The sequence below is a fragment of the Bacillus sp. N1(2025) genome (assembly GCF_053470005.1).
This window is the reverse complement of the sequence record NZ_JBLTJB010000007.1, coordinates 57,672-115,342: the sequence shown is the minus strand read 5'-3', so window position 1 is coordinate 115,342 and position 57,671 is coordinate 57,672. Positions and strand designations below refer to the sequence as shown.

Below are 57,671 nucleotides of genomic sequence, written 5' to 3'. Positions count from 1 at the left end.
CCATACGATGATCCATTTTATCTTTCACCCTTTCCGAATGTCTCTTTGTATTATGAACAAAGATGATGATTTCCATCCGGGACATGAACAAAAACAAAGCCGGAGCATCATGCGCTCCGGCTTTGTATACATTATACTTCCATAATGATCGGAATGATCATCGGCTTGCGTTTTGTTTTTTCATAAAGGAATTGATTCAGCGCATCACGCATTGCTTGTTTCAGCGTGGACCATTCTACGGCAGATGTTTCCGTCGCTTCAGTCACGATAGAGCGGACGAGCTCAGTAGCTTGTACAATTAAACCTTCTGATTCTCTGACATACACGAAACCGCGCGTAATGATCTCAGGACCTGATACGAGGTTCTTTTTCTGCTTATCGAGTGAGATCACGACGATGAGAATGCCGTCTTGTGATAATAAGCGGCGGTCTCTCAGCACGATGTTGCCGATATCGCCGACTCCGAGGCCGTCAATCAGAACGTTTCCGTACGTGACTTTATCCCCGATTTTCACATTCTGGCCGCGGAATTCAACGACGTCACCTTTTTCAATCAAGAAAATGTCGCTGCGTTTCATGCCGATCTCTTCTGCGATTTTGGAATGCGCTTTTTGCATTCTGAATTCACCGTTAACCGGAATTAAATATTTCGGTTTCAGCAAATTAAGCATGAGTTTCAATTCTTCCTGCGAACCGTGACCGGACACATGCACGCGTTTTTGGGCGAAAATGACTTGAGCGCCGGCGCGGGCAAGCAGGTTGACGGTTTTGGAATATATCAATTCATGCCCCGGAATCGGTGTTGATGCAATGACAACGGTGTCTCCTTCTTCAATGTTAAGCTGCTTGTGCGCCTGCTTGGCCATCCGCGTAAGAGCGGCCAGCGGCTCACCATGGCTTCCGGCTGTAACAATTGCAACTTCCCGCTTCGGATATTTTTTCACATCCTGCACAGGAATAAACATTTCATCTTCGGCTTCAATATAGCCGAGCTTGCGCCCAAGCTGAAGCACGTTTTGCAGATTTTTTCCGGCGATTGCAAGTTTGCGGCCGTTCTGGACGGCAGCCTGTATCACTTGCTGGATCCGGTTGATATTAGACGCGAATACAGCAATGATGACACGGTTTTCTGAACTGTTCATCGCATCGGAAATTTCACCGCTTACATATGCTTCTGACGGAGTATACCCCGGGCGCTCCGCATTGGCGCTGTCAGAAAGCAGGGCGAGCACGCCGCTGTTTCCGATTTTGGCAATTTCGCCAATATCACATGATTGGTGATAAGCAGGCGTCTGGTCAAATTTAAAGTCTCCCGTGCATACAATAGAGCCAAGTGATGTTTTGAAGCTGACTCCCACTGAATCCGGAATACTGTGAATCGTTTTAAAGAACGATACTTTCGTTGATTCAAATGTAATGACTGATTTAGAGTGAACTTCACGCAAATCAGCTTTTCGATTATGCCCGTACTGCTTGAGTTTTTCTCTCAGTAATGCAAGAGTAAGCTTCGTTCCGTATACCGGCACCGACAGCTTGTTCAATAAATAAAAGACGCCTCCGATGTTTTCATCGTGCCCGTGTGTCAGAAAGATGGCCTTCACGCGGTCAGCCCGTTCTACTAAGTAGGAAATATCCGGAATGACGACATCAATACCGAGCATTTCATTTTCAGGGTGCATCAGCCCTGCATCCACTACAAATATGTCTGAGTCAATTTCAATGACATATAGGTTCTTCCCAATTTCTCCGACGCCGCCAAGGGCGATAATTCTGACGTTTTCTGTATTTTTCTTTTTCAAAATCTGTATCCTCCTAGTCTCATACCCGTCCATCATCACTTGTTCCTATTATAACTGATATCAATTTTAGAAAACAAGAAGAAGCGGAAGGTTTAGGGAAAACCAATATGTATACAAAACGGTCAAACTCACGATAAAAATGAGAATGACCGCGTATTTTAACTGTATAAATTTTTTCTTACAGTTCGCTGATGACGCTGCTCAGGCTCAGACGTTCATCTTCATTCAGCGGGATAAGAGGAAGACGCACAGATCCGACATCAAGGCCTTTCAGCTGTAGCGCCGTTTTGACCGGAGCCGGATTAGGCGCTTTAAAGAGCTCCTTCATGATCGGCAGTAGCTTCTGATGAATCAGCGCCGCGGTTGCCGTCTGCCCGTTCGTATAGTTTTTAATCATCTGCTGCATGTCAGAACCTACGATATGGCTGGCCACTGACACGACTCCTCTTCCGCCGACTGCGAGAATAGGAAGCGTTAACCCGTCATCACCTGAATAGACGTAAAAATCTTCCGGTGTTTCGGCAATGATTTTCGTAATGGCATCAAGATCGCCGCTCGCTTCTTTAATCGCAGAGATATTCGGAATCTCCGCAAGTCTGATGGCCGTTTCCGGCGCAAGTGAAGCGACCGTTCTGCCCGGCACGTTGTAAAGCATCACAGGAAGAGACGTTTCTTCCGCAATGGCTTTAAAATGACGGTACATGCCCTCTTGGGAAGGCTTATTATAATACGGCGTGACAAGCATAACGCAATCGACGCCGGCTTCTTCAGCTTTTTTTGTCAGTTTAATGGAGTCTTTCGTATTGTTGCTTCCCGTACCCGCAATAACAGGCACGCGTCCGTTCACTTCTTTGACTGTAAATTCAAAGAGTGCAATTTTTTCTTCCGTTGAAAGTGTCGGAGATTCGCCGGTCGTGCCTGCGACGACTAAAGAATCCGTGCCGTTTTTCAACAAATAGTCGATTAATGTAGACAGTTTTTGAAAGTCTACATTCCCTTTACTGTCAAAGGGGGTAATCATCGCTGTAGATATATTTCCGACATTCATTTTTTTCACCTCATCATGATTCAATCACATTTACTTTGAAAGTTCAAACACTTCATGCAGCGCATTTACGGCCGTTACCATATCTTTTTCATGAACGAGCACCCAGATCGTCGTATGGCTGTCGGCAGATTGCAGAATCGGAATGCCTTTATCAGAAAGTGCGGAGACGATTTTTGACGTGACACCCGGAACACCCATTATCCCGGCGCCGACCGCTGACACTTTCGCACAGCTCTCCGTCACTGTCGGCTCATATCCTAATTCAGCCAAAATGCTGCGCGCGGCTTCCGTTTTACTGCCGGCTACGGTATATACGATTTCACTCGGCGTAATGTTAAAGAAATCTACGCTGATTCCGGCATTTGCCATTGCTTTAAAGACTTCAGTCTGAACGTTGTATTGCCCCATTTTGGCGGGAACCTTAAATTGCGTCACATCTTTCACATGGGCGATCCCCGTAATCAGCCGTTCGAATACATCGCTGCCGATGTTAGACGAATGATGGGACGTCACCAAAGTGCCTTTGTCTTTTGAATAAGTGGAGCGCACGCGGATCGGCACCTTTGCCTGCATGGCGATTTCCACCGCGCGCGGATGAATGACTTTCGCGCCTTGATAGGCAAGGTTGCAGATTTCCGTATATGTGACGTTCGGAAGCGGCTTAGCATTTTCCACGATTCTCGGATCGGCTGTCATAACGCCTTCCACGTCCGTAAAAATGTCGATAAACTCAGCATCAACCGCCGCGCCGAGCGCCGCTGCTGAAGTATCGCTTCCTCCTCTGCCGATCGTCGTCGTGTCGCCTTTTTCAGTCGCTCCCTGAAATCCTGCGACAACGACAGCGTCATGGCTGGCGAGTGCAGCGAAAAGCCGCTCTGTTTTCATTTCTATAATTTTGGCGTCAGTATGCTGGGCATTGGTTAAAAAGCCGGCTTGGGCTCCTGTTAAAGCTGCGGCTTTTATGCCGTTTTCCTTCAGCATGCTGGAAAAAACAACGGACGAAATCGTTTCTCCGCAAGACAGAAGCATATCCTGCTCTCTCGGAGAAATGTCGGACTGGCTGCCGTAAAGGAGCCCGATTAAAGAATCTGTCGCGTACGGGTCTCCTTTTCTTCCCATCGCCGATACGACAACGACAACTTTATAACCTTCACTGATGGCATCTTTAATGTGTGCTAGCGCAAGCTTGCGGCCTTTGTCATCTTTTACGGATGTTCCGCCGAATTTTTGAACAATGATCTTCACTATTTTCACTCCAAATTAGTCTGACGTAACAGAAGAGAGCAGGCAGAGCCTTACTCTCTTCTATTCGCCTATAGAAAATACGTTTGTTTTATACGAGGTTCAGTTTTTGCAGGCTTTCCGCGATTTGGACTGAGTTCCAAGCGGCGCCTTTTAACAGGTTATCAGAAACAACCCACAAATGAAAACCGTTTGCTCTGTCCAAATCTTTCCGGATTCTTCCTACAAATACATCGCGTTTGCCGACGCAATCAGCAGGCATCGGGTAAAGCTGCTCCGCCGGATCATCCTGAAGCGTAACACCCGGAGCTTCTTTTAAAAGCTGTTTAATATCTTCAACGGTTGCGTCATCACGGTCAAGCTCAATGTAAACAGATTCTGAGTGCCCTGTTTCAATCGGCAGTCTGACACATGTCGCAGCCACTTCCAGCTTCGGCATATGCATGATTTTTTTCGTTTCATTAATCATTTTCATTTCCTCAAACGTATAGCCGTTGTCTTGGAATTTATCAATTTGCGGAATGGCGTTAAATGCGATTTGATAATGCTTTTTGTCGCCTTTAACCGGCATAATGGACGGTTCTGCGGGTTCATTGTTTAAAATCGCCTTTGTCTGGCTGTACAATTCTTTCGCCGCTTCATTGCCGGCCCCGGACACAGCTTGGTAAGTAGATACAATGACTTTTTTCAAACCGTACGCTTTGCGGATCGGTTCAAGCGCAGCCACCATCTGAATCGTTGAACAGTTAGGGTTGGCGATAATGCCGTTATGTTTGTGCAGATCACCTTCGTTCACCTCTGGCACCACGAGCGGTGTATTTTCGTCCATACGGAATGCGCTGGTATTGTCAATCACGATGGCTCCCCGTTTTACAGCCTCAGGCGCCAAGCTTTGTGATACGCTTCCGCCGGCGCTGAATAACGCGATATGAACGCCTTCGAAGCTTTCAGGAACAGCTTCCTGCACTGTATATTCTTCGCCTTTAAACATTACTTTCGTACCAGCAGAACGCTTTGAGGATAGTAGTGTGAGTGTTTCGATTTCAAAGTTTCTGTCTTCCAGTGTTTTCAGCATTTGCTGTCCTACGGCTCCCGTCGCTCCGACAACTGCTACGTGTAATCCTCTTCCCATCTGTAAAACTCCTTCCGCCAATTAAGCATCATTTATTGAATTGACTTTGCATTTTACGTTTTATTTTACCATAGAATAGTCACGGATTGACCGAATTTTTTTATTCCGGAATGATTTTCTGTCATCATGATTTTTTATTCATGATGGTGTACGAGCACCGGCTGAACCTGCTGATGCAAAAGAGCTTTTTCTACCGTAACCGGAAGGAGATCCATTCTGGCGACGAGCGATGTCGGTTTTTTTACGTGGTCATCCTGGCCGAACGGGATGAAATATATGTTTTTTGCGGACATCAGCCTCATTAAATTCGTTCCGTTTAAACCGAGTCCGTCGTTTGTCGAAATTCCGAGCACGACCGGGCGGCCGTTGCGGATCGTGGCTTTCGCAGCCATAAGGACGGGGCTGTCAGTCATCGCATTTGCGAGTTTGCTCATTGAATTTCCGGTTAAGGGGGCGATGACCATGCAGTCGAGCGGAAGTTTCGGCCCGAGCGGCTCTGCTTTTACGATGGAATCAATCGCCTCAAAGCCTGTTGCTTCTTCAATTTTTCTGACCCAATCTCCCCCCTCCCCAAAGCGGGTATCGGTCGATTGAACGGTTGACGTCACGACCGGCCGGACTTCAGCTCCTTGACTGATAAGCGCCTCTATTTGCGGAAAAACTTCCTCATATGTGCAGTGCGAGCCGGTTAATCCGAATCCGATTCTTTTCCCTTTCAGAGACATGGTTATTCCCCCTCTTTCTTTAAGTCTGCCAAAAGCTTGCTCAATACGTTCGCAATAATCTGTCCGGCTGTTTTCGGGGCCACAATTCCCGGAAGACCCGGAGCAAGCAGCGCTTTAATGCCTTGTTTTTCAGCATATTTGAAATCCGTTCCGCCCGGACGGGATGCTAAATCCAAAATCAAGGTCTTCGGCGTCATGCGCGATAAAACGCTTTGATTCAGAATCAAGCTCGGTACGGTGTTAATGCAGATATCAATATCATTTACATGTTCAGTAAGCTCTTCAAGTTGAAAAGGAGAAAGCCCCATTTCCGTTATACGGGCCAAATGAGCCGAACTCCGCGCGCCCACTTTTACCTTCGCCCCTAACGCCGCAAACGTCCGGGCGATCGTCATACCGGTGCGCCCCATGCCGAGAACGGCGACATTTGATCCGTGAATGGTATAATCCGTATGCTGAATCGCCATCATGATTGTTCCTTCAACAGTGGGAATCGAGTTGAATATCGCGATATCGTCCCGTTCAAATAATTTCACAAGTTTGCGGCCCGCTTCGCTGGCGATCCCCTCAAGATACGCGTTGGAGATGCCTGAATAAATGACGCAATGCTCCGGTGTCCGCTCAAGATAGCTCTGCTTTAATATCACTTCTTCATTTGAAAAAACCGTGGAAACAACGCCTTCTCCGGTCGTTGCCGATACGGGCAGGATGATACTGTCTATTTTTTGAAAGGGAATCTCATCGATTTTGCATTTGACGGTTCCTGTAAAACCGTCATCCAATTGGTCAAACCCTGCAAGATAAATATCGGCATGCTGTTCTGTCAGCTTTCTTATAATCTCAAGCTGTCTTGCGTCACCGCCAATGATCGCAATTGTCAATCCGGTTAACATCTGAAACGTTCACCTTCTTTACAGTTACTGGATCTTTTAAGTGTCATCCTCCTCTTCATCGTATGTGCAAAGAGAAAGGGCGGTGAATGTACAGCGTCTTTTTCATAAAAAAAGCACCGGCTGTATGAGCCGGTGCTTGCAATAATTGAATAAGATCTACTCTTCGGGAGGCGTGATCTCCCCCGGAACGTCTAAAATGATCATGTCTGACCCGATTTTTTGGATATGGTTCCAGGGGACGCGGATGTCGTGGCCTTGTTTTCGCAATCCGAACCATTTTACCGTCGGTATCAACAGCGCGGTAATTTGTCCGTCCTGTTCATTAATTTCCAAATCGGTCTGGCCGAGCACGCCGAGCCGCTCTGCACGTTTAATGTCCACAATTTCTTTACCTGACAGTTCACTGAGCCTCATGATAGCCACCCCCTTGTACTATATGACCCGGAGCAAAAAAAAATGCCTGCCCCGTATAGAGGCAGACTGCTTTTCCGCTTAAGATGAAGCCGGCATATTGCCGGTCGGGCTGATGAGCGATAGTGCGTAATCATCCGTAAATAAGCGGCGGCTGAGGCCGTTGACGCTTTCCAGGCTGACCGCATTTAATTCAGTGATAATTTCATCCATGGTCTTATGCTTTCCGAGCAGGAGTTCGTTTTTCCCGTTCCGGCTCATTTTGCTGTTTGTGCTCTCTAAGCTGAGCATTAAGCTCCCCTTCATTTGCTCTTTGCTGTTTTCCAGCTCTTTCGAGGTGATACCATCACGTTTTAGAACCGATAACGTTTCCTGAATGGTTTCAGACAGAAGTCCGAGCTGATTCGCGCCGGTGCCTCCGTAAATCGTCAGCATACCGCTGTCTTCATAGGAACTGTGATAGCTGTATACAGAATAGGCCAGTCCTTTATCTTCGCGCACATCCTGGAAAAGACGGCTGCTCATGCTTCCGCCCAGCACGTTGTTTAAGACGATCAAATCGTAAATGTCCGGGTCTCCGACTTTCAGGCCTTTGAAACCGAGACAGAGATGCGCCTGTTCGGTGTCTTTTTTTCTGGTCAGCTTTTCATAATGAAACTCAGGCTCGCTGATGCCGCTTGCTTTGCCCTTCGCTTCGTATGTACCGAACCATTTCTCCACGTCTTTAATGAATTGTTCTGTTACATTTCCGGCGACAGAAATGACGACGCGGTCCGGCGTATAAAAGTCATCCATATGCTGTCTGAGAGAATCGCCGTTAAATGACGAAAGCGTTTCCTCCGTCCCGAGAATCGGGTAGCCGAGCGAATGATTACCGTATGTCGCTTTGCTCAGCAGGTCGTGGACAATGTCATCCGGCGCGTCTTCATACATTTTGATTTCTTCATATACGACGTTCTTTTCTTTTTTGAGCTCATCTTCGTCAAAAGCAGAATGAAAGAACATATCAGCCAGCACATCAAGTGCGTAGTTTGCATGCTCATCCAGAACTTTGGCGTAATAGCACGTATATTCTTTTGAAGTGAAGGCATTCACTTGGCCGCCTATCCGATCGAAGGATTCTGCGATTTCCCGTGCGGACCTGGTATTTGTTCCTTTAAAAAACATATGCTCAAGAAAGTGCGAAATACCGTTTGTCTCCGGCGTTTCATGACGTGACCCCGTCCCGATCCAGACGCCGATTGCCACAGACCGCACCGTTGGATTATTTTCAAGCACAACTCTTACACCGTTTTGGCATGTATAGCGTTTTATCAAGTCTGTTCCTCCTATTCAAAGACAGGCAAACTGCCGCCTGCTACTTCATCAGCCTGTTTTCATCCATTAAGTCAGACACTGAGCCGAGCGCGTAGCCTTTTTCTTTGATTTTTGCAATCAGTGTATCCAGGCTTTTCGCAGTCGGATCAGTCGGATGCATTAAAATCATGGCTCCGTTATGTATTTTGCTCAACACCCTTGTTTGTAAAACAGCCGGAGACGGTTTTTGCCAGTCAATGGTGTCAACGGTCCACATGATGGTGCCCATTCCTTTTTCCGCCGCAAGGTCGACCACAGCTTTTCTGAAGCTGCCGCTTGGCGGCGCAAACCATTTTGGCTTTATGCCGAGCGTCTCGCTGATTTGTGCATTGGTTTTGTCAAGCTGTTCGGAAATGCTTCCTGAAGTCAGTTTGCTCATATCAGGGTGATTGTATGAATGATTTCCGATTTCATGTCCGTCTGCCGCTATTTTTTTCCCCAGCTCCTGATTGTTTTTCAGCCATTTCCCTTCAAGAAAGAAAGTTGCTTTGACTTGGTGCTGCTTCAGAATAGGCAGCATTTGCTCCACGTATTCATTTCCCCAGGCGACATTTATCAGGAAAGCGACCATCGGTTTGTCGGGATTTCCTTTATAAATGGGTTCGGGCGCGAGAGAATCAAGATGGACTTTCGGTTTTACCTGCTCATAGACAAGGTCGTCTTCTTGAAATTCTCCGTCCTTTTTCATTTGCTTATAGGATTTTTCCACATTGACTTTTAAACCGTTATATCCCGGTATACTCTTCCATATTTTATCAATCCGCGCGTCTTGCGGCTTTACTTCATACTCTGACGCTTTTTGCAGTAATTCTTCATAGAGCGGATCTTTTGATGCTGACACTGTTACAGCGTCTTTTTTCATTGCGTCTATGTAATCAACTGTATACGGATTTTTTAACATTTCAAACGAAACAAAAAAAAGAAATAAAAAAACGGCAAACGGCACGAATTTTTTCAACATGTCCTTCCCCCCTCATCACACATTATGTATGAGGAGGACAAGGTAGAACCCGTCTGTTGTCTTTCTCAAAATAAAGAAGCCGGGTCTCCCAGGCTCCTTGTTAGGTTTTCATTTAAGATTGTTGTTGTTCCTGTTCTTTTTCTTTCTCTTCGCGCAGCACTGCTTTACGCGACAGATTCACTCGTCCCTGTTTGTCAATTTCAGTTACCTTCACAAGGATTTCGTCACCGATTTTCACAACATCCTCAACCTTGCCGACCCGTTCGAGCGCTAGTTCAGAGATGTGAACGAGACCGTCTTTTCCGCTGAAGATTTCAACGAAAGCGCCGAATTTCTCAATCCGTTTGACTTTACCGAGGTAAAGCTGGCCGACTTCGACTTCTCTGACAAGATCTTCGATGATTTTTTTCGCTTTTTGGTTGCTGCTTTCATCAGTAGAAGAAATAAAGATGGTGCCGTCTTGTTCAATGTCAATTTTAACACCGGTATCTTCAATGATTTTGTTGATTTGTTTACCGCTCGGTCCGATAACGTCACGGATTTTATCCGGATTAATGTTCATCGTTAAAATTTTCGGCGCATATTGAGAAAGTTCTTTTCTTGATTCACCAAGCGTGCTGAGCATGCTGTTCAAGATTTCCATTCTTCCTTTTTTCGCCTGCTGAAGCGCTTCTTCAAGAATTTCTCTTGAAAGGCCTTCAATTTTAATGTCCATTTGCAGCGCTGTCACGCCTTTTTCCGTGCCGGCTACTTTAAAGTCCATGTCACCGAGGGCGTCTTCCATCCCTTGAATATCCGTTAATACCGTATAGTACTCGCCTGATTTCACAAGTCCCATCGCGATACCCGCAACAGGGGCTTTAATCGGAACACCTGCGTCCATCATGGCAAGCGTGCTCGCGCAAATGCTGGCCTGTGAAGTGGAACCGTTTGATTCAAGCACTTCGGATACGAGGCGGACCGTATACGGGAAGTCTTTTTCATTCGGAATGACCGGCTCAAGCGCACGCTCTCCAAGAGCACCGTGACCGATCTCACGGCGTCCTGGTCCGCGCATCGGGCCTGTCTCCCCAACGCTGAACTGCGGGAAGTTATAATGATGCATAAAGCGTTTTGATTCTTCCACGCCTAAACCGTCAAGAATCTGAACGTCCCCAAGGGCGCCTAATGTACAAACGCTGAGCGCCTGCGTCTGTCCTCTCGTAAACAGGCCGGAGCCATGCGTTCTCGGCAGAAGGCCGACTTCTGAAGAAAGCGGGCGGATCTGATCAACGCCGCGGCCGTCCGGACGGACTTTTTCTTCTGTGATCAAACGGCGCACTTCGTTTTTCACGAGTTTAGACAGTGTCTGTTTCACTTTTTTAATCGTATCTTCATCATGCTCTTCTTCTTCGAATTTCGCGACAACTGCATTTTTCACTTCATTGATCGCGTCTTCGCGAGCATGTTTTTCGTGAACCTGAATGGCGCTGAGAAGATCCGGCTCCGCAAGGCTTTTTACTTTTTCGCTGAGCTCTTCGTCAATTTCATACAGTTCGATTTCTGTTTTTTCTTTGCCGACTGCTGCGACGATTTCTTCTTGGAATGCGATCAGGCGCTTAATTTCTTCGTGACCGAACATAATCGCCTCAAGCATGATTTCTTCAGGAACTTCATCTGCTCCGGCTTCCACCATGTTGATGGCGTCTTTTGTGCCTGCAACGATGAGGTTGATATCACTTTTTTCAAGCTGGTCAACCGTCGGATTGATGACGAATTTCCCGTCAATGCGGCCTACCGTCACACCCGCGATCGGGCCTTCAAACGGGATATCGGAAACGCAAAGAGCGAGTGATGAACCGAACATTGCAGCCATTTCAGATGAGCAGTCCTGATCAACACTCATGACAATGCTGATGACTTGTACTTCGTTACGGAATCCGTCTGCGAAAAGCGGGCGGATCGGACGGTCGATCAGACGGCTGGCTAAAACGGCCTTTTCACTTGGACGGCCTTCTCTTTTAATAAAACCGCCCGGAATTTTACCTACTGCGTATAATCTTTCTTCATAGTTAACGGTAAGCGGGAAAAAATCTAGCGGTTTCGGTTCTTTTGATGCGGTTGCTGTGCTGAGCACTGCGGTATCGCCGTAGCGGACCATGACAGCGCCGTTTGCCTGTTTGGCAAGCTGGCCGGCTTCTACTGTAAGCTGTCTGCCGGCCCAATCTATGGTAAAGACATGTTTCTCTTGTCCCATTCGATTACGAGCTCCTCTCTTAATGTGTGAAATAATCAATTACTCCTATTATGAACGAAATGAATTGAACATATCAATGTCAAAGTAGTATGTAAAAGGATTTCATTGTTTTTTTATCATTATTTTTTTCGCTTTAATACGATAAAAAAGCGGGAATCCTCCCGCTTTTTACGATTATCGACGTAAGCCTAGTTTGTTAATTAACTCACGGTAACGAGTTACGTCTTTATTACGCAGATACGTAAGAAGATTACGACGTTTACCTACCATTTTAAGAAGACCGCGACGTGAGTGGTGATCTTTCTTGTGAGTACGCAAATGCTCGTTCAAGTTGTTAATTGAGTCTGTTAGGATAGCGATCTGAACTTCTGGAGATCCAGTATCAGATTCGTGTGTTTTGAACTCGCTGATGAGTTGATTTTTACGCTCTTGAGTAATTGCCATCCTGTTTCACCTCCATATCATAATTAGCCCCAGTTACCTAGCAACCGTCGGTGACTTCGGATTGCCAAGCAATGGTTTTAAGACTACGAAACATATGATACTAAAAATCGCGCCTATATGCAAATCTTTTAGAAGAAAATTTGTGTACTTTTGATGTTTTTTCCGTTATTTGCTGAAAAAACGGATCGCTTCTTGTTTGTCTTTCCCGATCTGAGCCGTCAGTTCATCGATGCCGTTAAACTTCCGTTCGCTTCGGATTCGTTTGTACCACTCGATTTTAACGTCTTCTCCGTATACATCCTGTTGAAAATTAAACAAATGTACTTCAATTGACGGCTGATCGGGACGCTTTTCATAAAAGGTCGGTTTGTAGCCGATGTTGCAGACGCCTTCATACACCTCGCCTTTTATTTCGGCTTTCACTGCATACACGCCTGTCGGCGGCACGATATAACTGTTGTGCAGGCCGACATTCGCGGTCGGAAAACCGATGGTGCGGCCTCTTTTGTCTCCGTGAATCACAGTGCCCCGGATAAAATACGGCTGGCCGAGAAGAGTGTGCGCCAGTTCAACGTCACCATCCTGCAGCGCTGACCGGATATAAGTAGAGCTGATCTTTCTGTCCTGCTCGGTCTGTTTCTCGACAGTCGTGCATCCGGCCTTGCCGTTTAAATCGTCCGGCAGCGTCTCCATCGTGCCTTTTCCGTATTTTCCGTACGTAAAATCGAAGCCTCCCACAGCGTGCCGCGCGTTTAACCCTAAAATATACTCCTCGGCAAACTGTTTTGGAGACAGAGACGCAAACGCTTCATCAAACTTTACGACATACAGCACATCAGCGCCTAAACGTCCGATCTGGCTGATTTTATCTTCAAGCGGCGTAATCAGATCCTTTGGCTCTTTGTCCCTGCCCAATACATGGGAAGGGTGGGGATGAAACGTCATAACGGCCAGCGACAGGCCTTTTTCTTCGGCAATTTGTCTGGCTGTTCCGATTACTTTCCGGTGTCCCAAATGAACGCCGTCAAAGTAGCCGAGCGCCATGACAGACGCCGGCTGCTCTTCTTTTTGTAAATGATGCGGATGAGAAATATGTATCGTCTTCACAGAACGGTCACCTTTTTTCTTATTGTTCGCTTTTTTGCATGAGCACTTTAGCCGGTTTCAGCAGTCCTTTTTTTGAAGGATGCGGCATATAAATGGCCACACATTCTCCGTCTTCAGTACAGACCGCTATACGGGCGTCAGCTGTCATTGCAGAAAATTCCGCCGGGATGTCAAACACTGACCCGTTTTCAGCTTTCTTAGCTAATGTATCACTTATGACCCATTTCGGCAAATGATTGAGCGCTCTTTCAATCGGCACGGTATGCTCTGCAACCGTTCCGTCTGAAACCTGCTGTTCAAGTTCCTCAAACGTGAAACACTCATCAAGGCTGAAATCGCCCGAAGCGGTGCGGATGAGATGAGACATATGCGCGGGATAGCCGAGTTTTTCACCGATTGTCACTGCCAATGTTCTGACGTAAGTGCCCTTTGAGCACGTGACTGTAAAGCGGAATGATGCTGTGTCTTCGTTATAAGTGACAGGGGAAGTGAGCGCGATATCTTCAATCGTGATATTCCGCTTCGGCCGCTCCACTTCAATACCCGCCCTGGCGTATTCATAGAGCTTTTTTCCGTTGACCTTTACAGCGGAATACATCGGCGGCACTTGCTCCTGCGGTCCCTTCAGTTCGTCTAAAACGGCTTTGATATCCGCTTCTTTCAGCGGCTCCTTGACAGGTTTTACGCTGACCGTTTCTCCAGTCTGGTCTTCGGTCGATGTGGAGAAGCCGAGAGTGATCTCAGCATCGTACGTTTTTGACTTGTCGGTGACGTACTCAACGATCTTTGTGGCCCGTCCGACACAGATCGGCAGTACGCCTGACACTTCCGGATCAAGCGTTCCCGTATGTCCGACTTTCTTTGTTTTTAACAGTTTTCTTATTTTCATTACACAGTCGTGAGAAGTCATGCCGACCGGTTTATGTAAAAGGAGAACTCCGTTAACCATCTGTCTTTCGCTCCTTTGTTATCAATTGTATCCCGTAAAACGCAGAAAAGAGGACAGACGACACTCGCCCATCCTCTTTCCTTGTTATTCAGACGGTTTATCTGAATGCAGTTCGTGAATCAATGTTTCGATACGGTTGCCGTACTCAATTGATTCATCAAATTCAAATTCAAGCTCAGGCGTTTTGCGGAGTCTGATTCGGCTGCCGATTTCGGAACGGATAAATCCTTTCGCTTTCTCAAGCCCTTTCAGCGCCTCCTCTTTCTTTTTCTCTCCGCCGAGAACGGAGATATACACCTTCGCTATTTGTAAATCACCTGAAACACGTACGTCTGTTACAGTGAGAAATCCGATTCTCGGGTCTTTCAGCTTTCGGCTGATAATATCCCCGAGCTCTTTTTTCATCTGCTCGCCGACACGGTTTGCTCTCATACTCAATTCAATCACCTCTAAGTTAAAACCACTCTGTTCTAGTGATCGTCCGTTCTATTTCGGGAAAGGAGTCAATAAACGCGAGTACGCGCTGGATCTCCTTTTCCGCCTGAACGTGAGAGGAGGAGACGACGGCGATTCCGAAGCTGGTCCGCTGCCAAGTGTCCTGATAGCCGATTTCTGCGGCCGACACGTTGAACTTATTCTGAACCCTCGTTATAATCCGCTTCAGAACGGCTCGTTTCTCCTTTAATGATCCCGCATCATAAATGATGCATTCACATTCCGCAAATCCGATCACTTTCTTTCGATTTCCTGCATGACATACGCTTCAAGGATGTCGCCTTCGCGAATGTCATTGTATTTCTTAATTGTAATACCACATTCATATCCTTGTGAAACTTCTTTCACATCATCTTTGAAGCGTTTCAGAACGTCTACTTCCCCTTCGAAGATGACCACGCCGTCACGGATCAGGCGGAGTCCGCTGTCACGTGTAATGTGGCCGTCTGTTACATATCCGCCGGCAATCGTGCCGATTTTCGACACTTTGAATGTTTGGCGCACTTCAACCTGGCCGATGACTTTTTCTTCGTATTCAGGATCAAGCATTCCTTTCATCGCCGCTTCAATTTCTTCGATGACTTTGTAAATGATACGGTGAAGACGGATATCTACATTTTCAGCTTCAGCCGTGCTCTTAGCATTTCCGTCTGGGCGCACATTAAACCCGATAACGATTGCATTTGAAGCAGATGCGAGAATGATGTCTGATTCCGTAATCGCACCGACGCCTGTGTGAATGATTTTCACTTTTACGCCTTCTACTTCAATTTTTTGAAGAGCGGCTGTTAACGCTTCGGCTGAACCTTGAACGTCAGCTTTTACGATTAAATTGATGTCTTTGACATCGCCTTGTTTAATTTGTTCAAACAGATCATCGAGGCTCAGCTTCGCTTTGTCGCTGCGCTGTTCTTCCAGTTGCTTGGAAGCGCGTGCTTCACCGACAGAACGGGCTGTTTTTTCGTCTTTAAAGACGAGGAATTGATCGCCAGCCTGCGGTACGTCGTTTAAGCCCGTGATTTCTACAGGTGTGGACGGTCCGGCTGTTTTCACGCGGCGGCCGAGATCATTAACCATGGCCCGCACGCGGCCGAATGTATTTCCGACAACGATCGGATCTCCGATATTCAATGTTCCCGTTTGAACGAGAAGTGTCGCGACAGATCCTCTTCCTTTATCGAGCTCAGCTTCAATAACCGTTCCTTTTGCCTGACGGTTCGGATTGGCTTTCAGCTCTTCCACTTCACTGACAAGCAGAATCATTTCGACAAGCTCGTCAATTCCCTTGCCTGTAAGAGCGGACAGAGGAACGAAAATCGTTTCTCCTCCCCATGCTTCAGGAACGAGTCCGTATTCAGTCAGCTCCTGCATGACACGGTCAGGGTTCGCGCTTTCTTTATCCACTTTATTCACGGCAACGATAATCGGAACCTCAGCCGCTTTCGCATGGTTGATGGCTTCGACTGTCTGCGGCATAACGCCGTCATCGGCCGCTACGACTAAAATGGTAATATCAGTTACTTCCGCACCGCGCGCCCGCATTGTTGTAAACGCCGCGTGTCCCGGAGTATCTAAGAACGTGATTTTTTTGCCGTTTTCTTCGATCTGGTAAGCCCCGATATGCTGGGTGATTCCGCCGGCTTCTCCTTCAACAACTTTTGTTTTTCTGATGCTGTCAAGGAGGGTCGTTTTCCCGTGGTCAACGTGGCCCATGATCGTCACGACAGGCGGACGGATTTGAAGATCTTCTTCTTTGTCAGCCTCTTCATATTTTTCAAGCTCAGTTTCTTCAAGCACAATCACTTCTTCTGTTTCTACACCGTATTCAGATGCGATCAGTTCGATTGTGTCTTTGTCAAGCTCCTGGTTAATGGTAGCCATTACGCCCAGAAGCATCAGTTTTTTAATGAGTTCAGACGGCTCTTTGCCCAGTTCCTCGGCTAAAGCTCCGACTGTTAAAGAGCCGGAAAACGTAATTTTCTCAGGAAGCTCTTTTTTCGGCTTCAGCGGTTTTTGCTGATACTGATTTTTGTTGTTATGATTGCGTTTGTTTTTGTTTTTGTTGTTGTTGTTATTCTTCTTGTTTTTGTTAAATTGATTATTCTGCACGTCATTCTTCTTTCCGTCTCGAATTTTGTTTGGTTGATTCCCAGCAGGCTGCTGATTAATCCCTTGCGGCTTGTTTTTGTTCGTTTCCGCAGGCTTCTGAGATGTAACGCCGGCGCCGCCTTTTTTAAATTTCGCATCAAGCTGCTTAATGGTCTTTTCTTCAAGCATTGCCATATGGTTATTTACTACTATATCCATGTTTTTCAGCGCAGTCAAAATTTCCTTGCTTGAAACATTGATGGCTTTTGCATATTCGTAAACTCTCATTTTAGCCATTCGTTCACCCCCAAAAATATTAATCGAGCAAGCTGATCAGCTTATTCGCAAAACCTTGGTCAGTGACGGCGACAACGACACGTGATTCCTTGCCGATAGAGCGGCCGAGATCCGCGCGGCTTTCGACTTTTTTATAAGGCACTTTATAATAATTGCATTTATCGGATACTTTTTTTGCAGTATTCGCAGATGCATCTTCTGTCAGCAGAACAAGTTTTGCACGCGCATTTCTAATTTCTTTTATAACCAAGTCCTCGCCCGACACGACCTTACGAGCTCGATTGGCCAGACCCAGCAAGGGAAACCATTCCATTCCAGACATGTTATTTTTTCACCTTTTCCGCCAGTTCCAGCAATTCTTCGAAAATCTGGTCATCGATTTGTGATTGAAATTGATTTTGCAATGTGTTTTTCTTTTTCGCAGCTAAGATGCATTCTTTCTCAAGGGTGATATAGGCACCCCGCCCGTTCTTCTTTCCGGTCGGATCGACTGAAATCTCTCCTTCTTTAGAACGGACAATTCGGATCAGTTCCTTTTTAGGCTTCATTTCCCCCGTTACCACGCATTTGCGCAGAGGAATTTTTTTTCGCTTATTCACCTAAAGTCACCTCTTATTCATCCGATTCGGCTGTTTCAGGCTCCATAAAGAGCGGCTCTAAATCGTCATCTTCTTCATGCTCTCTCGGATAGATGCCAAGGTCTCTTGCATCCGTTTCACTTTTGATATCGATTTTCCAGCCTGTCAGTTTCGCGGCTAAGCGGGCGTTTTGCCCTCTTTTTCCGATTGCCAGAGAAAGCTGGTAATCAGGAACGATGACAGTCGTGGCTTTTTCTTCTTCGTTGACGATGACATCCAGCACTTTAGACGGACTGAGCGCATTGGCAACAAATTCAACCGGATCATCAGACCAGTTGACGATATCAATTTTTTCGCCTTTCAGTTCATTGACGATCGCCTGCACGCGCTGGCCTTTGGGACCGACGCATGAACCGACCGGATCAACGTCAGGATCATCAGTGCGGACGGAAATTTTAGAGCGGTCGCCCGCTTCTCTGGCAACGGATTTCAGTTCGACCGTTCCGTCATAAATTTCCGGTACTTCGATTTCAAAAAGACGCTTCAACAGACCGGGATGCGTTCTTGATACATAGATCTGCGGCCCTTTTGTCGTTTTTTCGACTTTTGTGATAAATACTTTAATCCGATCGTGCGGTTTATAGCTCTCATTCGGCATTTGTTCATTGACGGGCAGCAGCGCTTCAATCTTGCCGAGAGACACGTAAATAAACTTGCTGTCTAAGCGCTGTACAATTCCCGTCATAATGTCTTCTTCACGATCGATAAATTCTGAGTAAATCACGCCGCGCTCAGCTTCACGGACACGCTGCGTCACCACTTGTTTCGCCGTCTGCGCAGCAATGCGGCCGAAGTCTTTCGGCGTTACTTCTATTTCAACGACATCTCCGACAAGGTAGTTCGGATGGATGTGCTGGGCGTCGTCAAGCGAGATTTCAAGTCTTGAATCGTATACCTCGTCTACGACATCCTTTCTTGCGAACACGCGGATCGTGCCCGTCTCACGGTTCAGATCGACCCGTACGTTTTGCGCCTGGTTAAAATTTCGCTTATACGCGGAAATTAAGGCAGCTTCAATTGCTTCGATGATAATGTCTTTACTGATGCCTTTTTCTTTTTCAAGAATAGTGAGAGCATCTAATAGTTCACTGCTCATGTTAGCGGTCTCCCCCCTTAAACACTAATACTTCATTCATTAAAATGTTACAGCTAATCTTGCGTTAGCTATTTTTTCATACGGAATATTGACCCGTTTCTTTCTTGTTTTGACCGTCATCTCTATTGTAACAGTTTGTCCATCAAATTCAGCCAATTTGCCTTCAAACACTTTTAAACCGTCAATCGGTTCGTACGTTTTCATGTACACATTTTTGCCCAGTGATTTTTCGAAGTCGGCTTTTTTCTTTAATGGACGCTCGGCTCCAGGAGAAGATACTTCAAGAAAGTAGTTCTGGGTGATCGGATCGGCCTCATCCAGCTTTTCGCTTAACGCTTCGCTGACTTTGGCGCACTCCTCAATATCAACACCGTTCTCGGAATCAATAAACACGCGAAGGAACCAGTTTTGACCCTCTTTGACAAATTCAATGTCTACGAGTTCAAGGTGAAGGTCATCCAGTATGGGCTGAGCCATTTCTTGAACGGTATCAGTCACTTTTTTGCTCATGTTTTTCCTCCTTGTGCTGTCGATATCATATCAGCCGTTCCTCTGCATAAAAACCCTGCTTCAAAAGAGCAGGGGCATTGAGAAAACGATGGACATGTCGAGGCAAAATTGCCTGTTCAATACAAAAGAGCGGGTTTCCCCACTCTTTGCCTCGGTAATCGTTAGCATTTCCAATAAAACTATACCATAACCATATATTTAATGCAAATCAAACTCCGCTCGGAGGCTGTGCACAAAGCTTAAAACAGAGACAGCTGGTTTTGGTCCGGAAGCGACTCAAGACAGCCGTGACGGTCTAAATACTCTAAAATGGTTTTTGACACTTTTCCGCGTTTTTGAAGATCCTCTTTTGAAAGGAACTCCCCTTCTTCCCGCGCTTTCACAATATTGAGAGCGGCGTTGGTTCCGAGTCCCGGAATTGAGTTGAACGGCGGGATGAGACTGTTGCCGTCAATGATAAATTCCGAAGCGCTCGAACGGTATAGATCGACCTTCTGGAAGGAATAGCCGCGCTCACACATTTCAAGCGCAAGCTCTAACACGGTAAGGAGGTTTTTCTCCTTCGGCGAAGCATCAAGCCCTTTAGAGCTGATATCATCCATCACCGCTCTGATAGCGGTCGAGCCTTTAATCATTGTATCAATGTCAAAGTCATCTGCGCGGACGGTAAAATACGCAGCATAATACAAAAGCGCGTGATGCACTTTAAAGTATGCAATCCGCACCGCCATCAGCACGTATGCGGCGGCGTGGGCTTTCGGGAACATGTATTTGATTTTTTTGCATGAATCAATATACCAGTTCGGCACATTGTTCTTTTTCATTTCTTCTTCCCATTCCGGCGTCAGGCCTTTGCCTTTACGGACGAATTCCATGATTTTAAAGGCCAGTGAAGGCTCAAGGCCCTGATAGATCAAGTAAACCATAATGTCATCACGGCAGCCGATCACTTCGCTCAGTTCACACGTATTGTTGTGTATCAGTTCCTGCGCATTGCCGAGCCATACGTCCGTTCCGTGGGAAAGCCCGGAAATCTGGACAAGCTCGGAGAACGTCGTCGGCTTCGTATCCTCAAGCATCTGCCGCACAAATCGCGTCCCGAATTCAGGAATGCCGAGCGTCCCCGTTTTACAACCGATCTGCTCTTCAGTGACGCCGAGCGATTCTGTACCTTGGAAAATCTTCATAACTTCCGGATCATCTGTCGGAATCGTCTTCGGATCAATTCCGCTTAAATCCTGAAGCATCCGGATGACTGTCGGATCATCGTGCCCCAATATATCAAGCTTCAGCAGGTTGTCATGAATGGAGTGGAAGTCAAAATGAGTCGTTTTCCATTCAGACCCCGTCGCATCTGCCGGGAATTGTATCGGTGAAAAATCGTAAATATCCATGTAATCCGGGACAACGATAATCCCCCCCGGGTGCTGGCCGGTCGTTCTCTTAACGCCGGTGCAGCCTTGCACCAGACGGTCGATCTCCGCGCCGCGCATGTGTAGGTTGTGATCGCCCGCATAGCCTTTCACATATCCGTAAGCCGTCTTTTCCGCGACGGTGCCGATCGTTCCCGCGCGATACACGTTATCTTCACCGAACAATACTTTCGTGTAGTTATGGGCATGCGGCTGATACTCACCTGAGAAGTTCAAGTCGATATCGGGTACTTTGTCACCTTTAAAGCCTAAGAACGTTTCAAACGGGATATCATGCCCGTCCTTTTTCAAAGGCGTACCGCAAGACGGGCAGGTTTTATCCGGAAGGTCAAAACCGGAACCGACTGATCCGTCATTAAAGAATTCGGAATATCGGCAGCTCGGGCACACATAGTGCGGAGCGAGCGGGTTCACTTCAGTGATTTCCGTTAAGGTCGCCACAAGCGATGAGCCGACGGACCCCCGGGAGCCGACGAGATAACCGTCATCCAGAGACCGTTTTACAAGCTTATGAGAGATGAGATAAATAACGGCGAATCCATGACCGATGATACTTTTTAATTCTTTTTCTATTCTCGCTTCCACAATTTCGGGAAGCTCTTCACCGTAAATGCTTCTGGCGCGCTGATAGCTCATTTCACGGATTTCTTCATCAGCCCCGTCAATTTTCGGCGTGTACAGATCGTCTTTGATCGGTTTGATCTCATCGATCATCGAAGCGACTTTCTGCGTATTGTCAACCACGATTTCTTTCGCTTTTTCTGCACCGAGGAAGGAGAAAGCCTCCAGCATTTCATCTGTCGTTCTGAAGTGCACTTTGGGCAGTTCGTGTCTGTTTAACGGGTTGGCGCCGCCTTGGGAAGATATTAAGATCTTCCGGTAAATTTTATCCTCATCGTTTAAATAGTGGACATTTCCCGTAGCCACGACCGGCTTATTCAATTTTTCTCCGAGCTTCGTAATGTTGGCGATGATTTCTTTCAGCGCTTTTTCATCCCGGACGAGCTCAAGCTGCAGAAGGTGTCTGTATACTTCCGGCGGCTGCACTTCAAGATAATCATAGAAGGATGCGATATCTTCAACCTCTTCAGGAGATTTTTGCATCATGCCTTCAAAGACCTCTCCCCTGTCACAGGCAGAGCCGATTAACAGACCTTCTCTGTATTTATTAAGCTGCGACCTCGGAATGCGCGGCACTCTGTAGAAATATTGAATATGAGAAATGGACACGAGCTTAAACAGATTTTTAAGGCCGGTCTCATTTACGGCAAGCAATGTAGCGTGATAAGGTCTTGATCTTTGATAAGCATTGGATTGTCCCATATTCTCATTCAGCTGATCATGATAAAAAATGTCTTTTTCAGCGGCATCTTTGAGCATTTTCAACAGCAGGTAGCCCGTTGCTTCAGCGTCAAAGACCGCTCGGTGATGCTGGGTTAATTCGATATCAAACTTCTTACATAACGTATTTAAGCGGTGATTTTTAAACTCAGGATACAGGAAACGCGCGAGTTCCAGCGTATCAATGACCGGATTTTTCGCTTTTTCCGTTTTCAAAAGACGCTTGTACGCCACATTTAAAAATCCCATATCAAAGCTGGCGTTATGAGCCACAAGCACGTCATCGCCGATCCATTCTTTAAAATCCCGGACGACGTCAACGACATCGGGAGCGTCGCGGACCATGTCGTCCGTAATCCCGGTAAGCTCTATCGTCGTTGCTGACAGCGGATGGTGCGGATTGGCGAACGCTTCGAATTTATCGATGATTTCTCCGCCTCTTATTTTGACTGCGGCAAGCTCAATGATCGTGTCATACACTGCGGACAGACCTGTCGTTTCAACGTCAAAGACGACGTATGTGTCTTCTTCCAGGAGACGGTGAGCTGGATTGTATGCGATCGGAACGCCATCATCTACGATATTGGCTTCCATTCCGTAAATCATTTTAATGCCGTGTTTTTTCGCGGCGGAATAGGCATCCGGGAAAGACTGCACAACGGCATGATCAGTTAACGCAATCGCTTCATGTCCCCATTTTTTCGCCTGTTCGACAAGCTTTCCGATGCCCGTTACAGCATCCATTTGGCTCATCGGAGAATGCAGATGAAGCTCAACCCGTTTTTCGCCTTCAGGAGCGGTGTCTTCACGGGTTTTGGCTTTTATTTCATTCACGTCATTTGCAATCATGACGAGGTCTCTGACGAATGTATCGTTTTGAATGCTTCCCCGCGCCTTCACCCACATGCCTTTTTTCAGCGTTTTCATCAAAGCGGCGTCTTCTTTTTCTCGGGCGAACATTTTTACTAAAATGCTGTTTGTATAGTCCGTGATTTTGAAAATGCAGAGCGTGCGTCCGCTTTTCAGCTCGCGTGTTTCAGCATCAAACACAAACCCCTGCACCGTAATTCTTCTTTCTTCATCCATGATGCTGTCAAGCGTCCGGATTTCTTCGTTCTCTTTAATTTGATAGCCGATGACAAGCGGTCCGGACGGTGCCTGATCCTCTTCGCCCTCTTTTTCCTTCTTCTCCATCTCGATAAGCGCCTGCATCGCCCGCTCCTGATCTTCAGCAAGCTTTTGCTCGCGGAATTTCTGGACTTCTTGGTCAGATACGAAAATTTCGGTATCCAGCTGCAGTTCCGGAAAGCCGAATTGGCGATAGCTGTGCTGAATCAGTGCGCTGTATTTATTTTTGAGGGCAGATGCTTCTGTATCTGTTTTTGTTTTCACGATCAGCTTGTTTCCCTTGAGCTTCGGCTTCTGCTGATTCAAAAGAGCCACCATCGGCGGCGAGGTTCCTTCAAGCTCTTCAATACAGCGTGTCCAATAATCCTGTACAAGCTCCTCTGTCACTGTAGGGTCAATGACCTGAACAGACGATGTGACACGTGCGATGTGAGCAAACGATTGTGTTAACCTCATCATGAATGAATCATATATTTGATACGGCAAAAGAGCCTTAAAGCGAAATTGGAAATGCCAGGCTTTTTCTGCTTTATGGATTGTCAGTTTATCAATCTCTCCGTCTTCAAAGTATGTCATGAAGGTATCATCTGTCATATTAAGCTGCTGCAGAAGAATCTGAAACTGTCTTCTGTTTACTGATAACTGTTCCATTCAGACAGTATCCCTCCCTTAAAACATCATAAGTGAAGGTACCTCCGCAGGTGATGAGGTACCTTCTTTTTTCTCTATTTTAACATGATTTTGTATGATTCGTTATGGTGATTACTTCGTCTTGATAAATTCAGAAAGCTCATCCACTGAAACTTCGGCAGATTCACCGGTTTTGCGGATTTTCACTTCTACGATGCCCTCATCGGCACGTTTTCCGACAGTGATGCGGATCGGAAGGCCGATCAGATCAGAATCAGCAAACTTCACGCCTGCGCGTTCAGCGCGGTCATCGTATAATACCTCATAACCTTCCGCCTGGAATTTGCCGTAAAGCTGTTCAGCAAGCTCTTTTTGCGCTTCGTTTTTCATATTCAGCGCCAAAATATGAAGATCATACGGAGCAACGCTTTTCGGCCAGATCAAGCCTTTTTCGTCGTGATGCTGTTCAGCGATGGCTGAAAGCGTTCTGGACACGCCGATTCCGTAACATCCCATCAGCATCGGCTGCGCACGCCCGTTTTCATCAAGGTATGTCGCATTCATCGCTTCAGAGTAACGCGTGCCGAGTTTAAAGACTTGTCCGACCTCAATCCCTTCAGCGAAACGGATCGTGCCTTTTCCGTCAGGGGACGGATCGCCTTCCTGAATGATTCGAAGATCGGCATACGCTTTTACTGACGCGTCACGTTCGATGTTTACGTTTCGGTAATGACGGTCTTTTTCATTCGCGCCGCTAACAGCGTTTACCATTACTTTCACGGCTTGGTCGGCATAAATCTCAATGTCGCCGGCAGCGCCGATCGGCCCCGCAAATCCCGGCTCCGTGCCAAGTTTCTCCGCTACTTCTTCATGAGACGCAAGCTCAACCACTTCCGCGTTCAGAAGGTTTTTCACTTTCACGTCATTGACCTCATGATCGCCTCTTACTAACACGAGAACAAATCGGTCATCCGCTTTAAACAGCATTGATTTGATGCAGGCGCTCGGCTCGATCTGCAAGAACGAAGCGAGCTCTTCAATGCTTTTGACATTCGGCGTATCAATTTTCTCCAATGCCTCGGGTGTTTCATCTGACGGCTCGCTGTTCATGACAACTTCCGCCATTTCTGTATTGGCTGCGTAAGAGGATCCATCGGAATAAGCGATGGTATCTTCCCCTATTTCAGAAAGAGCCATAAATTCATGCGTATCTTTTCCGCCCATCGCGCCTGAGTCGGCAATAACGGGACGGACGTTTAATTCACAGCGTGCGAAAATGTTGCTGTATGCGCCGTACATGTTTTGGTATGTTTCCTCCAGACTTTCTTCAGAAGCATGGAAAGAATACGCATCTTTCATGATGAATTCGCGTCCGCGCAATAACCCGAAACGCGGGCGTTTTTCATCTCTGAATTTAGACTGGATCTGGTAAAGAGTGAGCGGCAGACGCTTATAAGATTTCACCTCATCGCGCACGAGAGAAGTAATGACTTCTTCATGTGTCGCGCCTAAAGCAAATTCGCGGCCGTGGCGGTCTTTCAGACGCATTAATTCAGGCCCGTACGTATACCATCTGCCTGATTCCTGCCATGTTTCAGCCTGCTGAAGGGCCGGCATCAGCATTTCCACCGCGTTGATTTTTTCCATTTCTTCACGCACGATCTTCTGAATGTTTTGAATGACCCTGTAAGCCAGGGGCATGTAGCTGTAAACCCCGCTCGTATTTTGTCTGATAAATCCCGCTCTCAGCAGAAGCTTATGGCTTTTTGCTTCAGCATCAGCCGGCACTTCTCTCAGGGTCGGAATAAGCGTCAAACTTTGTCTCATGTCTTCGCACCTCTGATTTTTTACTAGTCAATTATAAGAATAAACGCTGGATATCGTTCCATGTGACAACCAGCATAAGAAGCATTAAGAAAGCTACGCCGATAAATACGACAAATGCTTCCTTGTCACGGTTTATCGGCTTGCCGCGGATTGCTTCAATGAATAAAAACAGCAGCCGCCCGCCGTCAAGCGCCGGTATCGGCAGCAGGTTGACGATTCCCAGGTTGATGCTTAAAAACGCCGCAAACCGCAATAAGTTGATGATGCCGGTTTTTGCAACTTGATCCGTCATATCATAAATGCCGACAGGACCCGAAAGCATATCAAGCTTAAACTGGCCTGTCACAATTTTGCCCAGATTGGTCAGAATCGCTTTTGTGACATCAACGGTAGATGTCGCGCCGTAGGCGATCGCTGCAAGCGCGCCTTTTTCAGTCGGCGCATAAGAGCCGAAGCGGCCGATTGTTTTTTTATTTTCATCTTTTACAGCTTCAGGTGTAACCGAGATATGAAACGATTTGCCGTCCCGTTTGACGGCGACATCGATTTTTTTCCCGGGATTTTCTTTTACCGCTGTCACGATGTCGGTCCATGACCTCATTTTTTCACCGTTAATGCTCTGGATATAGTCGCCTTCTTTTAGACCGGCAGCCGCTGCGCGTCCATTGTTTGTCAGCTTCCCGAGCTCAGGCTGATTCGAAGGCACGCCTTGAATGAATCCAAGCATGACGAGAATGACATACGCTAAGATGAAGTTCATTATCGGACCGGCAGCAATCGCCTTAATCCGCTTCCATACGGGCTTAGACCCGAATTGTCGATTGTAAGGCGCAATCTGCACTTCTTCTCCGTCTACGATAAAAAAAGAGGTCTGACTGACAGTAAAGCCCGCCAGTTCATCTTCTTTCCCCTGCTCGTACCCGGTAATCTTCATTTCGTGCTCAAGATCAGCCGTCTCCACCTCGATAATTAAAGCGTCGGGATATTTTTCCTTTTGATTAATGATGACTTTTTCCACTTCGTCATCTTTATTAAAAAGAAGCCCGACGGTATAACCGGGTTTGACTTCGATCATCTCCGGGTCTTCACCGGCCATGCGGACGAACCCGCCGACCGGAAGGAGTCTGATCGTATACACGGTTTCATTCTTTTTAAATGAAAAGATTTTAGGGCCGAAGCCGATCGCAAATTCACGGCAAAGGATTCCCGCTCTTTGGGCGAGCAATAAATGCCCCAGCTCATGGAAAAAAACGAGCGTTCCGAAAATAATAATAAACGCGATAACTGTATTCACGAACATACCACCTTATGTGAGTATTGAATTAACGTATCCCCGGGTGTCTTTGTCCACTTCTTGGATATCCGCAAGACTCGGATCCTGAATTACGCTGTGGCGGTCCAGTGCTTTTTCAATCAGGTCCTCAATCGATAAGAATGAAATCCGTCCGGCAAGAAAAGCGGCAACGGCTTCTTCGTTGGCCGCATTTAAAACCGTCGGCATCGTTCCCCCTATTTTACCTGATTCAAAGGCAAATTGTAAGCAGCGGAACCTTTCAAAGTCAGCTTTCGCAAAATGAAGGCTTCCGATCTCCCATAATTCAAGCCTTTTTGTTTCAGGCAGAGGCAGCCGGTCCGGATATGTCAGCGCATATTGAATCGGCACCCTCATGTCCGGATTTCCGAGCTGGGCGATGACGCTTCTGTCGTGAAATTCAACCATCGAATGAATGATGCTCTCCTTATGTAATACAACGTCAATCCGTTCATACGGAATGTCAAACAGCCAATGCGCCTCAATAACTTCAAGTCCTTTATTCATCATTGTAGCCGAGTCAATCGTAATTTTTGCGCCCATCGACCAGTTCGGGTGGTTAAGGGCGTCGGCAATCGTTACAGACTCAAGCTCCTGCCGCGTTTTATCTCTGAAACTGCCGCCGGATGCCGTAATGATCAGGCGCTCGATATTTTTGCTCTGTTCGCCTTGCAGCGCCTGAAAAATAGCGGAATGTTCGCTGTCGACCGGAAGAAGAGGAACACTGTATCGTTTTGCGTGTCCTTTCACTATATGCCCGGCAGTGACAAGAGTTTCCTTATTTGCAAGCGCAATTGTTTTTTTCTGTTCAATCGCTTTCAAAGTCGGGATTAAACCGACACTTCCAAGCAGCGCATTGACCACGATATCCACTTCGTCCATGACTGCCGCTTCAATCAGGCCTTCTTCTCCGATGCCGATTTGACATTCATGAGAAAAAGACGCTTCTTTCACTTTTTGATATGTATCCATGTCGCCGACTGCTACATATTTCGGCTGAAACGTTCTGATCAACGGGATCGCTTTCTCGGCGTTTTTACCGAAAGTCATCGAGACGAGACGGAACTGATCTTGATGCATGCGCAATACGTCTAACGTCTGCTCCCCTATTGATCCTGTTGCTCCTAAAAGACAAATATTCTTCAAAATGCCACTCCCATTCTATGCGTCCAGATCGGTCTTATTTTCATATTAGCCTTTCTCATGAAAAAAGCGCAAGCAGAAAGTATAAGAACGGCATGACAAACAAAAAGCTGTCAAATCGATCTAAAATGCCGCCGTGCCCGGGAAGGATTTTTCCCGAATCCTTCACATCATAGTGCCGCTTAAGCGCTGATTCAACCAAATCCCCGATCTGTCCGAACACAGACAGAACAAGCGTGATGACCAAAAGAACCGGGTATGAAATCGGAAGGTGCGCAAACAGCTGAAAAACAGCAGTAAAAATAAGGGCGATGACAATACCGCCGAGAAACCCTTCCACTGTTTTGTTGGGACTGATTTCGGGCCACAGTTTCCGCTTCCCGAGCGACTTTCCGACGAAATATGCGCCTGAGTCCGTTGACCATATGACAACGCAGGCATAAAAGATATACAAAAGCCCGTTTGTTTCAATGTTTCTGATTTCAATAAAATAATGAAAACACAGTCCGATATATACCGTCGCGAGAACGATAAACCCGACTTCGTCAAACGTAAAGGTGTTTTTCACGAGCACCGTATAGCTGAGCAGAATCAATACGGCGAAAATCGTTACTTCCATTTTCGCATCGAAAAAATGATACTTGTCCGGCATCATATACAGCCATAACAACAAGAGGCTGATCAGACCCGGAAAAGAAAAAAATCTGAGCTTTTTCATCCGCAAAAGCTCAAAAAGCGCTATACTTCCCATCACGTAAACAAATACGGTGAACGGCAATCCTCCGAAAATAACCAAAAATAAAAATAGTGCCGCTGCCAGAACACCTGTTAACAATCTTTGTTTCATTTCCACCATCCTCTAAATTCCGCCAAACCTCCGGCCCCGCTGCTGAAATTCTCCCACTGCCTGCAGAAAGTGATCTTCTTTAAAATCGGGCCACAGGACATCTGTAAAAACAAATTCACTGTAAGCCACCTGCCAAAGCATAAAGTTGCTCAATCTGATTTCTCCGCTCGTTCTGATGAGCAGCTCCGGGTCCTGGATTGATTCCGTCATTAAATGCCCGGAAAAGAGCGCTTCATCAATGTCTTCGATATTCAACGTGCCGCTTTTCACCTGTTCGGCCAGTGCTTTTGCCGCATTGACGATTTCCGTGCGTCCGCCGTAGTTCAAAGCGAAATTGAGAATCATACCGTCATTTTGTTCTGTATCTTTTACGGCTTTCTCAATCGCCCTGTACGTATGAGAAGGGAGCGCGGATTCATCTCCGATAATTTTCACCTGTACATTTTCCTCTATCAATTCAGGAAGATACGTATTCAGGAACTCTTCCGGAAGCTTCATCAAAAAGTCGACTTCCATCTTCGGGCGCTTCCAGTTCTCCGTTGAAAACGCATAAAGAGTCAGAACTTTAACGCCGAGCTGACTTGCGAGCTTTGTCACCCTTTTTACCACTTTCATTCCTTCATGATGTCCTGCAATCCGAGGGAGTGAGCGCTTCTTCGCCCAGCGTCCGTTTCCGTCCATAATAATGGCAATGTGTGCGGGAATTTCACCCTTCAGTATGTCTTCTTTTGTATACCGTTCTAAGTTGGAAGCCGCATTCTGCTGATTCTTCCAATTTTTGAGTATGTTGAGCATGAGATTCCTCCGTCACCCAAAAAGGTTGCGTTGCTGATGATCAATGTAATCAACAGTATTAACAAAAAAACCCCCTGTAAACATGAGAGGGTCTTTTCACATTATCTATTGTACATAGTTTTTCATTAAACTTCCATGATTTCTTTTTCTTTGTCCTTTGTGACACTGTCAATTTTTGACACATATTCATCTGTCAGCTTTTGAACGTCTTCACTGGAAGCACGAAGCTCGTCTTCTGTAATGTCTCCGTTTTTCTCAAGTTTTTTGAGGTCATCGTTGCTGTCACGGCGGACATTACGGACTGCTACTTTCGCTTCTTCCGCGTACTTTTTCACGACTTTGACAAGTTCTTTACGTCTTTCTTCCGTCAAAGCCGGGATCGCGATGCGGATAATGGTGCCGTCACTTGTCGGAGTTACCCCAAGATCAGCTTTCAGAATCGCTTTTTCAATATCGCCGATTGCCGTTTTGTCATACGGTGTGACAACAAGCATACGCGCTTCAGGCACATTGATGGAAGACAGCTGGTTTAAAGGTGTTTGGGCACCGTAGTATTCTACTGTCACTTTATCCAATAGAGATGGGTTGGCACGTCCTGCGCGGACTGACGCCAATTCGCGTGAATAAGCGGCAACCGCTTTTTCCATGCGTTCTTTTGTTTGTGTTAATACTTCGTTTGACAACGTTATTTCCCCCTTACGATCGTTCCGATTGATTCGCCGATTACGGCACGCTTAATATTTCCTTCTTCCATAATAGAAAAGACGATCAGCGGAATATCATTATCCATACATAATGAAGAAGCCGTAGAATCCATGACTTCCAGCCCGTCTTTTAACACATCGAGATAAGATAATTTTTCGTATTTAACGGCTGACTCATCTTTTCTCGGATCAGCATTATACACACCGTCGACATTATTTTTCGCCATTAAAATCACATCCGCTTCGATTTCAGCGGCACGCAGCGCTGCGGTTGTGTCCGTAGAGAAATAAGGATTTCCTGTTCCCGCGGCAAAAATAACAACGCGTTTTTTCTCCAGGTGCCGGATGGCTTTTCTTCTGATGTAAGGCTCAGCGACCTGACGCATTTCAATTGATGTCTGCACTCTGGACTGAATTCCGAGCGTTTCCAGGCTGTCCTGCAGGGCAAGTGAGTTCATGACAGTAGCAAGCATGCCCATATAATCGGCCGTCGCACGGTCCATTCCTAAGTCACTGCCTGTTTTTCCGCGCCATAAGTTGCCGCCGCCTACGACTACGGCCACTTCGACGTCAAGCTCAGCGATTTCTTTTACCTGTTTAGCGATGGATTGGATGACAGTCGGATTAATGCCATTTCCCTGCTCTCCTGCCAATGCTTCTCCGCTAAGCTTTAAAACGATACGATTGTATTTTGGTTTTTCCATAATAACCTCCAAGTGTAAACATTGCCGTTTCCTATTATGCAAGAGAAAAAAAGGTTTGTAAATATAGTTTTAAAAATAGGGAACACAAGTAGTGTCCCCTATACTGCCTGAAAAGCCGCGAAAGATTCGCCAAGGCTTTCCGCCATTATTTTTTCACTTGGTTCATAACTTCTTCAGCAAAGTTTTCTTGGCGTTTTTCAATACCTTCTCCAACTTCGTAGCGGACGTAAGTTTTAACAGATGCGTTTTTCGCAGCCACAACTTGTTTCACTTTTTCGTCTGGGTTTTTAACGAAAGCTTGGTCTAATAAGCAAATTTCTTCGAAGAATTTGTTCAGACGGCCTTCAACCATTTTAGCTACGATGTTTTCCGGTTTGCCTTCTTGAAGAGCTTGCTGAGTCAGGATCTGACGCTCATGGTTTGTTTCTTCTTCAGACACTTGGTCGCGGGAAATGTAACGAGGATTTACCGCTGCAACATGCATCGCGATGTCTTTTGCAAGATCTTCGTCAGTTGTTCCGCTAAGAACGGATAATACGCCGATGCGGCCTCCCATGTGAAGGTAAGCACCGAACGCTTCGCTGTCTTCTTTTGTAATAACAGCAAAACGGCGAAGAGTGATTTTCTCTCCGATTTTAGCAACGTTGCTTGTGATGTATTCTTCAACAGTAGAACCGTTTTCCATCTTTTGACCCATTGCTTCTTCAAGATCAGCAGGAGCGTTTGCAAGAAGGTGGTCAGCAAGCGTGTTCAGAAGCTCTTTGAAGCCTTCGTTTTTCGCAACGAAATCAGTTTCAGAGTTTACTTCTAAGATAACGCCTTTGTTGCCGTCAGTTTTAATAAGAGTAGAACCTTCAGCAGCGATACGGTCAGCTTTTTTAGCCGCTTTCGCAATTCCTTTTTCTCTCAGAAGGTCGATTGCTTTGTCCATATCTCCGTCAGTTTCAGTCAATGCTTTTTTACAGTCCATCATACCAGCGCCTGTTTTTTGACGCAGTTCTTTTACCTGCTGTGCAGTAATAGCCATTTGAATTCCTCCTTATATGTGTAAACAAGATATGTATAGATACATTTTCTTGAAAAAAGGTGATAAAAGGCAGTCCCTTCTATCACCTTTTGATTAGGTTACGCAGTTGTCGTTTCTGTTTCAGGTGCAGTCTCTTCAGCAGCTTCCGCTTCTTCTTCGCCTTGCTTCGCTTCAAGAATAGCATCTGCCATTTTAGAAGTAAGAAGTTTAACAGCGCGGATTGCGTCATCGTTTGCAGGGATTACGACATCAATTTCATCAGGATCACAGTTTGTATCTACGATTCCGATGATAGGAATGTTCAATTTACGAGCTTCCGCAACAGCGATGCGCTCTTTGCGAGGATCGATGATGAATAATGCATCAGGAAGATCCTTCATGTCTTTAATTCCGCCGAGGAATTTTTCAAGACGCTCTAATTCTTTTTTCAATTGAACAACTTCTTTTTTCGGAAGTACTTCAAATGTACCGTTTTCTTGCATTTTCTCGATGTCTTTCAGACGCTTAATGCGTTTTTGGATTGTTTCGAAGTTTGTCAGTGTACCGCCCAACCAGCGTTGGTTGACATAGTACATGCCAGAGCGTACAGCTTCTTCTTTAACAGAATCCTGAGCTTGTTTTTTTGTGCCGACGAAAAGGATTTTTCCGCCTTCAGCAGCAAGGTTTTTCGTGAAGTTGTAAGCTTCCTCTACTTTTTTCACTGTTTTTTGAAGGTCAATGATGTAGATTCCGTTACGCTCCGTGAAAATGTAACGCTTCATTTTTGGGTTCCAGCGGCGTGTTTGGTGGCCGAAGTGAACACCAGCTTCAAGCAATTGTTTCATAGAAATAACTGACATGTGATTTCCTCCTAATAAAATGGTTTTTTTCCTCCGCTTAGGTCATTTTTGTGCAGAACTGCCGTTTGCAGCACCCTCTGCATAAATCGTTAAGCGTGTGTATTTAACACCAAGAAATAATATAACACAGCTTTATGCGACAATCAAGAATCCTTTACAGCTTTGCCGCGAAATTTTAAAAACAGCTCGATTTCTGTCTTTCCGCTCTGCATCCGTTTGGCAATTTCCGCGGGGGTGAGCCCTTGTTCATATAATTCTGAAACACGTTCTTCAAACGAATGCGCGCCGCTGTTTTCGTCACTTTCAGCCCGTTCCGTTGCACTGATGAGCTTTTCCATGTGGTCCGGAATATCAGGCTCTTCTTTCGGTTCCGGCCGGGGTTCGGCGTCTTCTGCGTCCGGCGCTTGACGGCTTTTTGCGTCTTCGAGTCTTTCATTTTCTTCTTTCAGCTCAAGCAGAAACGCTGCAAGGGTGTTTTCCGTCTCTTCAAGAATCTTCTTCTGCTGGCGCTCCGTCTCCTTGAGGGCTGAAAACCTCGTGTACAGAATAATGACGGCATAAAGCAGTACGCCGTGAAGCACAAAGCTTAAAAGCCATAATAGTGTTGACATGTTTTTCACTCGCTAACCATGAGTTCATTATTGAATTACTTTTTCAAGCAGGTGCTTTAATTTGAACAGCGCCTTTGAATGAATCTGTGAAATCCGCGACGTCGAAAGGTTCAGGACTTGTCCGATTTCGGTCAAAGTCAGTTCTTCTTTATAGAATAAACTGACGACAAGCTGCTCTTTTTCAGAGAGCTCATGAATTTTGCCCGCAAGCTGAGCGATCAGCTCGTCCTTCATGATTTTTTCTTCCGGCGGCACATTTTTGTCATCTCTGATCATCACTTGAATATTCTCACCGTCATCCTGGTCGTGAAGCTTTTCATCAATGGATAAGAGATTGGCAAAAAACCCTTCATTCATCGTTGATACTACGTCCTGCTCCGTCATCCCCAGCTCTTCTGCGATCTCTGAAGGCGTCACATTCCGAAGGTAGCGCTGTTCAAGTTTTTCGATCGCCGCTTCGACTTTTTTTGTCTTCTCCCGTGAAGTTCTGGGCAGCCAATCTTCTTTACGCAGCCCGTCGATGATTGCACCGCGAATTCTAAACGAGGCATAGGTATCAAATTTTAAATCCCGGCCGGGGTCAAATTTTTCTAGGGCATCATATAAACCAAGCATACCAAGGCTCATTAGATCGTCTTTATGCACCGATTTCGGCAGTCCGACGGAAATTCTGCCGACATGATATGTGACCAGCGGCATGTAACGGCGCATTAAATCATCACCGGCTTTAGGATCTTTCCACTCTTTCCAGCGCGACCAAAGCACCTGATCTTCATAATTCAAGGATTGCATTGTTATCCCCCTACCTCATACCTTTATTAAATCGTTGTTTCACCTTGTTTAACAGTTCGAATGTGCAGCATGCAGGACTTTGGCTCAAATTCAATCGTCCGGCCGCTTGAGCCGCCCGTATCTTCACTGATGACCGGAATGTTATACAATGAAAGCTGCTCTTTGATGGCCGCTACATTCCTCGGACCGATTTTCATCAGGTCGTTCGTCATTTTAAACTTAAACATCTCCGCTCCCCCGGCGAGTTTTGCCTTCAGGGCAAACTTGCGGCAGCCGGCTTTCAAAAGCATATCAATCGTCATCTTAACGGCGGTGTCCGCGTATTTTGCACGGTTGAGCTCCGCCGTTTTTGATAAACCGGAGTCCGGCAGCATGACATGAACGAGTCCTGCCGTTTGTTTGTCTTTATCGTATAAAACCAGCCCCACGCATGAACCGAGTCCCGAGGTCCGGATTTTATCCGGGTAACGCGCGACTTGAACATCCGCAATCCCCACTTTAACGACTGCGGCTTCCGCACGGCTCATAAAGCCGCACCCAATGAGACGAAGAGCTTTTCAAAAGAATCATAGTCCGGGAGCATAAACATGTGGGCTTTGAGCTCCTGCCGGCTGCCCTGGTCAAAAATAGAAGTATCCACGACAATGGCATGCTCTCCGACTTGGCTGAGCTCCATCAGCCCTTCACTGATAACCGCGCCGAACATATCAAGTGAGATTTCCGGCACGCTCGGGTAAATCTCAAGCTTTGTCAAATCAGCCAATGCCGTTAAATAGGAACCTGCTAAAATATTGCCGAACTCATGTAAAGCAGAAGAACTCAAATGATCTTCGCCCAGCTGGTCAATATCAAAATCCGGATTTCCGATCAGCTCTCTGATAAACTGTTCCGCCTGATCAAAAGGCATGATGAGAAAGATAGAGCCGGTCATGTCGCCTTCCATTCTTAAAAAGATACTGGCGACCGGCGTTTCAGCCCCGCCGAAAAAATCAGCGAGCTCATCAAATGTCAATAAAGTCGCAAACGGCACTTCCATGTCTATCTTTCTGTTCAGCAGCTGAGCCATTGCAGAAGCCGAGTGACCCGCCCCGATATTTCCGACTTCCCGCAAAATATCCATCTGCTCTTCTTTGATCGCTTCAAACTTACTCATGTTGTCTTTTCCCCTTTAAGCATTAGGCTCTCCGGACGCAGATGCCGAAGCACCTTTATCCAGCACCGCATGCGCATCGATAATATTGAGGAGCCTGTTATCTTGCTTAACGATCTGTTTAATCCACACATCCGTTTCCTTTGTCTGGCTTTCAGGCGCGGATTCGATTTCATTTTCATGCACGGTGATGACGTCATTGGCCTCATCCACGACCCATCCGACATCAGCGTCACGGTAAGAAATGATGATAATCCGAGTCTCTTCTGTGATGTCCTGTTCAGGCTGGTTCAGACGTTTTCTTAAATCAAGAACCGGGGTAATCACTCCGCGCAGATTGATAACGCCGCGGATATAAGATTCCACACCCGGGACCCTCGTCGGTTTTTGCCACTTTTCAATTGATTTCACCTGGGAAACTGAGATAGCGTATTCTTTCCCGTTTATCATAAACACAATCATTTTTTCACCTGTTTTGATTTCAGCAGTCATTCGGGCACCTCCTCGTGTCGTTTTAGTAGATCAGCGCATTACAATCAATAATCAGCGCCACTTCTCCGTTTCCGAGAATCGTAGCGCCGGAAATCGCAAAGACGTTCGTCAAATAGTCGCCGAGTGATTTCAGTACGACTTCCTGCTGTCCGATAAAAGAGTCCACGACAAAAGCAGTGGATTTATCGCCCTTTTTCACGACGATTACATGGAACTGATCGGCATCCTGTTTTGAATCCGTAATGCCGAATTCTTTTTTCAGATAGACGATCGGAACGATTTGGCCTCTGAAATCAATCACTTCTCTGTCATGCGTCTGCAGGATATCTTTCTTATCAATAACAGCCGTCTCTATAATAGAAGAAATCGGTATCGCAAACGTCTCTTCTTCCAGTTTAATGAGAAGAACAGATATAATTGAAAGTGTCAGCGGAAGCTGGATACTGAAAAGAGAACCTTGGCCTTCCGCGGATTTGACACTGACAGAGCCGCCGAGTGATTCGAGTTTATTTTTTACAACATCCAGACCGACGCCCCGCCCTGAAATGTCAGAAATTTGATCGGCAGTCGAGAAGCCCGGAGCAAAAATAAGCTCGTAAATCTCATTATCTTCAAGCGTTTCAGCATCACGTTCGGTGATTACACTCCGTTCGAGCGCTTTTTCAAGAATTTTCTTTCTGTTCAAGCCGGCCCCGTCATCTTCAACCTCAATAAAGACGTGATTGCCGCTGTGATATGCCTTAAGCACCACATGACCTGATTCCGATTTTCCTTTATTCACCCGCACTTCAGGCGATTCAATGCCGTGATCGATGCTGTTTCTGATTAAATGGACAAGCGGATCGCCGATTTCATCAATCACCGTACGGTCCAGCTCCGTTTCAGCTCCGATGATGGACAATTCGATTTTCTTGTTTAATTCCTTTTGAAGCTGGCGGATCATTCTCGGGAAACGGTTAAAGACGGTTTCTACCGGCACCATCCGCATATTAAGAATAATAGACTGAAGGTCGCCCGAGATTCTCGTCAGGCGTTCAACGGTTTCAGTCAGCTCATTGTGGTCAAGCTCCTTGGCGATCTGCTCAAGACGTCCGCGGTCAATGACAAGTTCTTCAAAAAGGTTCATTGAAGAATCCAGTCTTTCAATGTTGACGCGAATCGTTTTCGAGCCGCTGTGATGCTTCGGCTGTTCTTCCGTTTTCGCTTGCGGCTTTGGCTGTTTCTCAGCCTTTTTAACCGGAGCTTCCTTCACCGGTTCAGCCGCTTGCGGTTTTTCGGCCGTTTTTAACGGCGCACCGGCAGAAATTTCGACATTCTCCACTTCTGAAATGCCGCTGATGAGTTCTTTAATTTCTTCAGCAGGCTGCTTTGTCAAGAAACACACCTGAAAATCCGTTCCGAAATCTTCCGTCTCAAGCACTTCCGCGGCAGGTATCGTTTTTGCGACTTCTCCGGCTTCATTCAGCTTTTCAAAAATCATGTACACCCGCACGGCTTTCAGCATGCAGCTTTCATTCAGGGAAACCGTTATTTCATAGCGGCTGAATCCTTGCTCTTCCGCCTCTTCAATAACAGTCCGTTCGAACTCATCATAATTCCATTCAGTTGAAGCCTGTTGTTTTGAAGCCGGCGGTTCTGCTGTTTCGGCTGAAGCCGCAGTCTCATGCACCGCATTTACGTCGAGCTTCGCACTCACTTCAGAAATATCACGTTTGCCGTCTCCTCCGTCAATAATGGACTGCACCATCTCTTCAAGATGATCAAGCGCTTCAAACAGCACATCCAGCCAATCTGATGTAACGGGCATTTCTCCGTTGCGGATGGCGTCCAGCACATTTTCCATCAGGTGGGTTAAATGCGCCAGATCTGTATATCCCATCGTTGCGCTCATGCCTTTCAGCGTATGGGCAGCTCTGAAGATGTCATGCACAAGCTGAAGGTCTGCCGGATCTTTTTCCAACAGCAGCAGCTTTTCGTTACATGTCTGTAAGTGCTCTTTACTTTCATCAATAAAGACATCTAAATATTGATTCATATCCAATTGATTCACACCCTCTCTTTTTTCACACATCCGGTGATGGATGCCGCGATATCTTCCACATGTTTAATCTCATGAATGAGGCCCGCCTTTATCGCTGACTTCGGCATTCCGAACACAACACAGGATTCGTCCGATTCCGCAATCGTTTTAACGCCGCCTGTTCTGAGCATTTCTTTTACGCCTTCGGTTCCGTCGCTGCCCATGCCGGTCATAATGACGGCTACCTTTTCGTAATCGGATAAGCGGCTTGCCGACCGAAACAAATAATCGGCTGACGGTTTATGCCGGCTTTCCGTATCATGAACGTCAAGAATGATGCGGAGCCTTCCGCCTTCCTCTGCAACCGTCATATTTTTTCCGCCGGGCGCGATGTACACCCATCCGTCTTTCGCTTCTTCACCGTTTTCCGCTTCTTTGACCTGAATATCTGACAAATGGTTGAGTCTGTCTGCAAGTGAAGCGGTGAAGCCTTCAGGCATGTGCTGAACGACAAATACAGGCGCCTTTAAATCCTTCGGCAGTTTCGGAATCACCTTTTGCAGAGCCCGCGGTCCGCCTGTAGAGGTCGCGATGAATACGGCCTGCTTGGCGGATTTTGCTTTCGGTCTTTCAAATCCCGCTAAAGCCGGACGTTCCGGGATAGAAGACTCTTTCACTGCCGCCTCAGGTTTTTGTGCGCGGGACAGCCCGGCTGCAATCACCCTCTCAATCAGCTGCTCTTTAATTTTATAAAGATCAAGGGAAATCGCTCCGGAAGGCTTGGTGATAAAATCAAAAGCGCCCATTTCCAGGCAGTTGATCGTTCGGTCCTTCCCTTGTTGTGTCTGGCTCGATACCATGATTACGGGAAGTTTATATATGCTGATGATCTTCCGCAATGTATCCGTTCCGTTCATGACCGGCATTTCAATATCAAGCGTGACAACATCCGGTTTGAGAAGCTCTATTTTCTTCAGCGCCTCTTCCCCGTTTCTGGCTGTCCCGATGACTTCTATCTGCACTTCCGCAGCCAGAAAATCGGTAATCATCTTTCTCATAAAAGCTGAGTCATCAACGACAAGCACACGAATCACTGTAAAGTCCTCCTCAATAAAAAAGAAGATAATCTCTCAATAAATGCCGGTTTCTCTTCTCTTGGTTTGTTTTCTTCCGTTTGAAACAAGACATCCGTCAGAAGACGGACGGACCTGCTGGCTTTTGCTTGAGGACTTTTTATTAAAAAAGGCACCTGGTCAATGACGGCTTGACTTACTAGCGGGTCATCGGGTATGGAGCCGGCGAAACGCACTTCCGCGCCTAAAAACGTGTGAATCGCATGAGAAAGGCGGTTGTACGTGTCCAGCGCCTGTTTTTGGGAGCGGGCGCGATTGACGGCAATGTTTACGGTCAGCCGTTCATCCGCGAGCAAAAGATGTTTGATCGCGCTGTAGGCATCCATAATGGCCGTCGGCTCAGGCGTTGTCACGGCGAGAATGTCTTCCGCCGATAAAATAAACGGCAGCTGTTCGTTTGAAAGTCCCGCTCCCATATCAAACAGAACGTAATCAAAATCGCTTAATACAGCGGAAAGACCATTCATAAAAGCCGCCCACTTCTCTCCGTCAGCTTGATAGATCGCCTCAAGCCCCGTTCCTCCGGATATGTACCGAAGGCCTTTCGGACCGGAGGACAGTGATTGCGCCAATGCGTGCCGATTCTCCATCACATCAATAATGGTGCGGGAAGAAGCAGCGCCGATCAGCACATCAATGTTGCCCATTCCGATGTCAAGATCAATGATGAGTGCTTTTTTTCCTTTTTCCTGCAGGGCAACTGCCATGTTTAATGTTAAATTAGATTTTCCGACGCCGCCTTTACCGCTGATGACGGCTAATGTCTTCGCTTTTTTCTCATAAAGCTCCGGCTTGATCATTTGCCGCTCTCTCATTTTCCTTCTTAATGACTCTGCCTGATCGGGTTTCATGTCAAAAGCATCCTTACAAACTCTTTTGGTGAAGCCGATAGGATGTCCTCAGGCACATCCTGTCCATTTGTCAAATAGGCGGCGCCGATTCTTGATTCCGACAGCACTTGAAACACGGAGCCGAGTGAGGCGGTTTCATCCGTTTTCGTGAAAATGAATTGATTGACCGGCACACCGGAAAAACGTTTCAGCACCTGTTTCATATCTTCATATTTTGCAGATGCTGATAATACGAGAAAGGATTGTAAGCCTGATTCAAACGGAATCATCTCTTGTAATTCCGTAATATACTGCTCTTCTTTAAAGTTTCTACCGGCTGTATCAATGAAAACATGGTCATATTCAGCGAATTTTTCCAGTGCCTTCAGACATTCTTCCTTTGAATAGCATACTTCAAGAGGAGCCTGAAGCAGCTCCGCATATGTCTTCAGCTGCTCGACCGCGGCAATCCGGTAAGTATCCGTCGTCATAAATGCAATTTTTTTATGCTCTGTCAGCATTGATGAGGCCGCGAGTTTCGCAAGTGTAGTCGTTTTGCCGGCCCCGGTTGAACCGAAAAGCACGACGTATTTTGATTGAATCCCTTCCTGCCACCTGTCTGCCGAAGGGAGTTTTTTCACTAACAAATCCTGCAGTTTTGAGCTGACATTATCTTCAGTTAAATCTCCGGAAACAATTGAAGAACGGAGCAATTCACTGAGCACGGCGTTTTGCGTATGATCAGGAAGCCCGGCTTGCTTCAATAGTCTCTCGGCTTTTTTTAATGGTTCAGGGAGCACTTCTTTATAATGCGCCAGTTCGCCGGAAATGCTTTGATCCGGAAGACGCGGCGGCTGAACAGGCTCAGCTTTCTCCGCCGTTTCCGTCTTTTTCATTTCTTCAGCGGCAGCCGGCGGCGTTTTTCTCGCTTCCCTGACGTCACGATCTAAAACCGCTATCACTTCAACGGCCTGCTGCGGCCGCAGCCCCAGCCATTTTCGTTTCTTTACTTGTTTGGAATGTAAAATAACGGCATCATTGCCGAGTTCCTTTTTGATTTGCTTCGCGGCATCCTGCATTGAAGCGGCTGTAATTTTTTTTATTTTCATTAAATATCCACCACTCCAATGCTCTGTACTTCAACATTTGCTTCCAGCTCATTATAAGAAAGAACCGGAAGATCAGGGAAATACCGTTCTAACAGCTGTTTAACATACATTCTGACAGCAGGCGAGCAAAGAAGAATCGCTGACTCCTGACGGATGGAAAGCTGCTCGGCCTCTTTAGCGACAGAACGGATGATGCTGTCTGAAACCTCAGGGTCGAGTGACAGGTAATTGCCCTGTTCAGTCTGCTGTACCCCGTCTGCAATCGCTTTTTCCACCCGGCCTGAGCATGTGATGACCTTCAGCGTTTCATGCTCTCTCGCATATTGTGCCGTGATTTGTTTGGCAAGCGACTGTCTCGCGTATTCTGTCAAAAGGTCTGAATCTGTCGTTAATCTTCCGTAATCGGCAAGAGTTTCAAAAATGGTCACCAAGTTTCTGATTGACACTTTTTCTCTCAGCAATTTGGCAAGCACCTTTTGAATATCGCCGACAGAAAGAGGGTTTGGCGTGACTTCCTCAACAAGCACAGGATAATTTTCCTTCAGATGATCGATCAGCTGCTTTGTTTCCTGTCTGCCGACCAGTTCATGGGCATGCTGCTTAATTTTTTCTGTAATATGCGTAGATACGACTGACGCCGGATCAACAACTGTATACCCCAGCATGTCTGCTTCATCTTTCGCAGCTTCGCTGATCCATTTTGCAGGAAGTCCGAACGACGGTTCAATCGTTTCAATTCCTTCAATGACGTCATCTTCAGGCGTCGGTGACATCGCTAAGTAATGATCCAGCAGGAGCTCTCCTTTAGCGACTTCATTGCCTTTAATTTTCAATCTGTATTCATTCGGCTGGAGCGCGATGTTATCCCTGATGCGCACAACCGGAATGACAAGTCCCAATTCAAGCGCAAGCTGACGTCTGATCATGACGATGCGGTCAAGAAGATCACCGCCCTGCCCCGCGTCTGCAAGCGGCACGAGTCCGTATCCGAACTCAAATTCAATCGGATCAATATGTAAAAGCTGCACGACGCTTTCCGGGCTTTTCAGTTCATCCGCCTGAGCCTCTTCTTCAAGAATTTCTTCCTCTTCTTCGCTCGGCTTATCCGTTTTGGACAGCATGTAAGCGCCGAATGCAAGCAGACCGGCGATCGGTCCCGTCAGCAGAATGCCGATCGGTGTAAGAAGACCGAGCAAAAGTACAGTTCCCGCGGCTACATACAAGAGCTTCGGATAAGCAAACAGCTGGCCTGTAATATCATGACCGAGGTTTCCTTCAGATGCCGCTCTCGTCACGACAATCCCCGTAGCCGTTGAGATGAGCAAAGCCGGCATTTGAGAAACGATACCGTCACCGACCGTCAGCATTGTAAAGTGAGACGCAGCTTCTTGTATGCTCATCCCCTGCTGCAGCATGCCGATTACGATTCCGAAAATAATATTGATCATCACGATGATGATACCCGCGATGGCATCTCCTTTGACGAATTTGCTCGCACCGTCCATGGCGCCGTAAAAATCGGCTTCCCGGGCGACTTTTTCACGTCTGTGCTTTGCATCCTGCTCCGTAATCATGCCGGCATTTAAATCCGCGTCAATACTCATTTGCTTTCCGGGCATCGCATCGAGCGTAAATCTCGCCGCCACTTCCGATACCCGCTCGGCGCCTTTTGTAATGACGATAAACTGAATAATAATCAAGATAATGAAGACAACAAGCCCTACCAGCACATTTCCGCCGACAACGAAATTCCCGAATGTCTCAACAACCTTTCCTCCTTCTCCGTGAGAAAGAATCGAACGTGTCGTCGACACATTGAGCGAAAGCCGAAACAGCGTCAATAACAGCAGCAATGACGGGAATATCGAGAATTGCAGCGGTTCTTGCATATTCATTGTGGTGAGAAGCACGATCAACGCAAGAGAGATATTAATGATGATCAAAATACTTAACAACCATGGAGGGAATGGAATCACCAGCATTGCCACAATGAGGACAACACTTATTAAAACCGATAAATCTCTTGTTGACATGCTGTTTTTCTCTCCTTTTGAATTTGAAATTCACTATACTTTTTGTTTCGTTTTATATACATAAGCCAAAATTTCCGCAATGACTTTGAAAAACTCTTCCGGCACAGCCTGGTCAATGTCAACCTGATCATATAACGCACGCGCGAGCGGCCTGTTTTCAATCGTCATGACATCATGTTCTTTGGCGATCTGCCTGATTTTTAATGCGAGATGGTCGACCCCTTTGGCAACAATGTAAGGGGCGTCCATTTTCTTTTCATCATATTTTAAAGCTATCGCATAATGGGTCGGGTTGGTAATGATGACATCCGCTTTCGGCACTTCCTGCATCATCCGCCTCATCGCCATTTCCCGCTGCTTCTGCTTAATTTTGGACTTGATTATCGGATCACCCTCCGATTTTTTGTATTCATCTTTTATATCCTGCTTTGACATTCTGATATTTTTCTCATAGTCAAAACGCTGATATAAATAATCAAGCCCGGCCAGCAGCATTAAAGCCCCTGATCCCGCAAGCCCCATCCAAAGCGTGAGCTTAGAAACGAAAGTGAGCACTTCCGCAGGCGTTAAAAGCGGAAGGCGAAGAATATCGCCATAATGAAGCCAGAGCACCATAAAGGCGGCAAAACCGACCACAGTAATCTTCAAAATGGATTTGACCAGTTCAACAATCGCCCTCATGCTGTAAATCCGCTTAAATCCTTTCAGCGGGCTGAGCTTATTCAAGTCAGGCTTGAGGACTTCCGCAGAAAACAGAAAACCCACCTGCATGTAATTGCTCACGACACCTGCCACAAGCGCGACCAGCATAATCGGCGCGAGGATGAGGCTGATATCTTTCACCGTATCCACGAACAGTTCATGCACGGCAGATGCTGACAGGTGTAATGTTATCGATTTCGTATAAAACGTTTTAATAAAGGACAGCAGCCTGTCCCGCATATAAGGACCGAGCGCGATCAGCGAAAGAAAGATAATCAGTAAAGAAACGGCTGTATTCACATCCGTACTTTTCGCGACCTGTCCTTTCTTTCTTGTATCCTTCCGTTTTTTCGGAGTGGCTTTCTCCGTTTTTTCACCGGCAAAGAATTGCAGATTCAGTCTGAGTCTCATCATGTCACACCGACCAATGCCAATAGATTCCGCATGGTTTCAACGGTAAGGCTGAAGATGTTGCGGACGACGACAAACATCACCGACATACAAACGATCAGCATAATAAAGCTCACGGCTATTTTCAGAGGAAGCCCGACAACGAAAACATTCAGCTGCGGCACCGTTCTCGCTACAATACCGAGCGCCAAATCAACTAAAAACAGACTGGCCACAACCGGCGCAGACATTTGAAAAGCGATAATAAACATGGCATTGAAGCTTTTTGCGATAAAAAGTCCAAACTGATCATTTCCAAACGACGGAAATGCCTGGTCAAGCGGGATATACTGAAAGCTGTAATAAATCCCGTCCAATAAAAGATAATGGGCGTTTACGCTGAGCATAAATAACAGCGCAAGCGTATAAACGAATTGTCCGATCAGCGGGCTTTGCGTTCCTGATTGCGGATCAATGACATTGGCGATGGAAAAGCCCATCTGAAAATCAATAAAGGAACCTGCTATCTGAATGGCTGTCATCATCATGAAAGCGATCAGCCCGAGGCTCAAGCCCACAACGGCCTCTTTTATGACAAGCAGCATATACTGTTCCCCTATTTCTATTTCCGGCGCATGTTTCAGCGTGCTGAAGCAGATCACCGAAAGAAAAAAAGCAAAGCCGATTCGGTGAACCGCCGGCAGATTCCGATGTCCGAACACCGGCACCGTTACAAAAAAAGCAGAGATTCTGATAAAGACCAATAAAAAAGCGGGAAATAAATCAATGATGGAATTCATTTGATTCTACCCTGCAAATCGGTTCAGATGAGAAAACAGATCAGTTGTGAACGAAAGAATCGTCGACAGCATCCAAGGACCGAAAAAGATCAGTCCAAGCATCACCGCCACGATTTTCGGAATGAACGCAAGCGTCTGTTCCTGTATTTGAGTTGTCGCTTGAAAGATACTGACGAGCAAACCGACGATCAGCGCGATCGCAAGCAGCGGCCCACTGATCATTAGTGTTACATATACGGCTTTTTCCGCCATGGAAATTACAAATTCTGAACTCACAATTAGCACCTACCCTAAAAGCTGTCAAGCAAAGATTTCACGATTAAATACCATCCATCGACCAAAACGAAAAGCAATATTTTAAAGGGCAGAGAGATCATAACCGGCGGAAGCATCATCATTCCCATTGACATTAAGACGCTCGCCACGACCATATCGATAATTAAAAACGGAATAAAAATCATAAAGCCCATTTGAAAAGCGGTTTTGAGTTCTGATATCGCATAAGCGGGCACCATCGTCGTCAAAGGAATATCCTGAATCGATTCAGGTTTTTTCATCTTGGCATAGTTCATAAACAGCGCCAGATCCTTCTGCCTTGTATGCTTGCTCATATACTCTTTAATCGGCTTCTCGGCTTTTGTATATGCTTCATCGAGACTGATTTTGTTGTCCATCAGCGGCGTTAAGGCTTCCTTATTAATCTCTGAAAAAGTCGGCGCCATAATAAAAAACGTCAAGAACAGCGCAAGGCCGATTAAAACCTGGTTGGGAGGCATGTTCTGCGTCGCCAGTGAGGTTCTCACAAAAGACAGGACGATGACGATTCTCGTAAAGCAGGTCATCAAAATCAGAATCCCCGGCGCCACTGAAAAGACAGTCAAAAGCAGCAGTAATTTAACAGTGGAGCTGACTTCGGTCGGACTGCTTGAATTAAAAAGATTAATAAATTCATTCATGATGATAAGGGCCTTTCTTCTTTCCTTCAGAACGGCTTTGTTTCAGCTCGTTCAACTGTTCTTTCAGCGCTTTTGAAAACGACGGAAGCATCGTTTGCGGCTTTTTTTCTCCATCCTTACGCGGATTTACGAGCTTGGTCCATTCCACTTTTGAAGACATCGACTCTTCGTATTGGCTCAGAATCGCCTCGCGCTCTTTTTCATCTTCAATTTCTTTTAAAAGCTGTATCGTTTCGCCCACACCGACTACGAGAACGCTGTTTCCCACTTTAATCAGCTGCACGGAACGGTTTTGGCCGACTGACGTTCCGCCGATATTTTCTACATATTGAAACGGCTTCAGCAGACGGTTTCTTCTATTCATCAGTTTGACAAATCCATAGATCAGCAGAATGACGAATAATAACGCCCCAATCATCTTTACAAAATCAAAAGCGGAGACAGAAGATGCAGAAGCATCCCCTATCTCTTGATCAGCCGTTTGTTTCGATGTATCGCTTTTTTTCTCTGTTTTGTTTGTTGATTGTTTGTCAAACCATTCGTTGACGGTGGAATTGTCAGACTCCGCCGCAAAAGCAGGGAACGGATGTACATTGAGTAAAACGAAACAACAAATCAAAGCTAGTAAACCATGACTCTTTTTCAACAGTCGTACACCCTTTAGCTTAATGTTTTATTAATGGCTTCGAGCACGCGGTCCGCTTGGAACGGTTTCACGATAAAGTCTTTTGCGCCGGCTTGAATCGCGTCAATAACCATTGACTGCTGGCCCATAGCCGAACACATGATGATTTTCGCCTGCGGATCGATTTGTTTAATTTCCTTTAAAGCTGTAATCCCGTCCATTTCAGGCATTGTAATATCCATTGTCACAAGGTCGGGGGAATGCTCTTTGAATTTTTCGACTGCCTGCGCTCCGTCTGAAGCTTCAGCTACAACGTCAAAACCGTTCTTCACTAAAATATCTTTGATCATCATTCTCATAAATGCTGCATCGTCTACAATTAAAATTCTGTGTGCCATAATCTGTTTCTCTCCTCTATGTTCGCTTATTTTAAATTGTTAAGGCGGTCTGCCTGACTTAAAATATCAGTGACTCTCACGCCGAAGTTTTCTTCTATGACGACGACCTCGCCTTTTGCCACGATCCGCTGGTTGACCAGGATGTCAACAGGTTCACCAGCCAGCTTGTCAAGCTCAATAATGCTTCCCGCAGAAAGTTCAAGGATTTCTTTGACGCTTCTCTTCGTTCTGCCGAGCTCAACCGTAACGGAAAGCGGAATATCCATCAGCATATCAAGGTTATTCCTTGATCCTTGCGCCGCTTCGTTATGATCAAACGCCTGGAATTCCACCGGAGCGACTTGAACAGGAGCAGCTTTTTTGGCGGTTCCCTGTCTCTTCGGAAGCTCGGGTTTTGCCTGCGGCTCCGGCTGCATGGCAGGTTCCGGCTGCGGCGTTTCGTATGTTTCCTGTGGTTCTGATACGGTTTCTGCGGCCTCTGACTCATGCTGGTCTGCAGTCATCAGTTCTGCGATCAGATCTTTCGCAAACGTAATCGGATAAAGCTGCATGATGCTCGAATCGATTAATTCGCCGACTTTCAGACGGAATGACACTTTTACGAGCAGGTCATCCTCAGGTATTCTGTCGGTCCCTTTTTCTTCCGTCACATCCAGAAGTTCAACCCTTGGCGGAGAAATGTCAATCTTTTTACTGAACACGGTCGACATTGACGTCGCAGCCGAGCCCATCATTTGATTCATTGCTTCCTGCACGGCGCTCAGGTGGATTTCACCGAGTGACGGATCGGCGCCCAAGCCGTCTCCGCCGATCATCAAATCCGCGATGATGGCCGCGTCGCTTTGTTCGACGACGAGCAAATTGCTGCCGTCAAAGCCTTCTGTGTAGTTCACTTCAATGGCAACATACGGATGAGGAAATTCATCACTGATTTTGCTTTTTGAAATGACGGTCACACTCGGTGTTGTAATGTCCACTTTTTGATTTAAAAGAGTGGACAGCGCCGTAGCCGAGCTGCCGAACGAAATATTCCCGATTTCTCCGATCGCATCGCGCTCAAGTTCAGACAAGTTCGCCTCTTGAGGCTGTTCTGTATCCTCTGATTGACTGCTTGTGCCGTTAAGAAGAGCATCGATTTCATCTTGAGATAATCTATTGTTCATCTTGTTCACCTCTTATGTCGTGATCTAAAATTTGCACTGCCTGTCTTCGATTCACCCGGCCGGCCTGCCCTAAAAACTTCGGTTTGTTTCCGACCAATACAGTAAGAGGATCAGTCACTGATTTGTCCAGAGTTATACAGTCCCCGACTTCCAAACTTAAAAATTCTTCTATTGTCAGTTCAGAAGCGCCCAAGAGAGCCACAACGGGAATTTGAGCCGTCATGATGCGCTTTTCAAGCAACTTCGTTTCTTCGGGCTTCGCTTCATTCCGGTCTGATTGCATCCAATAATGTACGGAAAGCTTAGGGATAATCGGCTCAAGTACGACATGGGGAATACAAAGATTAATGACACCGCTGATTTCACCTATCTGCGTATTGAGAGAAATGACAACGACTGTTTCATTTGGGGAAACCATCTGTACAAACTGAGGATTCACTTCAAATTCAGTCATTTCAGGGTCAATATCAGCAATCGATTGCCACGCTTCTTTGTAGTTGCCCAGTGCATTTTCAAATAAGTTAGAAATAATATTCGTTTCAATTTCCGTAAGGCTGTCAGCTTTGTTATGAGTGATGCCGATGCCTCCCATGACGCGGTCAAGCATTGCGTATGCGATGGTGGGATTAACCTCCATCATGATTCTGCCTTCCATCGGATGGACATCGAATAAATTTAAAATCGTCATGTTCGGTATGGAACGGATAAATTCTTCATACGGCACCTGATCAACTGAGCTGACGGATATATGAATATACGTTCTGAGCTTGGCGGAAAAGTGTGTTGTGAGAAGCCTCGCAAAGTTATCATGTATCCGGGTTAAACTGCGTATCTGATCTTTCGAGAATCTGAGAGCCCGTTTAAAATCATATACCTTTACTTTTTTCTCTTTTACTTCCTTTTTCAGCTCTTCCGCATCCGCCTCACCCGTGGAAATGGCGGAAAGCAGTGCGTCTATTTCATTTTGGGAGAGAACTTCTCCTGACATTTTCTTCACCTCCGTATTCTGTCAAATTTGTTTTTATTGCAGATTAAAGGAGGTAATGTACACTTTCTGAACTTTTCCTTCTTGGAGATAGCTGTTTACTTTTTCTTTTAATGATTGTTTAAACGCTTCTCTTCCTTTATCTCCCTCAATCTCTCCGGCGCTTGTGTCGGCTAAAATGGAAATGATGTTGTCTTTCACCTGAAAATCGCGTTTTTCAAGTTCTTCCTTCGCTTTAGCCGAGTCGGTTTCAAGCTTGATGCCGATACGGATGATGCTGTCAGACTTTAAGTTTGTCGTGATATCGTCGACAGACACAGTGGCTGCAACGACTTCGTCAATTGTCGGCTTTTTATCTTTGCCGGAATTTCCGCTGACGACAAAATATGCTGCCGTTCCGAGGCCGGCGATGACAATTAAAATAATCAGCAAAATGATGACTAATTTTTTCTTCATTCTTCTTCCTCTATTCCCTGATCCAGTGAAAATATTTGTATGCTATGGTAAAACGATATGACTTTTTTGAGAACTGCTTCTTCCGGTTCTTTCACTACGAACTTTTTGCCGTTGGACAGTGTAATCGTCGTGTCGGGGAAGCACTCAATCTGTTCGATAAACAGCGCGTTCAGCGTAAAAGGCTGGCCGTTTAAACGGGTGACTTGAATCATGCAATCCGGAGAAGCGGCCTAACCGCCTCTCCTCCCTCCTTACCGTTTCAGATTAACCAGCTCCTGAAGGATTTCATCTGAAGTCGTAATGATTTTTGAGTTTGATTGGAAACCCCGCTGAGCAACGATCATTTCGGTAAATTCATCTGTCAGATCTACGTTTGACATTTCAAGATAGCCTGCCAAAAGCTTACCCGTTCCGTTTTCGCCCGGAGTGGTGACTGCGCTCGCAGCTCCTGAACTTAATGATTCTCTGTAAAGGTTGCCTCCGATTTTTTCCAGACCGGCGCTGTTAGGGAACGTGACCAGACCGATTTGTCCGGCATCATGAACCTCATCCCCTGCATCAGTGTATGTAACGGTTCCGTCTGCACCGATGCTGTAATCTTTCGCATCAGTCGGAATATTGATTTTGCCGCCGCCGATTTTTTCAAGGTAGTACCCATCAGTCGTAACAAGGTTCCCTTGATTGTCCTTTCCGAAATTCCCCGCACGTGTGTAAACAATTCCCGCACCTGTATTAATCTGAAAGTAGCCGTCTCCGTCAATGGCTAGGTCGGTTTTATTCTGTGTAGCCTGCGGGGCGCCGGTTGAATGAACGACATCAATGGAAGAAGTCGCGGCACCCAAGCCGATTTGTTTTGAATTGGTCACGTTTGAACCGCCGGCGACTGTCTGGCTGATCATATCTTTAAATGTAACGCGGCTTTTCTTAAATCCCACTGTGTTGACGTTGGCGATGTTATTGCCGATTACATCTAGTTTTGTCTGAAAGTTTTTCATGCCGCTGATACCGGAATATAATGAACGTAACATGTTAAATTCCCCCTGGGTTTCTTTTTATTTAGATGTTTCGCTGACGGCCGTGACATTCCACGGACTGACCTCTTTGCCATTTTCAAGCACGAGCACGTAATTGCCGTTTGAATGCTTGACTGAATTGACCGGGCTTGTCTGATCCTTCCCGTCGCTGTCGCTGAATGTAACATTTTTGCCGATCCAGTTCACATACATCGTAAACGGATCTTGATTTTCTACAAATTTAGTCATCGTCGTATTCATATTCATCATTTGCTCCAATGAAGAAAATGTCGCCATCTGGCTGATGAATTCTTTGTCATCAACCGGATTGAGCGGGTCCTGGTTTTGAACCTGTGTCATTAAGATCTTCAGAAATTCGTCTTTCCCTAAATTCGTGCTGCTGTTTACTGCGGAGGTGCTCTTCGCGCTTGAAGTGGTTGAAGCGCCCGCCGCGGCATAATCCGAGTTTACTGATGTCAACTATTCTTCCTCCATTTCATTGAGAGAAAGCTCCTCCAGCATATCTCCGAAATCGCCTGACTGCTGCTGGTTTTTCTGCTCTCTCTGTCCCTGATGCTGCTGTTTATTGTGATCGGCCGTCTGTCCGTAAACAGGCTGCTGATCCCCGCTTTGAAGCGGGACTGTAAAACGGTCGACCTGGACCGACATATTCGGAAGCGACTGTTTCAGCTGAGGAAGATGCTGTTCCAGCAGCTCTTTCGCGGACTGGCTGGATGCGATTATTTTGCTTTGAAACATCCCGTTTTCGTTTGTCACCTTAATTGTGACAAATCCGAGGTTCTCGGGATTAAGACGAATCGTAAAGCTTCCGGTTGTTTTCCCGAAAGGCGTGTATTTCATCTGTTTCCAGCCGCTGATGACCTGATCCGTTAACGGTTTATTTTCTGCCGGCTGCTGTTCAGCTCCTGCGGACGTTTGCTGAATGCCGGCAAGGCTTCTCGTTCCCGAAAACAGTATATGTGCAGACAATTTGCTGTCAGGTGCCTTTGCGTGAGAAACCGTGCCGTTTTGCTGTTCTGTTTTCCCGGCTGACTCTTGGGATGATTCAGATGATTGAGATAACACAAAAGCTTTCAGCTCAGTTTCAGCCATATCCCAATCCTTTGTCCCCTTTTGAGAAAGGCCCGCAAGCTGCTCCGTGACGCTTTGAAAGCTCTTCAGCTCAGCGGCTGTCATGGAGTAAAGTTTAGATGCAGATTCGTTTTTCGGAAAAAATGTCTGCCGCAGGTCTTGAATCACGCGGTCCGGGACACCTTGTTTTTTCAATGCCTCTAATAAACGGGCGCCTTCCTGGTAAACCGCCTTTGCCTGCGCGCTGTCCGGCAGTTCCTGCTGAGATGTGAAGAGCTGGGATACGGCTTCTTGAATGAAAAGCAGGCCCTTCTCAAGCGCATCCTTGACGGAATCCCCGTCTTTTGCGGAAGAATCCGGTTCATCCGTTTCAGGCTTCTCCCCATGCTGTTTTCCCGCTAACATGTCTTCAACAGATTCGGCAAGCTGTTTCAATAAAGGAAGAGCTGTTTCAGCCGTCTGCTTTCCTTCAAGAGCTTTTACCGCCTCAAGCAGCTGTTTCAGCTGCAATTCTTTATCTTCCGGGCCGGCTTTCAGCCAATCACCGATTTTCGATAGGGCATCATTCAGCTCAGCGTCACTTGTTTTTGTTTCATCTCCGGGCTGCCGGGGAGAAGTGATTTCCGACAGGAGCCAGTTCTGAAATAGACCTAAGCTGTTTACATTCATCTTCACATTGCTGTTTTGCGCAGTCTGCGTACGATTACCCGTTAATTCAAGCAGCTTCAACTTACATCACTCCTTATTTCCGTCAGCGGATAGTTTTTCTGTATATTTAGCCGCTTGTTCAGGAGTCATTTTCGTCAAGATTTCAGCAAGCTGCTTTTTACTTAATCCGTTTAAAATATCGAGGGCTTCTTTTTCTTTCAGCTTTACAATAATGCTTGCCGCTTTACCGCTGTCCATACTTTTATAGATGTTGATCATTTTATCTTTTCCGGCTGAATCCGAAGCGTCTTTTTTCGTTTCATCCGTCTTCATTTTCTGCTGCTGTTCAGCTTCCTGTTTCAGTGAACGGATTTTCTGATTCAGATTATCGATTTCGGACTTGCTTGTGTCTAAATCTTTATTCAAAATGTTAATTTCACTTTTTTGTTCCTTTATGGTCTTTTCAAGAGAAGCCGTTCTGTCTTCCTTCTGCTTTTCCGCCGCACTTTTCATTTCTTTCGTTTCGGGAACCAATTCTTTTAAAACAGGCGTTTTAGCGGCTGTTTCCTGAATCGGCTTCATCACATCAACGCCGGCAGCCCAAAGGATGATGCTTGCGACGATGATCAGAAAAATCAGCGGGATCATGATAAAAAGCAGGATTGAACCGAACTTTCCAGATCTCTTTTCTTTATCGGCCATTTCATTCGCTCCTAATGCCCCTGAATCATAAACTGCTTGATTGAAATGTCGTCCATTTCCCTCATCTCTGCAGCTTTGTCTTCAAGTGCGAACATATTAAATTGTTTTTCCCGCATTTTTTCAAATTTCTTTACTTCAATGTTTTTTTCGGTAAGCTGTTCCTGCTTCTCATTCATTTCATTTCGTTTCATGATGACAAGCTTTTGATAATGATAGATGGTGTTCTCAAGATTGGAAACGAATTGCTGATAATGTCTCATTTCCTGAACGCTCATCCCGCATTTCAGCTTTGATTCTTTGTCTTTTTCGAGCAATTCTTTTTTGCTCATATTTTCATATAGTTTTTCAGCCACTGTCTCAAATTCAGAAACCGATTGTCTGTATTCAGTCAATGTTTGGTCTTTTTCATTTTCTTTTAATTCCAACAGCTTTTGAAATCTGAATTGGTATGCCACGATGTTTATTCCTCTTTTCCTGTCAGACTCGTCAATGCCGCAATGCTGTCTTCCAATTGAGCAGGTTCTTCCGTTCCTTGTTTTAAAAATTGAATAAGCTGCGGATAAAACTGAATCGCTTCATCAATTTCTCTTGATGACCCTCTTTTGTAAGCTCCGATATTAATGAGATCTTCAGAGTTTTGATAAGTTGACAGAAGATCGCGGAATTTGTTGGCCGCCTCTATATGCGATGTGTCTGAAATATTAGACATGACCCTGCTGATGCTTTTCAGGATATTCACGGCCGGGAACTGCCCTTTGTTGGCAAGCGCCCGATCGAGAACGATATGCCCGTCTAATATTCCGCGCACCGTATCGGCAATCGGTTCGTTCATATCATCTCCGTCAACGAGAACCGTATAAAAAGCGGTTATCGTTCCTTGTTCATTCGCGCCCGTTCTTTCCAGCAAACGGGGCAAAATAGCGAACACAGAAGGTGTATACCCTTTTGTTGTCGGCGGTTCCCCCGCTGCCAGGCCGATTTCCCGCTGAGCCATCGCGACCCTCGTGACGGAGTCCATCATGAACATCACATTCCGGCCTTTATCGCGGAAGTACTCTGCAATGGCGGTGGCCGTATACGCCGCTTTCAAACGCATTAAGGCAGGCTGATCAGAGGTCGCGACTACGACGATCGAGCGTTTCAGGCCTTCTTCGCCTAAATCCTTCTCGATGAATTCACGCACCTCGCGCCCCCGTTCACCGACGAGTGCGATAATGTTTAAATCAGCTTCAGTCTGCTTCGCGATCATTCCCATCAGGGTGCTTTTTCCGACCCCGCTTCCGGCAAAAATCCCGATTCTCTGCCCTTTTCCTACCGTCAGCAGACTGTCAATCGATCTGACACCGACACCCATCTTTTCCCGTATCGGCGGGCGTTTCATCGGGTTTGGCGGCGGCTGCTCCGTCGAAACGGGGGACAAGCCTTTCGGAAGCGCCCGGCCGTCAAGAGGTTCGCCGAACGCGTCGACAACTTGTCCGATTAAACCCGCGCCTACTTTAATGCGGAGCGACTCGCCAGTGGCCTCCACAATGCTCCCCGGCGCGATGCTGGCCGCTTCCAGATAAGGCATTAACAGAATGTTTTCATCCTGGAAGCCTACAACCTCAGCTTTAATCGCTTTTTTCGCATGGCCTTTCGGATAAATGAGACAAACATCTCCGATTGAGCTTTCGGGCCCTTTTGATTCAATCATCAGCCCGATGACCCGTTTAACCTTGCCGTAGCGTTTGTACGGATCCGCTGTTTCAATTGAGTCTATTAAATGCTGTGTCTTCATTGCTCCGCTCCCGCCTCAAGCGCCGTTAAAAGTTTTTGCTTTAATTGCATCAGCTGGGTGTCTATGCCTGCATCAACACGTCCGAACGGAGTTTCTATCGAGCACGTTCCCTTCGCGGCTTTTTCATCGGCATATAAGCTTAATCTGCATTCTTTGTATAACAGCTGCTGAATTTCGTCCATATGCTGATGAACCGTCTCATAATATTCAGGGTCCACATAGATGGAGATGTCATCATAATCTTTTACTTCGGCTACTACCTGTTTGACCAGCAGAAGAAAAGCCTCTTTATCATCACTTTTTTGCCGCCATACTTTTTTAGCGAGCGCAACGGAAAGCTCAATGATTTCTTCCTCAGCGCTTTCCAGTTTTTCCTCGACTGACTGTCTCGCCATTTCCATAACGGCATTGGCCCGGCTGATGAGATTGGCGTATTCAGCTTGAGCCACGGCTTTTCCCAACGCCATGCCTTCTTCATATCCTTCTGCCTTTGCTTCTTCTATCAATCTTTGTTTTTCTTCCGCCCAGCGGTTTTTCTCTTCTTCAATCTGCAGAAGAGTGTGCTCTAATTGATTTTTCGCTTCTTCAGACACCCTGTCGGCTTCGGCCTTGGCAAAGGCCATGAGAGCCTCCGGATTTTCGGGTTCCTCCCGGTCTGGCTGGGAATGTGTTTTCCTGACTTCCTGCAAGGAAAGCTTGCGCCGTTTTTGTTCAGGAGAAAATGATGATTGCTGTTTAATGATATTAGACAATAATATCGTCTCCTCCGCCTCGCGCGATTACAATTTCTCCGGCTTCTTCCAGCTTGCGGACGACGCCCACGATTCTTGATTGCGCCTCTTCCACATCACGCAAACGCACAGGCCCCATAATTTCCATTTCCTCTTTAAACGTTTCAACCATACGCTGTGACATATTGCTGAAGACGATCTCTTTGACTTCCTCGCTCGCAACCTTCAATGAAAGCAGGAGGTCGTCGTTTTCAACATCTCTGATCACGCGCTGAATCGCACGGTTATCAAGGGTGACAATATCTTCAAAGACAAACATCCGTTTTTTGATTTCATCCGCCAATTCAGGATCTTGGATTTCTAATGAATCAAGGATCGTTTTTTCCGTTCCTCTGTCTACGCCGTTTAACACTTCAACAACGGCTTCTATGCCGCCGGTCTGCGTATAATCCTGCGTAAAGGAGGAGGACAGCTTTTGTTCAAGGACCCGCTCCACTTCATTTATGATTTCAGGAGACGTTCTGTCCATAACCGCAATCCTTCTTGCCACCTCAGCCTGAACGTCCGGGTTCAGCTCAGACAAAATCTGTCCGGCCTGCACCGGGTCAAGGTAGGATAAAATCAGCGCCATCGTTTGCGGATGTTCCTGCTGAATGAAATTTAAAATCTGTTCGGGCTCCGCTTTTCTAGCGAAATCAAACGGCTTTACCTGCAAAGAAGAGGTGAGCCTGTTTAAAATGCTTACCGCTTTGTCTTCTCCGAGCGCTTTTTCAAGCACTTGGCGGGCGTAATTTAAACCGCCTTGTGAAATATAGTCCTGAGCGATTGCGATATTATGAAATTCTTCAATGATTTCATCTTTTCTTTGATGATCGACGCTTCTGACTCCCGAAATCTCGAGTGTCAATCTTTCAATTTCTTCTTCAGACAAATGCTTGTACACAGAAGCTGATACATCAAGGCCTAAGGAAATCATGAGGATGGCTGCTTTTTGTTTTCCTGTAAGCTTGTTCTGATCACGTTTCGCCATTTTCCATTCCCCCTAATCCTCGTCCAGCCAGCTTCGAAGCAATTTAGCAAAGTCTTCCGGTTTTTCTTTAGCCATTTTTTCAAGCTGTTTTCGTCTGACGGTTTCTTCCGTTTCAATTTTCTCTTCGTTGATATCAGGCAATCGAACCGGCTCCGGCGGTGTTTCATATTCATATTCTTCGTATTCATCCTCTTGTGAGCGTTTCTTTCTGATGAGGAGAATAATAAGCAGAATAATGGCCGCAAGCAGTACGCCGCCTGTAATGTATACCCAGATCGGAAGACCTGAAGATTGTGCCGAATCTGTGTTCAGGCTTGTTTTTCCGTCAAACGGCTGAACGGATACAACGATTTTATTGTTGATATCATTGTCTGTCAGGTTTTGATTTTGCGTTTCGTTTTTATCAAGAGACGTTCTGACGACCGTTCCTAAAATCTTCTGTATATCAGCCTGTCTCTGTGCTGATAAGGAAGCGGCATTTTTCGGATTAGGCGGCTCCACCATGACCTGAATGCCTAAATCACGCACTTTATACGGGCTTTCAGCGATTTCTTTATGAATGCGGTTGACTTCATAGTTGATTTTATTGCTGCTTTTTTCGTAGTCCCCGCTGTTTGAACCGCCGTTTGTCTCGGCATAGTTCGCGGTGTCATTGCTTCCCGTTCCGGCCGTGCCGCCGTTGGCCGCGCCGTCGCCTTTATACGTTTCCGCAACTTTTTCGGCGCTTACCGCTATGCCTTCCATGTTATCTTTATCGACAGGTTCGACAGTGTCTTCAGTGCGTTTTTCCTTCGTGAAGTCAACATCCGCCGTCACGGAAACAACGACCTTATCCTGCCCCATCATTGTGCCGAGCAGTGACTGAACATGTTTTTG

60 protein-coding genes (2 of these 60 cut by a window edge) are annotated in these 57,671 nt (G+C 46.3%); all 60 read right to left on the bottom strand.

Going from position 1 to position 57,671, the window contains the following annotated elements:
* Positions 1–16, bottom strand: partial view of a ClpP family protease gene (locus ACNFN4_RS16030; protein ID WP_003154162.1) — the start only. 722 nt of this gene lie to the left of the window's left edge; the window shows 16 of its 738 coding nt (coding positions 1–16); the start codon lies at positions 14–16; its stop codon lies beyond the left edge, outside the window.
* Between the two features lie 115 nt (positions 17–131).
* Positions 132–1,799, bottom strand: a complete 1,668-nt coding sequence (gene rnjB / locus ACNFN4_RS16025) for a ribonuclease J2 (protein ID WP_021493672.1) — start codon at positions 1,797–1,799, stop codon at positions 132–134.
* 178 nt (positions 1,800–1,977) lie between these two features.
* Positions 1,978–2,847, bottom strand: a complete 870-nt coding sequence (gene dapA / locus ACNFN4_RS16020) for a 4-hydroxy-tetrahydrodipicolinate synthase (protein WP_003154166.1) — start codon at positions 2,845–2,847, stop codon at positions 1,978–1,980.
* 30 nt (positions 2,848–2,877) lie between these two features.
* Positions 2,878–4,092, bottom strand: coding sequence for an aspartate kinase (dapG, locus tag ACNFN4_RS16015; RefSeq protein ID WP_003154168.1), 1,215 nt, complete (start codon positions 4,090–4,092; stop codon positions 2,878–2,880).
* A gap of 88 nt (positions 4,093–4,180) precedes the next feature.
* Positions 4,181–5,221: an aspartate-semialdehyde dehydrogenase gene (asd, locus tag ACNFN4_RS16010; RefSeq protein ID WP_014417793.1), complete on the bottom strand. Its 1,041-nt coding sequence runs from the start codon at positions 5,219–5,221 to the stop codon at positions 4,181–4,183.
* A gap of 134 nt (positions 5,222–5,355) precedes the next feature.
* Positions 5,356–5,946, bottom strand: coding sequence for a dipicolinate synthase subunit B (gene dpaB / locus ACNFN4_RS16005; protein ID WP_326353132.1), 591 nt, complete (start codon positions 5,944–5,946; stop codon positions 5,356–5,358).
* A 2-nt stretch (positions 5,947–5,948) separates the two neighbouring features.
* Positions 5,949–6,839 (bottom strand): dipicolinic acid synthetase subunit A, encoded by an 891-nt coding sequence (gene dpaA / locus ACNFN4_RS16000; RefSeq protein ID WP_021493674.1) that lies wholly within the window; start codon positions 6,837–6,839, stop codon positions 5,949–5,951.
* A 156-nt stretch (positions 6,840–6,995) separates the two neighbouring features.
* The gene (locus ACNFN4_RS15995) at positions 6,996–7,253 is read right to left on the bottom strand and encodes a YlmC/YmxH family sporulation protein (protein ID WP_003154176.1); all 258 of its coding nucleotides are present in this window, start codon (positions 7,251–7,253) and stop codon (positions 6,996–6,998) included.
* A gap of 78 nt (positions 7,254–7,331) precedes the next feature.
* A complete protein-coding gene (locus ACNFN4_RS15990; RefSeq protein ID WP_448200299.1) occupies positions 7,332–8,567 on the bottom strand; it encodes a M16 family metallopeptidase in 1,236 nt (411 codons plus the stop codon).
* A 40-nt stretch (positions 8,568–8,607) separates the two neighbouring features.
* A complete protein-coding gene (locus tag ACNFN4_RS15985) occupies positions 8,608–9,567 on the bottom strand; it encodes a polysaccharide deacetylase family protein (protein WP_448200298.1) in 960 nt (319 codons plus the stop codon).
* A 112-nt stretch (positions 9,568–9,679) separates the two neighbouring features.
* Entirely contained in the window at positions 9,680–11,803 is a 2,124-nt protein-coding gene (gene pnp, locus ACNFN4_RS15980; RefSeq protein ID WP_007611468.1) for a polyribonucleotide nucleotidyltransferase, read from the bottom strand.
* 174 nt (positions 11,804–11,977) lie between these two features.
* Positions 11,978–12,247, bottom strand: coding sequence for a 30S ribosomal protein S15 (gene rpsO / locus ACNFN4_RS15975; RefSeq protein WP_003154182.1), 270 nt, complete (start codon positions 12,245–12,247; stop codon positions 11,978–11,980).
* 165 nt (positions 12,248–12,412) lie between these two features.
* Positions 12,413–13,354, bottom strand: a complete 942-nt coding sequence (gene ribF, locus ACNFN4_RS15970) for a bifunctional riboflavin kinase/FAD synthetase (protein ID WP_007611467.1) — start codon at positions 13,352–13,354, stop codon at positions 12,413–12,415.
* 19 nt (positions 13,355–13,373) lie between these two features.
* Positions 13,374–14,303 carry a tRNA pseudouridine(55) synthase TruB gene (gene truB, locus ACNFN4_RS15965; protein WP_022553334.1) on the bottom strand — a complete coding sequence of 310 codons (930 nt, stop codon included), beginning with the start codon at positions 14,301–14,303 and terminating at the stop codon, positions 13,374–13,376.
* Positions 14,304–14,387: 84 nt separating this feature from the next.
* A complete protein-coding gene (rbfA, locus tag ACNFN4_RS15960; RefSeq protein ID WP_003154185.1) occupies positions 14,388–14,741 on the bottom strand; it encodes a 30S ribosome-binding factor RbfA in 354 nt (117 codons plus the stop codon).
* Between the two features lie 16 nt (positions 14,742–14,757).
* On the bottom strand, positions 14,758–15,036 hold the full coding sequence (locus tag ACNFN4_RS15955) for a DUF503 domain-containing protein (RefSeq protein WP_003154188.1): 279 nt from the start codon (positions 15,034–15,036) through the stop codon (positions 14,758–14,760).
* Complete coding sequence (gene infB / locus ACNFN4_RS15950) at positions 15,033–17,183, bottom strand: translation initiation factor IF-2 (RefSeq protein ID WP_448200297.1); 2,151 nt, start codon at positions 17,181–17,183, stop codon at positions 15,033–15,035. Before infB ends, ACNFN4_RS15955 begins: the two co-directional genes overlap by 4 nt.
* 19 nt (positions 17,184–17,202) lie before the next feature.
* A complete protein-coding gene (locus tag ACNFN4_RS15945; protein WP_003154192.1) occupies positions 17,203–17,505 on the bottom strand; it encodes a YlxQ family RNA-binding protein in 303 nt (100 codons plus the stop codon).
* Between the two features lies 1 nt (position 17,506).
* Positions 17,507–17,782, bottom strand: a complete 276-nt coding sequence (gene rulR, locus ACNFN4_RS15940) for a glucose-induced regulator RulR (protein ID WP_003154193.1) — start codon at positions 17,780–17,782, stop codon at positions 17,507–17,509.
* Between the two features lie 13 nt (positions 17,783–17,795).
* Positions 17,796–18,917 carry a transcription termination factor NusA gene (nusA, locus tag ACNFN4_RS15935; protein WP_072177010.1) on the bottom strand — a complete coding sequence of 374 codons (1,122 nt, stop codon included), beginning with the start codon at positions 18,915–18,917 and terminating at the stop codon, positions 17,796–17,798.
* 39 nt (positions 18,918–18,956) lie between these two features.
* Entirely contained in the window at positions 18,957–19,427 is a 471-nt protein-coding gene (gene rimP, locus ACNFN4_RS15930; RefSeq protein ID WP_014417787.1) for a ribosome maturation factor RimP, read from the bottom strand.
* A gap of 239 nt (positions 19,428–19,666) precedes the next feature.
* A complete protein-coding gene (locus ACNFN4_RS15925; RefSeq protein ID WP_448200296.1) occupies positions 19,667–23,980 on the bottom strand; it encodes a PolC-type DNA polymerase III in 4,314 nt (1,437 codons plus the stop codon).
* 111 nt (positions 23,981–24,091) lie between these two features.
* Complete coding sequence (gene proS / locus ACNFN4_RS15920; protein WP_061890603.1) at positions 24,092–25,786, bottom strand: proline--tRNA ligase; 1,695 nt, start codon at positions 25,784–25,786, stop codon at positions 24,092–24,094.
* 31 nt (positions 25,787–25,817) lie between these two features.
* Positions 25,818–27,086 carry an RIP metalloprotease RseP gene (rseP, locus tag ACNFN4_RS15915; RefSeq protein WP_448200295.1) on the bottom strand — a complete coding sequence of 423 codons (1,269 nt, stop codon included), beginning with the start codon at positions 27,084–27,086 and terminating at the stop codon, positions 25,818–25,820.
* 6 nt (positions 27,087–27,092) lie between these two features.
* Positions 27,093–28,244: a 1-deoxy-D-xylulose-5-phosphate reductoisomerase gene (gene dxr / locus ACNFN4_RS15910; RefSeq protein ID WP_448200294.1), complete on the bottom strand. Its 1,152-nt coding sequence runs from the start codon at positions 28,242–28,244 to the stop codon at positions 27,093–27,095.
* Between the two features lie 55 nt (positions 28,245–28,299).
* On the bottom strand, positions 28,300–29,097 hold the full coding sequence (locus ACNFN4_RS15905) for a phosphatidate cytidylyltransferase (protein WP_007409796.1): 798 nt from the start codon (positions 29,095–29,097) through the stop codon (positions 28,300–28,302).
* Between the two features lie 3 nt (positions 29,098–29,100).
* Positions 29,101–29,883: an isoprenyl transferase gene (locus ACNFN4_RS15900; RefSeq protein WP_014417783.1), complete on the bottom strand. Its 783-nt coding sequence runs from the start codon at positions 29,881–29,883 to the stop codon at positions 29,101–29,103.
* 125 nt (positions 29,884–30,008) lie between these two features.
* A complete protein-coding gene (gene frr, locus ACNFN4_RS15895) occupies positions 30,009–30,566 on the bottom strand; it encodes a ribosome recycling factor (RefSeq protein WP_003154212.1) in 558 nt (185 codons plus the stop codon).
* A 2-nt stretch (positions 30,567–30,568) separates the two neighbouring features.
* A complete protein-coding gene (pyrH, locus tag ACNFN4_RS15890; RefSeq protein ID WP_003154213.1) occupies positions 30,569–31,291 on the bottom strand; it encodes a UMP kinase in 723 nt (240 codons plus the stop codon).
* A gap of 145 nt (positions 31,292–31,436) precedes the next feature.
* Positions 31,437–32,318: a translation elongation factor Ts gene (gene tsf, locus ACNFN4_RS15885; protein WP_242790568.1), complete on the bottom strand. Its 882-nt coding sequence runs from the start codon at positions 32,316–32,318 to the stop codon at positions 31,437–31,439.
* Positions 32,319–32,416: 98 nt separating this feature from the next.
* On the bottom strand, positions 32,417–33,157 hold the full coding sequence (gene rpsB / locus ACNFN4_RS15880; RefSeq protein ID WP_003154215.1) for a 30S ribosomal protein S2: 741 nt from the start codon (positions 33,155–33,157) through the stop codon (positions 32,417–32,419).
* Positions 33,158–33,300: 143 nt separating this feature from the next.
* Positions 33,301–33,768 (bottom strand): DUF6115 domain-containing protein, encoded by a 468-nt coding sequence (locus ACNFN4_RS15875; RefSeq protein ID WP_014417782.1) that lies wholly within the window; start codon positions 33,766–33,768, stop codon positions 33,301–33,303.
* A gap of 27 nt (positions 33,769–33,795) precedes the next feature.
* Entirely contained in the window at positions 33,796–34,560 is a 765-nt protein-coding gene (gene sigD, locus ACNFN4_RS15870; protein WP_003154217.1) for an RNA polymerase sigma-28 factor SigD, read from the bottom strand.
* Positions 34,561–34,586: 26 nt separating this feature from the next.
* A complete protein-coding gene (gene cheD / locus ACNFN4_RS15865; RefSeq protein ID WP_003154219.1) occupies positions 34,587–35,087 on the bottom strand; it encodes a chemoreceptor glutamine deamidase CheD in 501 nt (166 codons plus the stop codon).
* Positions 35,084–35,713: a CheY-P phosphatase CheC gene (gene cheC / locus ACNFN4_RS15860; protein ID WP_014417781.1), complete on the bottom strand. Its 630-nt coding sequence runs from the start codon at positions 35,711–35,713 to the stop codon at positions 35,084–35,086. The genes cheD and cheC overlap by 4 nt, the downstream gene beginning before the upstream one ends.
* A 15-nt stretch (positions 35,714–35,728) precedes the next feature.
* Positions 35,729–36,202 carry a chemotaxis protein CheW gene (cheW, locus tag ACNFN4_RS15855; protein ID WP_003154225.1) on the bottom strand — a complete coding sequence of 158 codons (474 nt, stop codon included), beginning with the start codon at positions 36,200–36,202 and terminating at the stop codon, positions 35,729–35,731.
* A 22-nt stretch (positions 36,203–36,224) separates the two neighbouring features.
* A complete protein-coding gene (gene cheA / locus ACNFN4_RS15850) occupies positions 36,225–38,243 on the bottom strand; it encodes a chemotaxis protein CheA (RefSeq protein ID WP_063636641.1) in 2,019 nt (672 codons plus the stop codon).
* Between the two features lie 5 nt (positions 38,244–38,248).
* The gene (locus tag ACNFN4_RS15845) at positions 38,249–39,316 is read right to left on the bottom strand and encodes a protein-glutamate methylesterase/protein-glutamine glutaminase (protein WP_007409791.1); all 1,068 of its coding nucleotides are present in this window, start codon (positions 39,314–39,316) and stop codon (positions 38,249–38,251) included.
* The gene (locus ACNFN4_RS15840; RefSeq protein WP_014417779.1) at positions 39,313–40,206 is read right to left on the bottom strand and encodes a MinD/ParA family protein; all 894 of its coding nucleotides are present in this window, start codon (positions 40,204–40,206) and stop codon (positions 39,313–39,315) included. The genes ACNFN4_RS15845 and ACNFN4_RS15840 overlap by 4 nt, the downstream gene beginning before the upstream one ends.
* Positions 40,203–41,294, bottom strand: a complete 1,092-nt coding sequence (gene flhF / locus ACNFN4_RS15835; protein WP_014417778.1) for a flagellar biosynthesis protein FlhF — start codon at positions 41,292–41,294, stop codon at positions 40,203–40,205. The genes ACNFN4_RS15840 and flhF overlap by 4 nt, the downstream gene beginning before the upstream one ends.
* Positions 41,294–43,327 (bottom strand): flagellar biosynthesis protein FlhA, encoded by a 2,034-nt coding sequence (flhA, locus tag ACNFN4_RS15830; protein WP_014417777.1) that lies wholly within the window; start codon positions 43,325–43,327, stop codon positions 41,294–41,296. Before flhA ends, flhF begins: the two co-directional genes overlap by 1 nt.
* Positions 43,328–43,360: 33 nt before the next feature.
* The gene (gene flhB / locus ACNFN4_RS15825; RefSeq protein ID WP_014417776.1) at positions 43,361–44,440 is read right to left on the bottom strand and encodes a flagellar biosynthesis protein FlhB; all 1,080 of its coding nucleotides are present in this window, start codon (positions 44,438–44,440) and stop codon (positions 43,361–43,363) included.
* Complete coding sequence (gene fliR / locus ACNFN4_RS15820) at positions 44,440–45,219, bottom strand: flagellar biosynthetic protein FliR (protein ID WP_014417775.1); 780 nt, start codon at positions 45,217–45,219, stop codon at positions 44,440–44,442. The genes flhB and fliR overlap by 1 nt, the downstream gene beginning before the upstream one ends.
* A gap of 6 nt (positions 45,220–45,225) precedes the next feature.
* Positions 45,226–45,495 (bottom strand): flagellar biosynthesis protein FliQ, encoded by a 270-nt coding sequence (gene fliQ / locus ACNFN4_RS15815; RefSeq protein ID WP_003154234.1) that lies wholly within the window; start codon positions 45,493–45,495, stop codon positions 45,226–45,228.
* Positions 45,496–45,509: 14 nt separating this feature from the next.
* Positions 45,510–46,175, bottom strand: a complete 666-nt coding sequence (fliP, locus tag ACNFN4_RS15810; RefSeq protein WP_007409786.1) for a flagellar type III secretion system pore protein FliP — start codon at positions 46,173–46,175, stop codon at positions 45,510–45,512.
* A complete protein-coding gene (fliZ, locus tag ACNFN4_RS15805; RefSeq protein ID WP_003154237.1) occupies positions 46,168–46,821 on the bottom strand; it encodes a flagella biosynthesis regulatory protein FliZ in 654 nt (217 codons plus the stop codon). Before fliZ ends, fliP begins: the two co-directional genes overlap by 8 nt.
* A gap of 14 nt (positions 46,822–46,835) precedes the next feature.
* Positions 46,836–47,198: a chemotaxis protein CheY gene (gene cheY / locus ACNFN4_RS15800; RefSeq protein ID WP_003154238.1), complete on the bottom strand. Its 363-nt coding sequence runs from the start codon at positions 47,196–47,198 to the stop codon at positions 46,836–46,838.
* A gap of 26 nt (positions 47,199–47,224) precedes the next feature.
* Positions 47,225–48,361 (bottom strand): flagellar motor switch phosphatase FliY, encoded by a 1,137-nt coding sequence (gene fliY / locus ACNFN4_RS15795; protein ID WP_014417774.1) that lies wholly within the window; start codon positions 48,359–48,361, stop codon positions 47,225–47,227.
* On the bottom strand, positions 48,351–49,349 hold the full coding sequence (gene fliM, locus ACNFN4_RS15790; protein WP_003154240.1) for a flagellar motor switch protein FliM: 999 nt from the start codon (positions 49,347–49,349) through the stop codon (positions 48,351–48,353). Before fliM ends, fliY begins: the two co-directional genes overlap by 11 nt.
* 33 nt (positions 49,350–49,382) lie before the next feature.
* On the bottom strand, positions 49,383–49,802 hold the full coding sequence (gene fliL / locus ACNFN4_RS15785) for a flagellar basal body-associated protein FliL (RefSeq protein WP_014417773.1): 420 nt from the start codon (positions 49,800–49,802) through the stop codon (positions 49,383–49,385).
* Positions 49,799–50,014, bottom strand: coding sequence for a flagellar FlbD family protein (locus ACNFN4_RS15780; RefSeq protein ID WP_003154243.1), 216 nt, complete (start codon positions 50,012–50,014; stop codon positions 49,799–49,801). The genes fliL and ACNFN4_RS15780 overlap by 4 nt, the downstream gene beginning before the upstream one ends.
* 39 nt (positions 50,015–50,053) lie before the next feature.
* Positions 50,054–50,830, bottom strand: a complete 777-nt coding sequence (gene flgG / locus ACNFN4_RS15775) for a flagellar basal body rod protein FlgG (RefSeq protein ID WP_007409783.1) — start codon at positions 50,828–50,830, stop codon at positions 50,054–50,056.
* 24 nt (positions 50,831–50,854) lie between these two features.
* Positions 50,855–51,295 (bottom strand): flagellar hook assembly protein FlgD, encoded by a 441-nt coding sequence (flgD, locus tag ACNFN4_RS15770; RefSeq protein WP_007409782.1) that lies wholly within the window; start codon positions 51,293–51,295, stop codon positions 50,855–50,857.
* On the bottom strand, positions 51,296–52,636 hold the full coding sequence (locus tag ACNFN4_RS15765) for a flagellar hook-length control protein FliK (protein ID WP_014417772.1): 1,341 nt from the start codon (positions 52,634–52,636) through the stop codon (positions 51,296–51,298). It abuts the gene before it with no gap.
* 6 nt (positions 52,637–52,642) lie between these two features.
* Positions 52,643–53,257, bottom strand: a complete 615-nt coding sequence (locus ACNFN4_RS15760) for a MotE family protein (protein WP_014417771.1) — start codon at positions 53,255–53,257, stop codon at positions 52,643–52,645.
* A gap of 11 nt (positions 53,258–53,268) precedes the next feature.
* Positions 53,269–53,712 carry a flagellar export protein FliJ gene (gene fliJ / locus ACNFN4_RS15755; RefSeq protein WP_003154253.1) on the bottom strand — a complete coding sequence of 148 codons (444 nt, stop codon included), beginning with the start codon at positions 53,710–53,712 and terminating at the stop codon, positions 53,269–53,271.
* Positions 53,713–53,717: 5 nt separating this feature from the next.
* Positions 53,718–55,034, bottom strand: a complete 1,317-nt coding sequence (gene fliI, locus ACNFN4_RS15750) for a flagellar protein export ATPase FliI (RefSeq protein WP_014417770.1) — start codon at positions 55,032–55,034, stop codon at positions 53,718–53,720.
* Positions 55,031–55,786, bottom strand: coding sequence for a flagellar assembly protein FliH (gene fliH / locus ACNFN4_RS15745; protein ID WP_020955819.1), 756 nt, complete (start codon positions 55,784–55,786; stop codon positions 55,031–55,033). The genes fliI and fliH overlap by 4 nt, the downstream gene beginning before the upstream one ends.
* Positions 55,779–56,795, bottom strand: coding sequence for a flagellar motor switch protein FliG (gene fliG, locus ACNFN4_RS15740; protein WP_003154256.1), 1,017 nt, complete (start codon positions 56,793–56,795; stop codon positions 55,779–55,781). The genes fliH and fliG overlap by 8 nt, the downstream gene beginning before the upstream one ends.
* A gap of 12 nt (positions 56,796–56,807) precedes the next feature.
* Positions 56,808–57,671, bottom strand: partial view of a flagellar basal-body MS-ring/collar protein FliF gene (fliF, locus tag ACNFN4_RS15735; protein ID WP_012117551.1) — the 3' portion only. It continues 747 nt past the right edge of the window; only the last 864 of its 1,611 coding nucleotides appear in the window; its start codon lies beyond the right edge, outside the window — the gene reads right to left on this strand; its stop codon occupies positions 56,808–56,810.

Coding starts and splice junctions, on each gene's coding strand:
- fliP (WP_007409786.1), bottom strand. CDS start 46,175: ATGAATGAATTTATTAATCTTTTTAATTCAAGCAGTCCGACCGAAGTC.
- rimP (WP_014417787.1), bottom strand. CDS start 19,427: ATGAGCAAAAAAGTGACTGATACCGTTCAAGAAATGGCTCAGCCCATA.
- cheC (WP_014417781.1), bottom strand. CDS start 35,713: ATGAGTAAGTTTGAAGCGATCAAAGAAGAGCAGATGGATATTTTGCGG.
- ACNFN4_RS15925 (WP_448200296.1), bottom strand. CDS start 23,980: ATGGAACAGTTATCAGTAAACAGAAGACAGTTTCAGATTCTTCTGCAG.
- pyrH (WP_003154213.1), bottom strand. CDS start 31,291: ATGGAAAAACCAAAATACAATCGTATCGTTTTAAAGCTTAGCGGAGAA.
- truB (WP_022553334.1), bottom strand. CDS start 14,303: ATGGTTAACGGAGTTCTCCTTTTACATAAACCGGTCGGCATGACTTCT.
- fliG (WP_003154256.1), bottom strand. CDS start 56,795: ATGGCGAAACGTGATCAGAACAAGCTTACAGGAAAACAAAAAGCAGCC.
- ACNFN4_RS15995 (WP_003154176.1), bottom strand. CDS start 7,253: ATGAGGCTCAGTGAACTGTCAGGTAAAGAAATTGTGGACATTAAACGT.
- sigD (WP_003154217.1), bottom strand. CDS start 34,560: ATGCAATCCTTGAATTATGAAGATCAGGTGCTTTGGTCGCGCTGGAAA.
- infB (WP_448200297.1), bottom strand. CDS start 17,183: ATGGCTAAAATGAGAGTTTACGAATATGCAAAAGCCATCAATGTTTCA.
- ACNFN4_RS15840 (WP_014417779.1), bottom strand. CDS start 40,206: ATGAAACCCGATCAGGCAGAGTCATTAAGAAGGAAAATGAGAGAGCGG.
- dpaA (WP_021493674.1), bottom strand. CDS start 6,839: ATGTTAACCGGATTGACAATTGCGATCATTGGCGGTGACGCAAGACAG.
- rseP (WP_448200295.1), bottom strand. CDS start 27,086: ATGTTCGTGAATACAGTTATCGCGTTTATTATTATTTTCGGAACGCTC.
- ACNFN4_RS15875 (WP_014417782.1), bottom strand. CDS start 33,768: ATGTCAACACTATTATGGCTTTTAAGCTTTGTGCTTCACGGCGTACTG.
- fliR (WP_014417775.1), bottom strand. CDS start 45,219: ATGAATTCCATCATTGATTTATTTCCCGCTTTTTTATTGGTCTTTATC.
- ACNFN4_RS15760 (WP_014417771.1), bottom strand. CDS start 53,257: ATGGCCGATAAAGAAAAGAGATCTGGAAAGTTCGGTTCAATCCTGCTT.
- fliL (WP_014417773.1), bottom strand. CDS start 49,802: ATGAAGAAAAAATTAGTCATCATTTTGCTGATTATTTTAATTGTCATC.
- asd (WP_014417793.1), bottom strand. CDS start 5,221: ATGGGAAGAGGATTACACGTAGCAGTTGTCGGAGCGACGGGAGCCGTA.
- rpsO (WP_003154182.1), bottom strand. CDS start 12,247: ATGGCAATTACTCAAGAGCGTAAAAATCAACTCATCAGCGAGTTCAAA.
- ACNFN4_RS15905 (WP_007409796.1), bottom strand. CDS start 29,097: ATGGTGGAAATGAAACAAAGATTGTTAACAGGTGTTCTGGCAGCGGCA.
- flhB (WP_014417776.1), bottom strand. CDS start 44,440: ATGAGACTCAGACTGAATCTGCAATTCTTTGCCGGTGAAAAAACGGAG.
- rpsB (WP_003154215.1), bottom strand. CDS start 33,157: ATGTCAGTTATTTCTATGAAACAATTGCTTGAAGCTGGTGTTCACTTC.
- flhA (WP_014417777.1), bottom strand. CDS start 43,327: ATGTCAACAAGAGATTTATCGGTTTTAATAAGTGTTGTCCTCATTGTG.
- ACNFN4_RS15985 (WP_448200298.1), bottom strand. CDS start 9,567: ATGTTGAAAAAATTCGTGCCGTTTGCCGTTTTTTTATTTCTTTTTTTT.
- cheY (WP_003154238.1), bottom strand. CDS start 47,198: ATGGCACACAGAATTTTAATTGTAGACGATGCAGCATTTATGAGAATG.
- cheD (WP_003154219.1), bottom strand. CDS start 35,087: ATGAGCCGTGCGGAAGCCGCAGTCGTTAAAGTGGGGATTGCGGATGTT.
- cheW (WP_003154225.1), bottom strand. CDS start 36,202: ATGACTGCTGAAATCAAAACAGGTGAAAAAATGATTGTGTTTATGATA.
- flhF (WP_014417778.1), bottom strand. CDS start 41,294: ATGAAAATAAAAAAAATTACAGCCGCTTCAATGCAGGATGCCGCGAAG.
- nusA (WP_072177010.1), bottom strand. CDS start 18,917: ATGAGCAGTGAACTATTAGATGCTCTCACTATTCTTGAAAAAGAAAAA.
- fliY (WP_014417774.1), bottom strand. CDS start 48,361: ATGAACAATAGATTATCTCAAGATGAAATCGATGCTCTTCTTAACGGC.
- proS (WP_061890603.1), bottom strand. CDS start 25,786: ATGAGACAAAGTTTGACGCTTATTCCGACCCTGAGAGAAGTGCCGGCT.
- ACNFN4_RS15945 (WP_003154192.1), bottom strand. CDS start 17,505: ATGTCTGGAATGGAATGGTTTCCCTTGCTGGGTCTGGCCAATCGAGCT.
- dapA (WP_003154166.1), bottom strand. CDS start 2,847: ATGAATGTCGGAAATATATCTACAGCGATGATTACCCCCTTTGACAGT.
- fliI (WP_014417770.1), bottom strand. CDS start 55,034: ATGAAGACACAGCATTTAATAGACTCAATTGAAACAGCGGATCCGTAC.
- dpaB (WP_326353132.1), bottom strand. CDS start 5,946: ATGTCTCTGAAAGGGAAAAGAATCGGATTCGGATTAACCGGCTCGCAC.
- flgG (WP_007409783.1), bottom strand. CDS start 50,830: ATGTTACGTTCATTATATTCCGGTATCAGCGGCATGAAAAACTTTCAG.
- fliM (WP_003154240.1), bottom strand. CDS start 49,349: ATGTCAGGAGAAGTTCTCTCCCAAAATGAAATAGACGCACTGCTTTCC.
- tsf (WP_242790568.1), bottom strand. CDS start 32,318: ATGGCTATTACTGCACAGCAGGTAAAAGAACTGCGTCAAAAAACAGGC.
- pnp (WP_007611468.1), bottom strand. CDS start 11,803: ATGGGACAAGAGAAACATGTCTTTACCATAGATTGGGCCGGCAGACAG.
- ACNFN4_RS15900 (WP_014417783.1), bottom strand. CDS start 29,883: ATGCTCAACATACTCAAAAATTGGAAGAATCAGCAGAATGCGGCTTCC.
- ACNFN4_RS15780 (WP_003154243.1), bottom strand. CDS start 50,014: ATGATTCAAGTCACCCGTTTAAACGGCCAGCCTTTTACGCTGAACGCG.